The 57671-nt window shown below is 68.3% G+C and carries 55 protein-coding genes and 1 pseudogene (1 of these 56 running past the window's edge); 32 read left to right on the top strand and 24 right to left on the bottom strand.

Annotation, left to right across the window (positions count from 1 at the left end):
- The 4 genes in view from hpxO to J3476_RS00810 are tightly spaced (at most 19 nt apart) and all read right to left on the bottom strand, a layout consistent with a single transcriptional unit that may run on beyond the window.
- Positions 1–310: the beginning of an FAD-dependent urate hydroxylase HpxO gene (gene hpxO, locus J3476_RS00825; RefSeq protein WP_207064733.1), read on the bottom strand. 869 nt of this gene lie to the left of the window's left edge; the window shows 310 of its 1179 coding nt (coding positions 1–310); its start codon is at positions 308–310; the stop codon falls past the left edge of the window.
- Positions 311–329: 19 nt separating this feature from the next.
- The gene (gene uraH / locus J3476_RS00820) at positions 330–650 is read right to left on the bottom strand and encodes a hydroxyisourate hydrolase (protein WP_207064732.1); all 321 of its coding nucleotides are present in this window, start codon (positions 648–650) and stop codon (positions 330–332) included.
- Positions 647–1147, bottom strand: a complete 501-nt coding sequence (uraD, locus tag J3476_RS00815) for a 2-oxo-4-hydroxy-4-carboxy-5-ureidoimidazoline decarboxylase (RefSeq protein ID WP_207064731.1) — start codon at positions 1145–1147, stop codon at positions 647–649. Before uraD ends, uraH begins: the two co-directional genes overlap by 4 nt.
- Positions 1148–3052: a solute carrier family 23 protein gene (locus J3476_RS00810; protein WP_207064730.1), complete on the bottom strand. Its 1905-nt coding sequence runs from the start codon at positions 3050–3052 to the stop codon at positions 1148–1150.
- Positions 3053–3133: 81 nt separating this feature from the next.
- Here J3476_RS00810 and J3476_RS00805 point away from each other — a divergent pair, with 81 nt between their 5' ends.
- The 6 genes and pseudogenes from J3476_RS00805 (at position 3134) to J3476_RS00780 (ending at position 8686) form a co-directional block, all read left to right on the top strand.
- Positions 3134–3817 carry an HAD family phosphatase gene (locus tag J3476_RS00805; RefSeq protein WP_163676231.1) on the top strand — a complete coding sequence of 228 codons (684 nt, stop codon included), beginning with the start codon at positions 3134–3136 and terminating at the stop codon, positions 3815–3817.
- 163 nt (positions 3818–3980) lie between these two features.
- A pseudogene (locus J3476_RS00800) lies at positions 3981–5522 on the top strand (MFS transporter); the annotation flags it as partial.
- A gap of 86 nt (positions 5523–5608) precedes the next feature.
- Entirely contained in the window at positions 5609–5890 is a 282-nt protein-coding gene (locus J3476_RS00795) for a phosphoribosyl-ATP diphosphatase (RefSeq protein ID WP_207064729.1), read from the top strand.
- Between the two features lie 3 nt (positions 5891–5893).
- Positions 5894–6757 (top strand): ATP phosphoribosyltransferase, encoded by an 864-nt coding sequence (hisG, locus tag J3476_RS00790; protein WP_163676221.1) that lies wholly within the window; start codon positions 5894–5896, stop codon positions 6755–6757.
- Positions 6758–6824: 67 nt separating this feature from the next.
- Positions 6825–7307 (top strand): DUF4126 family protein, encoded by a 483-nt coding sequence (locus tag J3476_RS00785; protein WP_207064728.1) that lies wholly within the window; start codon positions 6825–6827, stop codon positions 7305–7307.
- A gap of 2 nt (positions 7308–7309) precedes the next feature.
- Positions 7310–8686: an FAD-containing oxidoreductase gene (locus J3476_RS00780; RefSeq protein ID WP_207064727.1), complete on the top strand. Its 1377-nt coding sequence runs from the start codon at positions 7310–7312 to the stop codon at positions 8684–8686.
- Here J3476_RS00780 and J3476_RS00775 read toward each other — a convergent pair.
- The 3 genes from J3476_RS00775 to J3476_RS00765 are packed head-to-tail and all read right to left on the bottom strand — an operon-like array spanning position 8637 to position 10101.
- A complete protein-coding gene (locus J3476_RS00775; protein WP_207064726.1) occupies positions 8637–9278 on the bottom strand; it encodes a flavodoxin family protein in 642 nt (213 codons plus the stop codon). The two genes, J3476_RS00780 and J3476_RS00775, sit on opposite strands and share 50 nt — an antisense overlap.
- The gene (locus tag J3476_RS00770) at positions 9275–9787 is read right to left on the bottom strand and encodes an SRPBCC family protein (protein ID WP_207064725.1); all 513 of its coding nucleotides are present in this window, start codon (positions 9785–9787) and stop codon (positions 9275–9277) included. Before J3476_RS00770 ends, J3476_RS00775 begins: the two co-directional genes overlap by 4 nt.
- The gene (locus J3476_RS00765; protein WP_207064724.1) at positions 9784–10101 is read right to left on the bottom strand and encodes a helix-turn-helix transcriptional regulator; all 318 of its coding nucleotides are present in this window, start codon (positions 10099–10101) and stop codon (positions 9784–9786) included. The genes J3476_RS00770 and J3476_RS00765 overlap by 4 nt, the downstream gene beginning before the upstream one ends.
- Positions 10102–10209: 108 nt before the next feature.
- On the opposite strand from J3476_RS00765, the gene J3476_RS00760 reads away from it, so the two are divergent.
- Positions 10210–10902: a TetR/AcrR family transcriptional regulator gene (locus J3476_RS00760; protein WP_207064723.1), complete on the top strand. Its 693-nt coding sequence runs from the start codon at positions 10210–10212 to the stop codon at positions 10900–10902.
- The gene (locus J3476_RS00755; RefSeq protein WP_235682244.1) at positions 10895–11833 is read left to right on the top strand and encodes a R2-like ligand-binding oxidase; all 939 of its coding nucleotides are present in this window, start codon (positions 10895–10897) and stop codon (positions 11831–11833) included. Before J3476_RS00760 ends, J3476_RS00755 begins: the two co-directional genes overlap by 8 nt.
- Before the next feature lie 6 nt (positions 11834–11839).
- Here the strand turns inward: J3476_RS00755 and J3476_RS00750 are convergent, their stop codons facing one another.
- Together J3476_RS00750 and J3476_RS00745 are read right to left on the bottom strand one after the other, a co-directional pair.
- Positions 11840–12637 carry a thioesterase family protein gene (locus J3476_RS00750; protein ID WP_207064722.1) on the bottom strand — a complete coding sequence of 266 codons (798 nt, stop codon included), beginning with the start codon at positions 12635–12637 and terminating at the stop codon, positions 11840–11842.
- Complete coding sequence (locus J3476_RS00745; protein ID WP_207064721.1) at positions 12634–13557, bottom strand: RecB family exonuclease; 924 nt, start codon at positions 13555–13557, stop codon at positions 12634–12636. Before J3476_RS00745 ends, J3476_RS00750 begins: the two co-directional genes overlap by 4 nt.
- A gap of 84 nt (positions 13558–13641) precedes the next feature.
- On the opposite strand from J3476_RS00745, the gene J3476_RS00740 reads away from it, so the two are divergent.
- Positions 13642–14472, top strand: coding sequence for a tRNA (adenine-N1)-methyltransferase (locus J3476_RS00740; protein WP_207064720.1), 831 nt, complete (start codon positions 13642–13644; stop codon positions 14470–14472).
- Between the two features lie 16 nt (positions 14473–14488).
- On the opposite strand, the gene J3476_RS00735 is transcribed toward J3476_RS00740, so the two are convergent.
- The 3 genes from J3476_RS00735 to J3476_RS00725 are packed head-to-tail and all read right to left on the bottom strand — an operon-like array spanning position 14489 to position 15983.
- Positions 14489–14785: a DUF503 domain-containing protein gene (locus J3476_RS00735; protein WP_207064719.1), complete on the bottom strand. Its 297-nt coding sequence runs from the start codon at positions 14783–14785 to the stop codon at positions 14489–14491.
- Between the two features lie 3 nt (positions 14786–14788).
- Entirely contained in the window at positions 14789–15445 is a 657-nt protein-coding gene (locus tag J3476_RS00730; RefSeq protein WP_207064718.1) for a hypothetical protein, read from the bottom strand.
- 37 nt (positions 15446–15482) lie between these two features.
- Entirely contained in the window at positions 15483–15983 is a 501-nt protein-coding gene (locus J3476_RS00725; RefSeq protein ID WP_207064717.1) for a hypothetical protein, read from the bottom strand.
- Between the two features lie 146 nt (positions 15984–16129).
- Here J3476_RS00725 and arc point away from each other — a divergent pair, with 146 nt between their 5' ends.
- Together arc and J3476_RS00715 are read left to right on the top strand one after the other, a co-directional pair.
- Positions 16130–17977, top strand: coding sequence for a proteasome ATPase (gene arc, locus J3476_RS00720; protein WP_207064716.1), 1848 nt, complete (start codon positions 16130–16132; stop codon positions 17975–17977).
- Positions 17978–18130: 153 nt separating this feature from the next.
- Positions 18131–18448: a hypothetical protein gene (locus J3476_RS00715; protein ID WP_207064715.1), complete on the top strand. Its 318-nt coding sequence runs from the start codon at positions 18131–18133 to the stop codon at positions 18446–18448.
- Between the two features lie 3 nt (positions 18449–18451).
- On the opposite strand, the gene J3476_RS00710 is transcribed toward J3476_RS00715, so the two are convergent.
- A complete protein-coding gene (locus tag J3476_RS00710) occupies positions 18452–19054 on the bottom strand; it encodes a hypothetical protein (protein ID WP_207064714.1) in 603 nt (200 codons plus the stop codon).
- 107 nt (positions 19055–19161) lie between these two features.
- On the opposite strand from J3476_RS00710, the gene J3476_RS00705 reads away from it, so the two are divergent.
- Both J3476_RS00705 and J3476_RS00700 read left to right on the top strand, forming a co-directional pair.
- Positions 19162–19686: a DUF4333 domain-containing protein gene (locus tag J3476_RS00705; protein WP_286182465.1), complete on the top strand. Its 525-nt coding sequence runs from the start codon at positions 19162–19164 to the stop codon at positions 19684–19686.
- A gap of 48 nt (positions 19687–19734) precedes the next feature.
- Entirely contained in the window at positions 19735–22413 is a 2679-nt protein-coding gene (locus J3476_RS00700; protein WP_207064713.1) for a LuxR family transcriptional regulator, read from the top strand.
- Here the strand turns inward: J3476_RS00700 and J3476_RS00695 are convergent.
- Positions 22389–23549 (bottom strand): hypothetical protein, encoded by a 1161-nt coding sequence (locus J3476_RS00695; RefSeq protein ID WP_207064712.1) that lies wholly within the window; start codon positions 23547–23549, stop codon positions 22389–22391. The genes J3476_RS00700 and J3476_RS00695 overlap by 25 nt on opposite strands.
- Positions 23546–24691, bottom strand: coding sequence for a hypothetical protein (locus tag J3476_RS00690; protein ID WP_207064711.1), 1146 nt, complete (start codon positions 24689–24691; stop codon positions 23546–23548). The genes J3476_RS00695 and J3476_RS00690 overlap by 4 nt, the downstream gene beginning before the upstream one ends.
- A gap of 105 nt (positions 24692–24796) precedes the next feature.
- Between J3476_RS00690 and dop the strand changes: the two genes are divergently transcribed.
- The 8 genes from dop to J3476_RS00650 all read left to right on the top strand — a co-directional run bounded on the left by dop (position 24797) and on the right by J3476_RS00650 (position 34325).
- Entirely contained in the window at positions 24797–26305 is a 1509-nt protein-coding gene (dop, locus tag J3476_RS00685) for a depupylase/deamidase Dop (protein WP_207064710.1), read from the top strand.
- Between the two features lie 105 nt (positions 26306–26410).
- Positions 26411–26605, top strand: coding sequence for a ubiquitin-like protein Pup (locus J3476_RS00680; protein WP_152517549.1), 195 nt, complete (start codon positions 26411–26413; stop codon positions 26603–26605).
- Positions 26602–27537 carry a proteasome subunit beta gene (gene prcB / locus J3476_RS00675; protein WP_207064709.1) on the top strand — a complete coding sequence of 312 codons (936 nt, stop codon included), beginning with the start codon at positions 26602–26604 and terminating at the stop codon, positions 27535–27537. Before J3476_RS00680 ends, prcB begins: the two co-directional genes overlap by 4 nt.
- On the top strand, positions 27534–28265 hold the full coding sequence (gene prcA, locus J3476_RS00670) for a proteasome subunit alpha (RefSeq protein WP_207064708.1): 732 nt from the start codon (positions 27534–27536) through the stop codon (positions 28263–28265). The genes prcB and prcA overlap by 4 nt, the downstream gene beginning before the upstream one ends.
- 458 nt (positions 28266–28723) lie before the next feature.
- On the top strand, positions 28724–31177 hold the full coding sequence (locus J3476_RS00665; RefSeq protein WP_207064707.1) for an FAD-dependent oxidoreductase: 2454 nt from the start codon (positions 28724–28726) through the stop codon (positions 31175–31177).
- A gap of 6 nt (positions 31178–31183) precedes the next feature.
- Positions 31184–32332 (top strand): N-methyl-L-tryptophan oxidase, encoded by a 1149-nt coding sequence (gene solA, locus J3476_RS00660; protein WP_207064706.1) that lies wholly within the window; start codon positions 31184–31186, stop codon positions 32330–32332.
- Entirely contained in the window at positions 32329–33480 is a 1152-nt protein-coding gene (locus tag J3476_RS00655) for an aromatic ring-hydroxylating dioxygenase subunit alpha (protein ID WP_207064705.1), read from the top strand. Before solA ends, J3476_RS00655 begins: the two co-directional genes overlap by 4 nt.
- Positions 33481–33527: 47 nt before the next feature.
- Positions 33528–34325 (top strand): IclR family transcriptional regulator, encoded by a 798-nt coding sequence (locus J3476_RS00650; protein WP_207064704.1) that lies wholly within the window; start codon positions 33528–33530, stop codon positions 34323–34325.
- Positions 34326–34334: 9 nt separating this feature from the next.
- Here the strand turns inward: J3476_RS00650 and J3476_RS00645 are convergent, their stop codons facing one another.
- Together J3476_RS00645 and J3476_RS00640 are read right to left on the bottom strand one after the other, a co-directional pair.
- Positions 34335–35939 (bottom strand): alpha/beta hydrolase, encoded by a 1605-nt coding sequence (locus J3476_RS00645; protein WP_207064703.1) that lies wholly within the window; start codon positions 35937–35939, stop codon positions 34335–34337.
- A complete protein-coding gene (locus tag J3476_RS00640; protein WP_207064702.1) occupies positions 35936–36211 on the bottom strand; it encodes a hypothetical protein in 276 nt (91 codons plus the stop codon). Before J3476_RS00640 ends, J3476_RS00645 begins: the two co-directional genes overlap by 4 nt.
- A gap of 104 nt (positions 36212–36315) precedes the next feature.
- Here J3476_RS00640 and pafA point away from each other — a divergent pair, with 104 nt between their 5' ends.
- Positions 36316–37674, top strand: coding sequence for a Pup--protein ligase (pafA, locus tag J3476_RS00635; RefSeq protein WP_152517540.1), 1359 nt, complete (start codon positions 36316–36318; stop codon positions 37672–37674).
- On the opposite strand, the gene J3476_RS00630 is transcribed toward pafA, so the two are convergent.
- Entirely contained in the window at positions 37675–38265 is a 591-nt protein-coding gene (locus tag J3476_RS00630) for a class I SAM-dependent methyltransferase (RefSeq protein ID WP_207064701.1), read from the bottom strand.
- Between the two features lie 167 nt (positions 38266–38432).
- On the opposite strand from J3476_RS00630, the gene J3476_RS00625 reads away from it, so the two are divergent.
- From J3476_RS00625 to J3476_RS00600, 6 genes are all read left to right on the top strand, one after another.
- Positions 38433–39437 carry a YafY family protein gene (locus tag J3476_RS00625; RefSeq protein ID WP_207064700.1) on the top strand — a complete coding sequence of 335 codons (1005 nt, stop codon included), beginning with the start codon at positions 38433–38435 and terminating at the stop codon, positions 39435–39437.
- Positions 39434–40420 carry a YafY family protein gene (locus tag J3476_RS00620; RefSeq protein WP_207064699.1) on the top strand — a complete coding sequence of 329 codons (987 nt, stop codon included), beginning with the start codon at positions 39434–39436 and terminating at the stop codon, positions 40418–40420. The genes J3476_RS00625 and J3476_RS00620 overlap by 4 nt, the downstream gene beginning before the upstream one ends.
- Before the next feature lie 30 nt (positions 40421–40450).
- Positions 40451–40723 (top strand): Sec-independent protein translocase subunit TatA, encoded by a 273-nt coding sequence (tatA, locus tag J3476_RS00615; protein ID WP_207064698.1) that lies wholly within the window; start codon positions 40451–40453, stop codon positions 40721–40723.
- 85 nt (positions 40724–40808) lie between these two features.
- Positions 40809–41768, top strand: a complete 960-nt coding sequence (tatC, locus tag J3476_RS00610) for a twin-arginine translocase subunit TatC (protein WP_207064697.1) — start codon at positions 40809–40811, stop codon at positions 41766–41768.
- Positions 41752–44595, top strand: coding sequence for an RNA helicase (locus J3476_RS00605; protein WP_207064696.1), 2844 nt, complete (start codon positions 41752–41754; stop codon positions 44593–44595). The genes tatC and J3476_RS00605 overlap by 17 nt, the downstream gene beginning before the upstream one ends.
- Positions 44596–44652: 57 nt before the next feature.
- Positions 44653–45441 carry a DUF4333 domain-containing protein gene (locus J3476_RS00600; RefSeq protein WP_207064695.1) on the top strand — a complete coding sequence of 263 codons (789 nt, stop codon included), beginning with the start codon at positions 44653–44655 and terminating at the stop codon, positions 45439–45441.
- 4 nt (positions 45442–45445) lie between these two features.
- Here J3476_RS00600 and J3476_RS00595 read toward each other — a convergent pair whose 3' ends face one another.
- Complete coding sequence (locus tag J3476_RS00595) at positions 45446–46411, bottom strand: 5'-3' exonuclease (protein ID WP_207064694.1); 966 nt, start codon at positions 46409–46411, stop codon at positions 45446–45448.
- A gap of 40 nt (positions 46412–46451) precedes the next feature.
- Here J3476_RS00595 and J3476_RS00590 point away from each other — a divergent pair, with 40 nt between their 5' ends.
- Positions 46452–47627, top strand: a complete 1176-nt coding sequence (locus J3476_RS00590; protein ID WP_207064693.1) for a Xaa-Pro peptidase family protein — start codon at positions 46452–46454, stop codon at positions 47625–47627.
- Positions 47628–47634: 7 nt separating this feature from the next.
- Here J3476_RS00590 and J3476_RS00585 read toward each other — a convergent pair whose 3' ends face one another.
- Entirely contained in the window at positions 47635–48048 is a 414-nt protein-coding gene (locus tag J3476_RS00585; protein WP_163676118.1) for a F420-dependent biliverdin reductase, read from the bottom strand.
- A 34-nt stretch (positions 48049–48082) separates the two neighbouring features.
- Here J3476_RS00585 and J3476_RS00580 point away from each other — a divergent pair, with 34 nt between their 5' ends.
- A complete protein-coding gene (locus J3476_RS00580) occupies positions 48083–48850 on the top strand; it encodes an SDR family NAD(P)-dependent oxidoreductase (RefSeq protein WP_207064692.1) in 768 nt (255 codons plus the stop codon).
- Positions 48847–50034 (top strand): precorrin-6y C5,15-methyltransferase (decarboxylating) subunit CbiE, encoded by a 1188-nt coding sequence (cbiE, locus tag J3476_RS00575; RefSeq protein ID WP_207064737.1) that lies wholly within the window; start codon positions 48847–48849, stop codon positions 50032–50034. The genes J3476_RS00580 and cbiE overlap by 4 nt, the downstream gene beginning before the upstream one ends.
- On the opposite strand, the gene J3476_RS00570 is transcribed toward cbiE, so the two are convergent.
- The 4 genes from J3476_RS00570 to cobG all read right to left on the bottom strand — a co-directional run bounded on the left by J3476_RS00570 (position 50015) and on the right by cobG (position 53590).
- The gene (locus tag J3476_RS00570) at positions 50015–51079 is read right to left on the bottom strand and encodes a phosphotransferase family protein (RefSeq protein WP_207064691.1); all 1065 of its coding nucleotides are present in this window, start codon (positions 51077–51079) and stop codon (positions 50015–50017) included. The genes cbiE and J3476_RS00570 overlap by 20 nt on opposite strands.
- Positions 51076–51726 carry a TetR/AcrR family transcriptional regulator gene (locus J3476_RS00565; RefSeq protein WP_207064690.1) on the bottom strand — a complete coding sequence of 217 codons (651 nt, stop codon included), beginning with the start codon at positions 51724–51726 and terminating at the stop codon, positions 51076–51078. Before J3476_RS00565 ends, J3476_RS00570 begins: the two co-directional genes overlap by 4 nt.
- A gap of 103 nt (positions 51727–51829) precedes the next feature.
- Entirely contained in the window at positions 51830–52456 is a 627-nt protein-coding gene (locus tag J3476_RS00560; protein WP_207064689.1) for a precorrin-8X methylmutase, read from the bottom strand.
- A gap of 9 nt (positions 52457–52465) precedes the next feature.
- Positions 52466–53590 (bottom strand): precorrin-3B synthase, encoded by a 1125-nt coding sequence (gene cobG / locus J3476_RS00555; RefSeq protein ID WP_207064688.1) that lies wholly within the window; start codon positions 53588–53590, stop codon positions 52466–52468.
- Between the two features lie 321 nt (positions 53591–53911).
- On the opposite strand from cobG, the gene cobN reads away from it, so the two are divergent.
- Positions 53912–57565, top strand: a complete 3654-nt coding sequence (cobN, locus tag J3476_RS00550) for a cobaltochelatase subunit CobN (RefSeq protein ID WP_286182467.1) — start codon at positions 53912–53914, stop codon at positions 57563–57565.
- Positions 57566–57671: the final 106 nt, after the last annotated feature.

Below are 57671 nucleotides of genomic sequence, written 5' to 3'. Positions count from 1 at the left end.
CGCGCGCGATGGGGTAGGGGCGCTGGCCCACCTCGTCGATCAGCGGCTGCATGGAGAATCGGCACATCGTCTCACCGGTGTGTGCGTCGAGGTAGCTCATCGTGTCGACGATTCCGCCCAGTCGCGCGGTCTGCTCCTCGAGGCCGAGGTGATTGAGGCACTTGACCCCGTTGGACCACACCGAGATCGCTGCGCCGACCGGCTTGTTCTCGGTGACTCGTTCGTAGACCTCGGTGTCGATGCCGATCTGGCGCAATGCGATCGCCGCGCTCATGCCGCCCATTCCGGCGCCGATGATGACCGCTTTCATTGGTGCGTTCCCCTCTTCGTCAGCTTCCGCGGTAGGTGGAGTAGGCGTACGGGGAGAGCAGCAGTGGCACGTGGTAGTGCGCGGCCGGGTCGGTGACCTCGAAGGCGATCACCACCTCCGGGTAGAACGCCGGGACGCGGGCCATCGCGAAATAGCCTGCGGTGTCGAACGTCAGCCGGTAGGTGCCCGGTGTCAGATGGTCGGCGAGGTCCTTCACACGGCCGTCTCCGTCGGTGACCGCGGTGGTCAGTACGTCCGATGCGGAGTCGGTGAGCGTGACGGCGACCCCGACGGCCGGGGTGCCGGAGACCGCGTCGAGCACGTGGGTGGACAGGCTCATTGCGGCGTCTCCCTCATCAACAGGCGCTCGAGCCGCAACCGGTTGATCTTGGCCAGCTCCGAGCGCATCACCCGGCGTTCGGTCTCGGGATCATTGTCGAGCCGATCGGTCAGGATGGCCAGCAACTCCTCGGCGGTGCGTCCGCTGGCGCACACCAGGTACACGTAGCCGAACTTGTCGTCGTAGGCGCGGTTCTTCTCGGCCAGCTCGGCTTTGACCGCGTCGGCGGCGTCGGCGACACGGGCCTGCTCGCGCGCCGAGCTGGGGTTGTCGGCCTTGGCGCCGATCCGGGGATGGCCGTCCAGCGCCGCATCCAATTCGGCGTCTGGTAGTTCGGCGAGCACCCGGTCGGCGCGGTCGAACAACGCCTCCGCGTCGCGGAACGGCCCGCCGGCCAGCACCCGGCGGGCCCAGATCGTCGAGGAGCACACCTCGAACAGCAGGTGCATCCGCTGCCGTTCGGACAGCCGGTTGAAGCCCTCTATTCCCTCGGTCATCTAGAGGATTTCGTCCAATCGGCTGAATCGGGCCGAGGCAATGGGATTGGCGTTGTCGACCAGATCGGTGAACCGGTAGTTGGCGATCTTGGCGACCTCGATCAGTGCGAACGCTTTCTCCGCGCCGGGCGAATTGTCCATCCGTGACCACCCGTTCTGCAGCACCCGATCGAAATGCGCGGTTTCGCGGGCGCAGATCACCAGCGGGAAGCCGAAGTGTTCCCGGTATGCGGTGGCCAGATCGACGACGTCGTTGTGGTCGTCTTCGTCCAGCTTCGACAGCGCGCTGTGGTCGGCGGCCAGAGCGTGGCCGGTCTCGTCCTCGGCGCCGAGATCGTGGAACGCGTTGAGCAGTTCCAGTTGCTGTTCGGAGGAGCCGGTGAGCACCGCGTCCTGGAACGACTCGCGCAACTGCTTCGTGCTCGCGAACGGACGCTGGTCGTAGGCGCGGTCGACCGCCCACGGCACATCCTGCACGACGTGGCCGAACACCTCGGTAAAACGTTCCCGGGTCATCGAATTGACCTCGTTGAGGGTGATCGAGCCGCCGCCTGCCACCCGGGGTCCCTGCGAGCCGGTGTGGAAGAAGACGATGTTGAGCAGGATGGCGCTGACCGCCCCGATGCTGATGCCGCTGCCGAAGATGAGGTCCAGTCCGGTCGGCATACCCTGGGCGATGTCGGGATAGGCGGTGACCCACAGCGCCAGCGCCAGGCTGGTGGTGACGATGATCAGGTTGCGGTGATCGGTGAAATCCACCTTGCCCAGCGTCTGGATCCCGACCGCGGCCACGGTGGCGAACAACGTCAGTGCCGCGCCGCCGAGCACCGGGTTGGGGATCGAGGCGACGATCGCGGCCACCTTGGGCAGGAATCCGAGCAGGATCATGAACACGCCGGCCGCGGCCACCACCCAGCGGCTCTTGATCCCGGTGAGCCGGACCAGTCCGACGTTCTCGGAGAACGCGGTGTAGGGGAACGAGTTGAAGATGCCGCCGATGGTGGTGGCCACCCCGTCGGCGCGCAGCATGTTGCCGATGTTCTCGGCCTTGATCCGCTTGCCGACGATCTCCCCGGTGGCGATGGTCGATCCGGTCGACTCCACCGCGATGATCAGCATCACGATCATCATGGTCAGACACGCGACGAAGTCGAATTTCGGCATACCGAACAGGAACGGCGGGGTGAATCCCACCGCAGCGGCCTCGCCGACGCGGTCGAAGTTCATGTCACCCAGCGCATAGGCGACTGCGCAGCCGATGACCAGCCCGAGCAGCACGGCGATGGTGGCGATGAAGCCGCGGAAGAGCCGCTGGATCGCGACGATGACCGCGATGGTGCCGAGCGCATAGAGGAACCAGCGGATGTTGGTCGGGTCCGGCTCGTGGGTGGCGGGATTGGTGACGGCGTCCATGGCGCCGACCGGGACCAGGGCCAGGCCGATGACGGTGATCAGCGTGCCGGTGACCACCGGGGGGAAGAATTTGAGCAGCTTGATGAAGACGGGCGCGATGGCGAACGCGAAGATGCCGGCAACGATGACCGCGCCGTAGACGTAGAGCATGCTGGCCGAGCCGCCTCCGTTGGCCAGCCCGATCGCGATGATGGGCGCTACTCCAGCGAAGGTCACGCCCTGCAACAGGGGCAGTCGCACCCCGACTTTCCAGAACCCGACGGCCTGGATGATCGAGGCGATCCCGCAGGTGAACAGATCGGCGGTGATGAGTTTGACGAGTTCCTCATCGGTGAGTCCGACTGCACCGGCGATGATGATGGGCACCAGGACCGCGCCCGCGTAGAACGCGACGACGTGCTGGAAACCGTAGGTAGCCAGTTTGGGAACCGGCAGCACCTCGTCTACCGGGTGCACGCGCTTGGGCTTGTTCGCCGTGGTCGGAGCCGCCATCGTCAAAGAATCCTGCAGATGGCGGTTGTTCGCATGTCGAGCGGTTCGCGTGGCCCGCTCTCGACGTGGCAGAATTGCCGGGTGCGAGCGGTGCTGTGGGACATGGACGGCACCCTCGTCGACTCCGAGAAGCTTTGGGACATCTCGCTCAACAAGCTCTACGAGTTCCACGGTGCGACGATGAGCCGCCAGACCCGCACCGCGTTGGTGGGCGCCTCGGCTGAAGAGACCATGGTCACGGTGTACACCGAGCTCGGCCTGGATCACGATCCGGCCGCGATCGCCGGGTCGATCCAGTGGCTGCACGACCACACCGCCGACCTCTTCGACGGTGGTCTGCCGTGGTGCCCGGGTGCCCGGGAGATGCTGGAAGCGCTTGTTTCGGAAGCTGTTCCGATGGCGCTGGTGACGAACACGCAACGGGAGTTGGCGGAGCGCGCGCTCAACAGCATCGGGCGGCACTACTTCACGGTGACGGTGTGCGGTGACGAGGTGCCCAGCGGAAAACCCGCCCCCGACCCCTATCTGCGGGCCGCCGAATTGCTCGGGCTGGAACCCGGCGACTGCCTTGCCATCGAGGATTCGGTGACGGGGTCGACGGCGGCCGAACGTGCGGGGTGTGCGGTGCTGGTCGTGCCCAACGACGTGCCGGTGCCCGGGAGTGAGCGGCGCCGGCATGCCGAGTCGCTGGCCGGTCTCGACGCAGCGGCGCTGCGCCGGGTGTATCGCGAGATCGACCGGGAGGCCCGCGACCGTACGGCCTGACCCGGCCGCACCCCCCGATATCGGTCCGGGCGGTCGGTGTTGTGTGCGATCGTAGCTGTGATCGATCTCATAGCCGAGTCGAGAAGGGGGTCGCGGCATGGCCAGAGGAGACGGCGGCGGAGCCGGCGCCGGCACCGAGTTCAGTTCCGGACGCAGCGCGCTGCGGGTGGCCTCGGTGGCCGCACTCGGCGGCCTGTTGTTCGGCTATGACAGCGCCGTGATCAACGGCGCCGTCAGCGCCCTGCAGGAGGAGTTCGCGATCAGCGACGCGACCCTCGGCTTCGCGGTCGCCTCGGCGCTGCTGGGCGCCGCCGTCGGCGCGTTGACCGCCGGGCGCCTCGCCGACGCGATGGGCCGGCTGTGGGTGATGAAGCTGGCCGCGGCGCTGTTCCTGATCAGTGCGGTCGTCACCGGCATCGGCACCAACATCTGGCTGATCGTGGTGTTCCGCGTCGTCGGCGGCGTCGCGGTCGGCATCGCGTCGGTGATCGCGCCCGCCTACATCGCCGAAACCTCGCCCGAGCGCATCCGCGGTCGGCTCGGCTCCCTGCAACAGTTGGCCATCGTCAGCGGCATCTTCGTGTCCCTGGCCGTCGACTGGCTGCTGGCCGAGGCTGCGGGCGGCTCCAACGAGGAGCTGTGGCTGGGTATGCAGGCCTGGCGGTGGATGTTCCTCGCCGAGATCATCCCCGCACTGGCCTATGGTCTGCTGGCCTTCACGATCCCGGAGTCGCCGCGCTATCTGGTTGCCACGCATCGCATCCCGGAGGCCCGTCGGGTCCTCACCCGGCTCTTGGGGGAGAAGAACCTCGAGATCACCATCAACCGCATCCAGGACTCCCTGCACGCCGAGAAGAAACGGTCGTGGCGTGACCTGTCCCGCGAGCGGCCGGACGACGAGGTCGCCTCGGGCTTGATCAACTGGATCCGCGACTACCTGTGGTGGCTGCTGTCGGTGTTCGCCGTCCTGGCGGTCACGGCGTTCGGCTTCGGGCTGTGGCCGCTTGCCGCTGTCTTCCTCGCGCTGCTCATCGGTGTGGCGCTCATCGGCGGGCTGTACGGCATCGTGTGGGTCGGCCTCGGGTTGTCGATCTTCCAGCAGTTCGTCGGGATCAACGTGATCTTCTACTACTCGAACGTCCTGTGGCAGGCGGTGGGCTTCGACGAGAGCTCGTCGTTCACGATCACCGTGATCACCTCGGTCACCAACATCGCGACCACGCTGATCGCGATAGCGCTGATCGACAAGGTCGGCCGCAAACCGCTGCTCCTGGTCGGTTCGACCGGAATGGCCGTCACGCTGGGCACCATGGCGGTGATCTTCGGAACGGCGCCACTGGTTGACGGCCAGCCCCAGCTCGGCGACGTGGCAGGGCCGGTCGCGCTGATCGCGGCGAACCTGTTCGTCGTGTCGTTCGGGATGTCCTGGGGGCCGGTGGTGTGGGTGCTGCTCGGCGAGATGTTCCCCAACCGCATCCGGGCGGCGGCCCTGGGTCTGGCCGCCGCCGGCCAGTGGACGGCGAACTGGCTGATCACGGTCACCTTCCCGGGCCTGCGGGACGTGCTCGGGTTCGCCTACGGCTTCTATGCCCTGTGCGCGGTGCTGTCGCTGCTGTTCGTGTGGCGCTGGGTGGAGGAGACAAAGGGCAAGACGTTGGAGGAGATGCACAACGAGGCGCACGTCGCCCGCCCGTCGCCGCACTGAGCAAGGCGCGGCCGTGTCACCGATGCCAACCCGCGGCCATGCCGCCGAGACCAACCCACGGCCGATGGCAGTAGCGGAGTCCGGTCGTGACACAATCGCAGGCCGTGAAGACCTTCGACGCGCTGTTCGCCGAGTTGAGTGAGCGTGCGCGCACCCGCCCCACCGGCAGCGGCACCGTCGCGGCTCTCGACGGCGGTGTGCACGGTATCGGCAAGAAGATCCTCGAGGAGGCCGGCGAGGTGTGGCTGGCCGCCGAACACGAGGGTGACGAGGCGTTGGCCGAGGAGATCAGCCAGCTGCTCTACTGGACCCAGGTGCTGATGCTCGCGCGGGGACTGTCCCTCGACGACGTGTACCGGAGGCTGTGAGCGATGCTGCGCGTGGCGGTCCCCAACAAGGGCACCCTGAGCGAACCGGCCGCCGAGATCCTGTCCGAGGCCGGCTACCGGCGGCGGACCGACGGTAAGGATCTGACGGTCGTCGATCCCGCCAACAACGTCGAGTTCTTCTTTCTGCGCCCGAAGGACATCGCGATCTATGTCGGTTCCGGGGAACTCGACTTCGGCATCACCGGCCGCGACCTGGCCCGCGAATCCGACGCGCCGGTGCGGGAACGGCTGGCGCTGGGCTTCGGTTCCTCGACGTTTCGTTACGCGGCACCGGCAGGGCGGCCGTGGCGGGTCGAGGATCTTGCCGGCAAGCGGATCGCCACGGCCTTTCCGAACATCGTCCGAAAGGATCTGTCGGCCAGGGGAATCGAGGCTACGGTGATCCGTCTTGACGGCGCGGTGGAGATCTCGGTGCAACTCGGCGTGGCCGATGCGATCGCCGACGTCGTCGGGTCCGGGCGCACCCTGGGCCTGCACGACCTCGCGGCGTTCGGTGAACCGCTGTGCGACTCCGAGGCTGTGCTCATCGAGCAGGATGACGCCGGGGAGCCCGCCGACAGCGAGAAGGCCGCGGCCCGCGCCCAGTTAGCAGGCCGGGTGCAGGGGGTGGTGTTCGGTCAGCAGTATCTGATGCTGGACTACGACTGCCCCCGTCCGCTCCTCGAGAAAGCCACCGAGGTCACACCCGGGCTGGAGTCGCCGACCATCGCGCCACTGGCCGACCCGGGTTGGGTGGCGGTGCGGGCGCTGGTGCCGCGTCGGGACGTCAACGCGATCATGGACGAACTGGCGGCCATCGGCGCCAAGGCGATTCTGGCCTCTGACATCCGGTTCTGCCGCTTCTGATCGAGACCGCTCACGTCGTCGTCGACCGTGTTAGCGTCCGGATGTCCATCCACCGGTCGGAGGTCCGATGACGCTGGTTTCCGTGCTTCTGTTGGCCTTACTGATCGGCGTCGTCGCCGGTCTGCGCGCGATGACTCCGCCGGCGGCGGTGGCCTGGGGGGCGATGCTCGGCTGGATCGACGTGACCGACAAGTGGTCGGAGTGGATGGCCCATCCGATCACGGTCACGGTGCTGACCATCTTCCTCGTCGTCGAACTGGTCACCGACCAGTTGCCGAGCACTCCGAGCCGGAAAGTCGCCCCGCAGTTCATCGCTCGGCTGGTCAGTGGTGGGTTCGCCGGTGCGGTGATCGGCAGCGCGTTCTTCCATACCTTCAGTGCCCTGGGCGCCGGCATGGTCGGTGCGGTGCTCGGCACGTTGGCCGGCGCCGCCCTACGCAGCAGGGTGGCCGCCGCCAACAAGGGCAACGATCGCCCCGGTGCCTTCGGTGAGGATGCGCTGGCCGTCGGCGGCGGACTGCTCGTCGCCTTCCTGGTGAGCCTGGTGTAGTCGTGGATACCCCACAGCACTTCGACGCGATCATCGTCGGTGCCGGCCAGGCCGGCCCCCCGCTGGCGGGCAGACTGACCGCTGCAGGTCAGACCGTGGCCGTCATCGAACGCAAACTCGTCGGCGGCACCTGCGTGAACTATGGCTGTATCCCGACCAAGACGCTGGTGGCCAGTGCGCACGCCGCACATCTGGCGCGCCGCGGCGCCGATTTCGGGGTCGGGACAGGGGAAGTCGCGGTCGACATGGCCGCGGTCAAGGCGCGCAAGGATCGGATCAGCGGAGGTGACCGCGAGGGTGTCGAATCGTGGCTGGAGGGGATGAAGGGCTGCACGCTGATCCGCGGCCACGCCCGCTTCGAGGATCCGCACACGATGCGGGTGGGGGAGCACCTGCTGACGGCGGACCGGTTCTTCCTCAACGTCGGCGGGCGTGCCGTCGCACCGGACATGCCCGGATTGGCCGACGTCGACTACCTGACCAACGTCGGCATTCTCGACCTCGACATGGTGCCCGACCATCTGGTGGTCATCGGCGGCAGTTACATCGCGCTGGAGTTCGCGCAGATGTTCCGGCGCTTCGGGGCGAAGGTGACGGTCATCGAGAAGGGCCCCCGGTTGACGTCGCGCGAGGACGAGGATGTCTCGGCGGCGGTCAGGGACATCCTCGAGGCCGAGGGCATCAATGTCGTGGTGGATGCCGACAGCATCCGATTCGCCAAGCAGGACAGTGGATTCACAGTCACGCCGCGCGAGGGTGCGGAGCCGATCGCGGGCAGCCACCTGCTCGTGGCGGTCGGGCGCCAGCCCAACACCGACGATCTGGGTCTCGACGCAGCCGGTGTGGACACCGACCGGCGCGGCTACATCGTCGTCGACGATCAGCTGCGCACCACCGTCGACCACATCTGGGCGATGGGCGACTGCAACGGACGGGGCGCGTTCACCCACACCTCCTACAACGACTTCGAGATCGTGGTGGCGAACCTGCTCGACGACGACCCGCGCCGGGTCAGCGACCGCATCACCACCTACGCGCTCTACATCGATCCGCCGCTGGGACGAGCGGGCATGACGGTCGACGAGGTTCGGCGTTCGGGGCGCAAGGCGCTGGTGGGCAAACGGCCGATGACCCGGGTGGGAAGAGCGGTGGAAAAGGGCGAGACGCAGGGCTTCATGAAGGTGGTGGTCGACGCCGAGACCGAGGAGATCCTCGGTGCGGCCATCCTGGGCGTCGGTGGTGACGAGGTGGTGCACAGCATTCTCGACGTCATGACCGCCAAGCTGCCCTACACGGCGATCTCCCGAACGATGCACATCCACCCGACGGTCAGCGAGTTGGTGCCGACCATGCTGCAGGACCTCGAGCCGCTGCGGTGACCGCGCGGCCCGCGATCAGCTGTCTGCAGACGGAGCTGACCCGCGCACCGAGATGCCGGCACGTCGCGACATCGGCGGACTGAACATGCTCGGGGCCGGCGTCGACGTCGGTGGCTGCGGCGGCGCCGAGCCAGAAGCCGAGCCGGTTGAGGTCCTGATCGCTGCCTGAGGAGCTGTTCCAGCCTGGCGGTAGGCCCAGACTGACCCACAGCATGTGGTGCTGGGCGGCGAATACTGCCAGCGACATCAGGGTCTGAAGCTTGTCGCCGCTTTTCGCGCCTGAGTTGGTGAACCCGGCCGCGATCTTGTTCTGCCAGGTGCCGTTGATGCAACGTCGGCCGGTCTTCTCGGCGAAAGCCTGGAATCCGGCGGATACGTTGCCCATGTAGGTCGGGCAACCGAACACCACCGCGTCGGACTCATCGAGTTCGTGCCAGCCGTCGTCGGTGATCGCGTCGACGGCGATCATGGCGACCTCGGCGCCGGCGTCCCGAGCCCCGGCGGCAACAGCTGCCGCCAACGTCGCAGTGTGGCCGAAGCCGGAGTGGTAAGCGACGGCGACGCGCGGTTCGGGTAGCTCGGTGACTGTCATGGTGTTTCACCTCTGGTGGCAACGATCTGCCGACGGCGGGCGAGCCAGTCCGGCAGAACGTCTTCGTTCAGGTACGCCTCGAGTCTGTCGAGGTAGGCATGGGTACCGCCGCGGAACCCGGTGGCGTTGCGGATACCGAGGCCGCGATGGGTGAAGCGCAGGACGGTCTCCTGCCCGTCTGTTCGCAGTTCGTATCGGACCACGCCGTCCTCGACGATGGGCTGACACCATTGGTGTTCGAAGACGTTCGGCGGATCCCAGACCAGGATGCGGCCCGTCATCCGTTTTCGTTCCGGCGACAGCGGAGGCCCGTCGGCGACCATGTCGATCAGTCCGCCTTCGCGCGCGTCGATCGTCGTTTCGCCGAACCATCGGCGGCGTTGCGCCGGGTCGGTGATCGCGGCCCAGACCACGTCGATCGGGAACGGTAGACGTCGTTCGAAGGCCAGCGTGGCTCGGTCGCCGTCGATGAGAAGGCGTCCGCCGCGGTCGGTCTGCGAGTCTGTCATGGCTGTCCTCCGTGCTGTTCATGCAGGTGGCGTTCGAGCGCGTCCAGGTGGCCGCTCCAGAACCGTCGGTAGCGCTCGATCCAGTCGTCGATGGGTGCCAGGCCGTCGGCGCGCAGCGCGTAAACCCGACGTTGGGCATCGGGGCGGACTTCGACAAGGCCTACTTCGCGCAATATGCGCAGGTGTCGCGACACCGTCGGCTGCGTCAGGTCGGGCAACGTCGCGACCAGTTCGCCGGCCGTGCGCTCGCCGCTCATCAGCACATCCAACAGAGCCCGCCGGTTCGGTTCGGCAACGGCCTCGAAGACATCCACACCTATATATTACTCATTGTCTATATAGACGCAAAACTATTGACCGGGCCTTGACTGTGTTGCCGATCACAGTAATATGACCAGTGGTCATAGTCCCTGGGAGGCTCGATGCCGACGGTCACCTGGTCCCGGTTGGGTGGGGAGCGGCGTTCGGCGGTGGTGGACGCGGCGGAAGCGGAGTTCGCCGCACACGGGTTCTCCGGCGGCAGCCTCAACGTCATCGCTCGTCGGGCCGGCGTTGCCAAAGGCAGCCTGTTCCAGTACTTCGCCGACAAGCGAGACCTGTACGCCTACATCACCGATGTGGGCAGCCAGCGGGTGCGGGACTACATGGAGTATCAGATCCACGAGCTCGAGCCCGACCGGCCGTTCTTCGAGTTCCTCACCGATCTGCTCGATGTGTGGGTGGCGTACTTCGCCGACCATCCGCGGGATCGAGCGCTCCACGCGGCGTCGAGTTTCGAGGTCGACACCGACGCGCGGGTCAGTGTGCGGGCCGTCGTGCACCGCCACTACCTGGAGGTGCTGCGACCGTTGGTGCACGCTGCGCGCACCCGCGGCGATCTGCGGCCGGATGCGGACATCGACGCGTTGTTGTCGCTGCTGTTGATGCTGATGCCTCATCTGGCACTGGCGCCGTACGTCCGCGGGATGGATCCCGTCCTCGGACTCGACGAATTGTCCTCTGAACAACCGATTCTGGTGGTACGTCGCTATGTCGCAGTGCTGTCGGCCGCGTTCGGCTCCACCAACCCATCCCACCGAACCACCACAATCGCGCAAGGAGAAGCACATGGCTAGAACTCGCTCGGACTCATTGGCCGAAGGCGGGCTGAACTGGGCCAGCCTGCCGCTCAAGCTGTTCGCCGGCGGCAACGCCAAGTTCTGGAATCCGGCAGACATCGACTTCTCTCGGGACCGGGCTGACTGGGAAGCGCTCACGGAGTTGGAACGCGAATGGGCGACGCGCCTGTGCGCGCAGTTCATCGCCGGCGAGGAGGCGGTCACGCAGGACATCCAGCCCTTCATGGCGGCGATGCGTGCCGAGGGGCGGCTCGGTGACGAGATGTATCTGACCCAGTTCGCGTTCGAAGAGGCCAAGCACACCCAGGTGTTCCGGTTGTGGCTCGACGCGGTCGGCGTGACCGACGACCTGCAGCGCTTCCTCGACGACCTGCCGACCTACCGGACCATCTTCTACGAGGAGTTGCCGGAATCCCTCGACGCATTGCTGGCCGACCCGTCCCCGGCCGCGCAGGTCCGTGCGTCGGTGACCTACAACCACGTCATCGAAGGGATGATGGCGTTGACGGGATACTATGCTTGGCATCGGATTTGCGTGGACAACAACATCCTTCCGGGCATGCAGGAACTCGTTCGGCGGATCGGTGACGACGAGCGTCGCCACATGGCCTGGGGTACGTTCACCTGCCGTCGCCACGTCGCTGCCGATGACGCCAACTGGTCGGTGTTCGAGTCCCGGATGAACGAGCTCATCCCGCTGGCGCTGAAGAACACCGACGATGCGTATGACCTCTACGACGAGGTGCCCTTCCACCTCGAGAAGGACGACATGCAGCAGTATGCCGCCGACAAGGGGATGCGCCGCTTCGGCACCATCAGCAGCGCACGGGGGCGGCCACTCGGTGAGATCGACGTGGATTACTCGCCGCTTCAGCTGGAGGACACCTTCGCCGACGAGGACCGAAAGTCGCTGGCCGCCTCAGCGTAGGTGCGCTCACGCGCGGCGCTGCACCAATAGCGTCTGCGCGCAGGTGCCGATGAAGCCCTCACGGTCGAAGATCTCGGCCGAGGTGAGGCCGATACCGTCGGGTCCGATGGAACCCTTTGCGCGCAGTGCGAAGTCACTGCCTTCGGGCAGGCGGTGTAGATGCACGACGGTGTCGGTGTTCATGAACATGAATGCCTCGGGGTCCAGCGCCGCGCCGATCCCGTTGGCGGAATCGACCACCATGGCCAGCCGTTGCAGCGCCGTGGTGGGTTCGTCGTCGACTAACGGGACGAGCGGGGTCAGCCAGACTTCCGGAGTGGCAGTTCCGGTGGTCGCCTGTCGGCGCCAGCTGACGGTCTCGAGATAGCCGGGGGCACCCTCCCACGCGTGAGCGACCTCGGTCGCCTCACCCTCGACCAGCGGCGGATAGCGGTCGGTGGTGATGTCGGCGGTGTCAGCCGTGGCAAGCAGCCACGCCGTCACGCGGGCTACGGCCCGACGGCTGCCGTCAGGTCGTTCTGCCGCCATCTCCGCACACATCAACGAGATCCGCGAGCCGGGGCGCTCCACCCAGGCGCGGACCCGGACGGTGGATACCGGGATCGCGCCGAGGATGTCGAGCGTCAGGCGCCCGACGCGCAGACCGGTGCCGGCGGAGAGTTCCTCGATGGCCTTGGTCAGCAGCGCCAGCGGCGGGGAACCGTGCTGGATCTGCGGATCCCAGTTGCTGCGTGTCCCGTCGGTCGAGGTGAAGATCGACCACTCGCCCTCGGTGCCCTGACGATGGAACAGGCAGTCGGTCATGCAGCCGGCTCGGCGCGCAGCACGGAGTCGGGGTCGCCGTCGTCGAGCGCTTCGGGCCAGCCCGGGTACGGCGGGGGAGTGCCGCCGAAAGCCGGGCAGAGTGACTGGTGCGCGCACCAGTTGCACAGTCGTGACTGGCTCGGCCGGAAGTCACCGCTCGCACCCGCGGTCTGAATGGCTCGCCATATCGCCATCAGCGTCTTCTCGAACCGCTGCAGTTCGTCGAGGTCGGGGGCGTAGTCGAGCACCTGACCGTCGGCGAGATACAGCAGTCGCAGCCGGGTGGCCAGCACGCCGTGCGCACGCAGCAGCGCGACCGCGTAGAACTTCATCTGGAACATGGCCTTGAACTCGGCCAGCGCCCGAGCCTCGGGCGGCGCCTTGCCCGTCTTGTAGTCGACGACCCTCAGCTCGCCCGTCGGGGCGACGTCGATGCGGTCGATGAAGCCGCGCAACAGCGTCCCGTCGGCGAGTTCGACCTCCACCCGTTGTTCACAGCTCTGCGGTTCGAAGCGGGTCGGATCCTCCAGCCGGTAGTAACCCGAAACCAGGGCGCGCGCCTGGTCGAGCATCTCAGCGCGTAGCTCCGCGTCGATGTCCTCGGTCAGCGACGGCTGCTCGGTGACCACCCGCTCCCAGGCCGGCGCCACCAGCGACACTGCCGTCTCGGGGACCCGCTGCGCTGCGGGAAGGGCGTACAACTGCTCCAGCGCGGCGTGCACGATGGAGCCTCGCACCTGCGCCGTCGATGACGGTTCCGGCAGGCGGTCGATCGCCCGGAAGCGGTACAGCAGCGGACACTGCTTGAAATCGGCTGCCCGCGACGGAGACAACGCGGGCCTGCGTACCGGTGGCTCTGCCGGCCGGCGGACCGGCGGTGCCGGTCCCGACGCGCCCTCCTGTTCGGTCGGCTCACTCATGGCATTCACCCTAGAGCCGGGGTCGGACAGATCCGGGTAACCCGGCCGCACCCGTCGGGGCGGCGGCTGGCAGGCTGGTCAGCTGTGCGCAGAACCGGTCCTTTCGCCGTCGGTGACCGCGTGCAACTCACCGACACCAAGGGCCGGCGCTACACGATGCTGCTCAAGCCGGGCGGCGAGTTCCACACGCACCGCGGCATCATCGCCCTCGACGACGTGATCGGGCTGCCCGAGGGCAGCGTCATCCGGGCCACGAACGGCGACCCGTTCCTGGTGCTGCGCCCGCTGCTGGTCGATTACGTGATGTCGATGCCGCGGGGCGCGCAGGTCGTCTATCCGAAAGACGCCGCGCAGATCGTCCACGAGGGTGACATCTTTCCCGGCGCGAGGGTGCTCGAGGCCGGTGCTGGATCCGGCGCCTTGACGTGCTCGTTGCTGCGCGCCGTCGGACCCGGCGGCCAGGTGACGTCCTACGAGGTCCGCGACGACCACGCCGAGCACGCGGTCCGCAACGTCACGACCTTCTTCGGCGAGCAGCCGCCGAACTGGGAACTGGTCACCGCCGACCTCGCCGACTACTCCGGCGGTGAGGTGGATCGCGTGGTGCTGGACATGCTGGCACCGTGGGAGGTGCTCGGGACCGTCGCCGACGCGCTCGTCGCCGGCGGCGTGTTGATGGTGTACGTGGCCACCGTGACCCAGTTGTCGAAGACCGTGGAAGCGCTGCGCGAACAACAGTGCTGGACCGAGCCGCGGGCCTGGGAGAGCATGCAGCGCGGCTGGCACGTGGTCGGCCTCGCGGTGCGTCCGGAGCATTCCATGCGGGGGCACACGGCATTTCTGATCAGTGCCCGCAGGCTGGCGCCCGGCGCAGTGGCGCCGGTTCCCACCCGCAAGAAACGCCCTTCGATCTGACGGTCTGCCGCGTGGCTCAGTCGTCATCCGGACGGCGCAGGCCGCGGCGCACCGACAGCAGCTCGACCTCGGGACGCGCCGCGACCAGGCGCTCGGCGGCATCGAGCACCTCGACCACGTGGGCACGCTCGCCGGAGACAACGGCCATGCCGACCCCGGCACGCCGGTACAGGTCCTGAGCACCCGTCTCGGCGGCGGACACCGTGAAGCGGCGGGTGAGTTCGGCGACGAGTGGTCGCACCACCGAGCGCTTCTCCTTGAGCGAGCGCACATCTCCGAGCAGCAGGTCGAATTCCAGCCAGCCGATCCACATCGGTCAGGGCGTCGGGGTCGGGGACGGCGGCGCAGGCGCCGGTGGTGGCGGTGCCGCGGGTGGACCGGGTGCCGGGTTCGGAGCCGGCGGACCGGGTTCCGGCGGCGGCTGTGGGGTTGGCGGCGGTGCCCCCGGGTCACCGTCCAGTTCCAGCAGCAGGTCGGCGGTCCGCCGGGTCAGCTGCCATGACTCGTCGGCCGGCGCGAACTCCATCGGGAAGGTGAACTCGCCAGTCTGGGGATTGCTGGTTCGAACCACAACCGTGGCCACGACGTTGCCGGGGTCGGCTTGCGACCAGGCCATGTCGCGGACCTCGAAGGTCAGGGGTAACGCACCGTTGTCGCGCAGCGCAGTGGCGAAGCGGTCGAGTCCGGCGGCTTCGTCGGCGGTGCCGTTCTCGATCAGGACGATCTTCTGGTCGCCGGGCAGGGCCGGATCGGCCAGCCGGCCCATCACATCGGTCAGCGCCGCCGGAGCCGGCAGTGGCGGCCCGCCCCGAGCCGGAGGGGCGGGTGGGGCGAGCCCGACCGACGGGGCGGGCGACGTTTCGACCGTCGCCGTCGTTCCCGCGGATTCGGGGTCACCGGACGGCGCGCACCCACCGAGACCGAGCGCCGCCGCAGCTGCGGCGGCGCTCAGGATCGCGACGGTATGACGCACAGCGTCATGCTTCGTTAAGAAGTGACAGAAGTAAAGATCAGCCCACGGCGGAGATGAGTGCCATCGCCGACGACTTGGACAGTTGCCAGCCGGTCGGGCTGGGTCCGGCGATGAACGTCAGCGGCTGGCTGGCGACCTGACCGGCCGGGGAGGCCGCGGTCACGAAGGCCGTGGCGACCGGGCCGTTCTGATCGATGTCGGCGATCGTGAAGGTCAACGGGAAGTAGCCCTTGGCCGCGGCGTTGTTGTAACCGCTGTCGGCCACCCTGGCCTCGATCCGCCCCAGGCCACCCTGGACGTAGCTGGACTTGGCGCCCGAGAACGATCCGGGGCCGGCCAGCGCGCTCAGCGTCGACATCAACGGACCCTGCAACTCGGGAGCCGGCGCCGCGGGCATCGGGGCATCGATGGCAGCCGGGCTGGCCGACGCGATTCCCGACCCCACTGCAATTGAGGTCACACCCACCGCCGCGGCACCCGCCAGCACGGTAGCTGCAGCCCCTGCGGTCAGGCTGTTCACGAGGCTTTTCAGGGTCACGGTTGTCCTTCCGTTCGGACGTTCGATCATCAGAGGTTAACAGTGTTGCTGGTGTGTCGAATTCCTAGACCACACACAAAGTCTGAATCGCCGGTAGCGTTGAAGTTGTTACCGCACCAACTTACGGTGCGGGGGAGGAGCGCAATATGAGTGAGTCCGAGCGTTCTGAAGCCTCTGAAGTCTTTGGGACACCCTCCGATAGCCGTCTGTCCAGCGAAGACGCTGCAGAACTGGAAGAACTGCGCCGGGAAGCGGCGATTCTGCGCGAACAGCTGGAAAGTGCGGTAGGTCCTGCGAGCGGGTTGCGCAGCGCGCGCGACGTGCATCAGCTCGAGGCCCGGATCGACTCGCTCGCCGCCCGCAACGCCAAGCTGATGGACACGCTCAAGGAAGCCCGCCAGCAATTGCTGGCCCTGCGCGAGGAGGTCGACCGGCTCGGCCAGCCGCCCAGCGGCTACGGCGTGCTGTTGTCCGTGCAGGAGGACGACACCGTCGACGTGTTCACCTCCGGGCGCAAGATGCGGCTGACCTGCTCGCCGAACATCGATGCCAAGGAGCTCAAGAAGGGCCAGACGGTTCGCCTCAACGAGGCGTTGACTGTGGTCGAGGCCGGCCACTTCGAATCGGTGGGCGAGATCAGCACACTGCGCGAGATCCTGTCGGACGGGCACCGCGCGCTGGTCGTCGGCCACGCCGACGAAGAACGGATCGTGTGGCTGGCAGAGCCACTGGTGGCCGCCGAGGACCTGCCCGAGGACGCCGCCGTCGACGGTGACGATCTGACCGACGACCGGCCGCGCAGGCTGCGTCCCGGCGACTCCCTGCTCGTGGACACCAAGGCCGGCTACGCCTTCGAGCGAATCCCGAAGGCCGAGGTCGAGGACCTCGTGCTCGAGGAGGTCCCTGACGTCAGCTACCACGACATCGGTGGCCTCACGCGGCAGATCGAGCAGATCCGCGATGCCGTCGAGCTGCCGTTCCTGCACAAGGAGCTCTACCGGGAGTACTCGCTGCGCCCACCCAAAGGCGTGCTGCTCTACGGCCCACCCGGGTGCGGCAAGACGCTCATCGCCAAGGCGGTCGCCAACTCGCTGGCGAAGAAGATGGCCGAGGTCCGCGGAGACGACGCCCGCGAGGCGAAGTCCTACTTCCTCAACATCAAGGGCCCCGAACTGCTGAACAAGTTCGTCGGCGAGACGGAGCGCCACATCCGGCTGATCTTCCAGCGGGCACGCGAGAAGGCCTCCGAGGGCACCCCTGTCATCGTGTTCTTCGACGAGATGGACTCGATCTTCCGCACCCGCGGCACCGGGGTCAGCTCGGACGTCGAAACGACCGTCGTGCCGCAGCTCCTCAGTGAGATCGACGGCGTGGAAGGGCTGGAGAACGTCATCGTCATCGGCGCCTCCAACCGTGAGGACATGATCGACCCGGCGATCCTGCGGCCCGGCCGCCTGGACGTCAAGATCAAGATCGAACGGCCGGACGCCGAGGCGGCCCAGGACATCTTCAGCAAGTACCTCACCGAGGATCTGCCGGTGCACGCCGACGACCTCTCCGAGTTCTCCGGAGATCGCGGGTCCACGATCAAGGCGATGATCGAGAAGGTCGTCGACCGGATGTACGCGGAGATCGACGACAACCGGTTCCTCGAGGTGACCTACGCCAACGGCGACAAAGAGGTCATGTACTTCAAGGACTTCAACTCCGGCGCCATGATCCAGAACGTCGTGGACCGGGCCAAGAAGTACGCGATCAAGTCGGTGCTGGAAACCGGTCAGCCCGGTCTGCGCATCCAGCACCTGCTCGACTCGATCGTCGACGAATTCGCCGAGAACGAGGACCTGCCCAACACCACCAACCCGGATGACTGGGCACGCATCTCGGGCAAGAAGGGCGAGCGGATCGTCTACATCCGCACCCTGGTGACCGGCAAGAGCAGCAGCGCCAACCGGGCCATCGACACCGAGAGCAACCTGGGGCAGTACCTGTAGGGACGTGCGCGTGCCGGTTGGGTGGTGACATCCGGCCGGCACGTCGTCATGTTGTCGGGTGCACGACGCATCGAGTTCATCTCCCTGACCCCCGCCGGTCGTCGATCAGGCGCACATTCATTGCGCCTATCGGTCCGAGTCAGGGAGTGAACAATGCAGGTCACAAGTGTTGTTGTCAGCGCGGCGACGGTGCTTGTCGCCGCAGCCCTCGCCGTCGCCGCCCCCGCGGCGGCACAGCCGAGCTGGGAGATGCCCGACGTCGAGGGCGAGGTCCTGCAGGATGCGTGGGACACGGTCGTCTCGACAACCGACGGTGCGGTGGTGCCCGAAACCGCGACTGCCGAGGGCCCGCCCTTCGAGCAGTTCAACCTCACCAACTGGGAAGTGTGCTCGCAGTCGCCCGACGAGGGTGACGAGATCTCGGCGGAGTCGCCGCCCGAGTTCGAGGTCATGCGTCCGGGCGCCTGCTGAGCGTCAGCGCACCAACGAGTAGCTGTTCGTGAGGTCGTCCTGCAACACCTGGGCGGCCTCTGTGCTGGTGTCGATGCGCAGTTCCTCGTCGAGGACGCGGGTCCGGTACGACCAACCCTCGGGCAGTCGCAGCCGATCACCGAGACCGGCCAGGTCGTCGAAACCCAGCGTCGGATCGACGACCCGGCTGTAGGTCTGCATGACCCAGCGCCCACCCTCGGCGTCGAGCAGTTCGAAGACCGTGCGGCCGGGGCGGTAGATGAATACCGCATGGCGGTTGACGGTGTTGGGCAGATACGGTCCCGGGTTCATCGACGTCAACGCCACGGTCGCCTGGCGCAGCATGTCGATGCCGCCGAACGTGACCACCTCGCGCCGGCCCGTCATGTCCTTCTCCACGGTGTCCATCAGCCAGTACCGGGGACCGTTGAGCAGGGCGGCGTCCGCACCGTGCTCTCGTGCGATGGCGTCGGCATCCAGCCGGGACCACAACCCGGCGGGACAGTCGTTGAGGGGGAAGGTGTTGTACACGGTGGCCTCCGGGCCGTTGTCCCCGACCCGGACGAGCAGCACCTCGCCATAGCGCTTTCGCCAGAAATCCTGCACGGTCGGAAATGTAGCCGCCGACGGGTGCCTCTCGCCTCGAAAGGCGTGTCCAGAATGGGAAATTGTTCCCATATCCAGGTTGATCAGGGCTCGCTAGCGTCGAGAGCGTGACGATTTCGCGACCCGTATGGGCGGCGCTCACCCTGACGATTCCCGTCGTCGCCGGCTGCCAGTTCTCCTTCTCGGCCGGCGGGCCGGACTACGAGAAGCTCGAAACGACGATGGCCGACGAGCTGAACACCCAATACGGGTCCATCTCTCAACGAGTCTCCGCAGTGCGCTGCCCACGCCCCGACGAGACTCCCAAGACCGGTGACAGCATCACGTGCGTGGCCGATCTGGCCGGCAATGATGTGCGTGTGGAAGCCACGTTCACCAGCGACGACTATGACGTGAACTTCGCCACCATCGACACCGTGTACGACCTGGGTGACACCGCAGACGGCCTCGCCGACGACATCTCGGCCGAGTACGGGTTCGACGTCAGCGTCGAGTGCGGTGACGGCATCAAGATCGTCGAGGTGGGCAGTACCTTCGAATGCGAGGCTGCTGACCGTAGCGGCGACACCCGCCCGGTCGTGGTGACCGCCGGGGGACCCGACGAGAACGACCAGTGGGAGGTCATCGAGTAAGCCGCGACGGGCCGCTGTCGCTGCCGATCTGGGATAGCCTGCCTGCCAATGGCGGGTTTGACATGGCGGCGTGAGCTCGGCGAGCGGCTCGCGCGCGCATGGCGCCGGGCTGAGCACGGCGGCGGCCAGGTCGTCGTCGTGGTCGGTGATCCCGGCATGGGAAAGACGACCATGCTTTCCTGGCTCGCCGAGCACATCGGTACTGCGGCCCGCACGGTGACCTGTCGGGGTGGTGACGCCGCGGCCGCGCTGTCCACCGCCGTCGACATCGCGACCGGCTGGCCGCAGCCGATCCGGGCGCGGATGAGGGCCGGTGACCTCGACCCGATGCACGCCGCCGAAGTGTTGTGCGAGGGATTCGAGACGGCGCACGGCGCTGCACTCCTGGTCGACGACGTCCACGCGGCGGACCCCGCCAGTCGCACCGCACTGAACCTGGCCCTCCGCCGTGCGGTCATGAGCGGGGTGCTGGTGGTGGTCACCGGACGCCGGGTGCCGTCGGTGCACGCTTTCGCCGAGGGCTTCGTGGTCGAGGAACTCGGCGGTCTCGATCCCGCCGATGCGGCGGCGGTGCTCGAATCGACCGGTGTCGAACCGATCGCGCCGGGGGTGGCCTCGCGGCTGATCGACCTTGCCGCCGGGAACCCGCTGGCGTTGGCGCAACTGCCCCACGCGCTGTCGCGCGAACAACTCGCCGGTAGGCAGCCGCTTCCCGACGAGATCCCGCTCCTCGGCGACCTCGCCGCAGCATTCACCCGCTATCTCCCCCCACCGGGCAGCGGCGCACGCGAGCTGCTGGACCGTATCGCCCTGTCGTCCGACGACTCCTGGTCGTGCATCGAGTCGTCCGCACTGGTCGACCCGGAGACAGCGCTCGAAGAGCTCGAGAACCTCGGCCTGGCTGAGCTGTCCCACGGTCGGCTCACGCTGCACCACCCGCTGTTGCGCAGCGCCGTGATCGGAAGCATGACCGAGCATCGACGACGGCAACTACACCTCGAATTCGCCGACTCTGCGGCGCTTTCGGCCGAGGTGAAACTGGCGCATCGGGCTCGAGGGACGGTTGGGCCGGACGAGGATCTGGCCGAATCGCTGGTGCAAGCCGCGGCCCGGATGCGCGCTGGTCGCGGAATCGAATCGGCCGCCCGCATGCTCGACCATGCGGCGCAGATGACTGGAAGTGACGCCCGCCGAGGTCACCTGTTGCTCGAGGCCGCGGAGTTGCTCGGTGCCGCCGGGGACGCCCAGGCCGCCCGGTACCGTCTCGAAGCTGTTCTGGCCGAGGAGCGCTGGGCCGATCTCCACGTTGCCGCCACGCTCACCCTGGCCACGCTGGAAGCCGTCGACGGTGCACCCGCGGCCGCCCAGCAGCGACTCATGGAGTGCGTCGCGGTGGCGGCACCGGATCAGGTCGGCGTGGTGGAGGCCCGCATGGCCATCCCGCTCGGAATGCTCGGATTGGTGCAGCAGATCATCGAATCCGCCGAGGCGGCGGTCGCGCACACCCGGCCCGGCTCGGTCGAGGCCGATGTTGCGCGCGTCGTCCTCGCGCACGCCGCCAGCGCCAGGGATGAGGGCCGCGCCGGAGAGTTCGTCGACTCGCTCGAGCCGCTCGATCTGGTCGCCGCCATCCGCCACGACCCACTGGTCGGTTTGCATGTCGGACGCGCGATGGCCATCGCCGAACGCTATGCCGAAGCGACCACGGCTCTGACCCGGTTGATCGGCTCCCTGCGGGCCGAGGGGGCGCGTGCCTCGCTTGCGATGGCCTATGGGGCACTGGGGGAGAACCACATTCGGGCATCCCGGTTCGACGACGCGTTGGTGTGCCTGGACGAAGCTGTGGCGTTGTGCATGGGAACCGGGCAGCGCGCGTTCGCGCCGTTCTGGCTCGGGTTGCGAGCTCGCGTCGCGGCGGTCCGCGGTGACGACCAGGCCGCGCAGGCCGATCTCGATCTCGGATTCACGATCTCGGATCGGCAGTCGACGTTCGGCGCACGCTACTTCCTGCTGGCCAACGCGGGCTTGACCGCGTTGACCGAACGCCGCGACGACGACGTGATCGCCAAGCTGGGGGAGTGCTGGGCGTTCGAGCAGGCCGGTGGATTACTGGCACCGCAGGTGGCCAGGTGGCACGTGGACCTGGTCGAGGTCTACTCCCGGCGGGGGCGCCACGACGACGCCGTTCCCCTCGTCGAGCACCTGGAGACTGTCGCCGCCGCCTCCGGTGTCAGCCGCTGGACCCGGGCGACTGCCCGACGTGCCCGCGCGCTGCTGTGTGCGGACAGCGAACCGGAACGCGCCGGGTGCCTGCTCGACGAGGCGGTGTCGATCTTCGATCCGGAGATCGACGCCTTCGACCGTTCGCGCGCGCTGATGGACAAAGCGCGCGTCTGCACCGACCCGGCGGCTCGCGACCGTAGCCGTACCGAGGCGCTGTACGGCTTCCGGCGGATCGGTGCGTCGCCGTGGGCCGCCCAGGTGAAGGCCGACGACCGTGCGCCGCTCGACGAACTCACCGACGCCGAACGCCGCATCCTCGACGAGGTCGCCCAGGGCTTGACCAACCAGCAGATCGCGAAGCGGTTGCACCTGAGCGCGAAGACCGTGGCCAATCACCTCTATCGCGCCTATCGCAAGCTCGGTGTGTCGTCGCGTACCGAGGCGGCGCGGCACATGCTGTTGCACGACGGACGCGCGGATCAGTTGCGCTCCAGCGCAAGATAGGCATCCCTGCCCGCCAAGCTCACCGCGACGTCGGCAATCAGCGGGTCGAAGAAGCGCTGCCGGTACAGCGGGTCGACGCTGGTACTGACCGTGAAGTACAGACCCGACAGCACCGCGACGAACAGCGAGGTGTGCACGACAGTCTGGGGGATCGGGATGTTGATCCCGAACCACGTTCCGGCACAGGGCGGTTCGCCGACAGCGCAGGACGGTTCCGCCGACCACAGCACGGTGACCTCGTCGGGGATCGCGATCATGCCGAGCGCAAGGAAGAACGCGAACAGGCCCGCGGTGAACAACACGACCTGGATGGCCTGGGCGACGACCATGACCGCAACGACGTTGAACTGCTCGCCCAACGACAGCGCGGTCCGCGCCGGTGGTGTCGCACAGGCGCTCTGCAGCGGTGTGCCGACCAGCAGCGCGGCCGGGTCGGTGTGTTCGGACCTGTCCCTGCGCAGCTCGGCGACTTCGTCGCGAATTGTGGCGATCATGAACAGCAGGGCCACGATGCTCAGGAAACCGATTGTCTGCCAGAGTCTTTCGCGGCTCATTCGGGCTGACAGCTGCCAGAGCTCGCCGGTGAAGTACACGACGACGGTCAGCATCAGCAGCGGTAGCGCCCGGCTCATCAGAGTGCCCAGTGCGCCGAGCTGAACCCAGGCGAACCGAAACGCCCACAACGCGATCGAACCGAAGCCGACGTAGGTCAGCCAGATCGCCACCAGCGACACGGCCAGGAAAACCGGTACTTCGGCCAGCGCGTCCGCCGACCAACCCTCCGACACGATGGGCACCACCAGCACGAACATGCCCATCACCAGCAGTGCGCCGGTGCGTCTGCCGGCTTCGGAAGCGGCGGTCCCGCGCTGGTGCAGCGCGTGCAGCCCTGAGGGGGCGGCGGCCAGCACCGCCGCGATGGCCGCCAAGCGCACCAGATAGCCGACATCCGGTTCGGCGCTGGTCCAGTCGGCGAGCAGCATGGTCAGCACCACCAGTGCTCCGACTCCGGCCACGACCGGCGCCGAACGGGCGATCAACTGCCGCGACCGGACCCGCCGGGTGAGTACCAACGGCAGCCCGCGGTGCAGGAACCACTCGTGCACCGCTGCGGCGTTCGGCGCCGACTCGATCATGTCGCGGTCGCGGTCGCGGTCCGGTAGCGGTCCCGCGCCACCAGGGTCAGCAGCAACTCCTCGACGAGCGGATCGAGATACTGCGCGCGGTACTCCTTGTCGCCGACCGCCCGCGCCGCCAGGTACATGAACGTCAGGGCGGTCAGGAACATCACCATCTGGATCAGGGCCTGCGGAATCGGCAGCGTCATGGTCAGGATCTCGCCGTCGAAGCGGCCCTGCCCGGTCAGTTCGATCAGCAGGTTCGGGCTGATCAGTATCAGCCCGAACACCAGGAAGATCAGCCCGGTCGACAGCGCGACGGTGAGCACTCGCACGAATTGCGACAGTGCCAGCACGAACACGACGTTGATCCGTTCGGCCTTCGACAGTGGTTTACGTCGCGGCCGGTCGGGCAGCTGCTCGAACGGCGTGCCCACCAACATCTGCGCATGCTCGGGTCGCTTGGCCTCCGGGGCGAGGATGGGCCTGACCTGACCCATTGTTCCCGACAGCAGGAACGATGCGGCGATCAGGACGAGGAACAGCAGGGCCAGCCACAGCCGGCCCCGCGTCACCGTGGCCGCCATCTTCCAGGCCGGCCCATTGAAGAAGACGAGCATGGTCAGCAACAGGACCGGCAGCGCCCGCACGAACAGGTCGCCGATCGAGGCGAGGTTGGTCAGCATGATGCGCACCGCCCACCCCAACACGGCGCCGACGCCCGACGCGGTGCACAGCAGGATCGCCGCGATGACGATCGCCTCGGTGATCGCGTCCACCAGGACGTGGGGACTGGGTCCGCCGAAGATCGCCCCCAGCGCCGCCAGTGCGAGCGACACCACCACTGTCGCGGCCCTCAACCCGGAGTCGGAGATGCGGGACACCAACCACCCGGCGACCGAGGCCACCGGCACGACGACGACCACGACGGCGAGCACGAACCACTCGGCGCGGGTGGGGCTGCCGTCGATGTCGATGGTGTGCTTGCCGGTCACTGCGACCACGATGATCGAGAACAACATCATCACGCCGAACGCGGCCAGAGCCGGCGCGGAGCGCAGCCAGACCCTCCGGACCAGCACGCCCGGACGCAGCACGTACGGGAGACCGCGCTCGAGGAACCAGCGTTCGGCCGACTCGCGCTGATCGGTGGTGATCATGGTGGGTCAATCTCATCACGGCATCCGGTGCAATGGCGGTATTGACCGGCGTGAGCACAGTGGCCACCTGCTACTGCGTTATGGCCCATGTCTACCCTGGTTGGTATGCAACGGATCATCGGAACGGAGGTCGAGTACGGCATTTCCTCGCCGTCCGACCCGACCGCGAATCCGATCCTGACGTCCACCCAGGCTGTCCTTGCCTATGCGGCGGCGGCCGGGCTCCAGCGGGCCAAGCGGACCCGGTGGGACTACGAGGTCGAATCGCCGCTGCGTGACGCTCGCGGGTTCGACCTCAGCCGCTCCTCTGGACCGCCACCGGTGGTCGACGCCGACGAGGTCGGCGCCGCCAACATGATCCTCACCAACGGTGCCCGGCTCTACGTCGACCATGCGCATCCCGAGTACTCAGCGCCCGAGTGCACCGACCCGATGGATGCGGTGATCTGGGACAAAGCGGGGGAGCGGGTGATGGAGGCGGCCGCACGTCATGTCGCCAGCGTCCCCGGGGCTGCGAAGCTGCAGCTCTACAAGAACAACATCGACAACAAGGGCGCCTCCTACGGGTCGCACGAGAACTACCTGATGAGCCGTCAGACCCCGTTCTCGGCGGTGATCGCCGGGCTGACGCCGTTCCTGGTGTCCCGGCAGGTGGTGACCGGCTCGGGTCGGGTGGGGATCGGGCCGTCAGGTGACGAACCGGGCTTCCAGCTCTCCCAGCGTGCCGACTACATCGAGGTCGAGGTCGGCCTGGAGACCACGCTCAAACGCGGCATCATCAACACCCGCGACGAACCGCACGCCGATGCCGACAAGTACCGGCGGTTGCACGTCATCATCGGTGACGCGAACCTGTCGGAGACGTCGACCTACCTGAAGCTCGGCACCACCTCGCTGGTTCTCGACCTGATCGAGGAGGGGCCGTCGATCGGGGCGGACCTGTCCGATCTGGCGCTGGCTCGGCCGGTGCATGCAGTGCACGTGCTCTCGCGCGACCCGTCGCTGCGCGCCACGGTGGCGCTGGCCGACGGCCGGGAATTGACCGGTCTGGCGCTGCAACGGATCTACCTGGACCGGGTCGCCAAACTTGTCGACAGCCGCGACCCCGATCCCCGGGCCAACCACGTGCTGGAGACGTGGGCACACGTGCTGGACCTGCTCGAGCGGGACCCGATGGAGTGCGCCGATCTACTCGACTGGCCGGCCAAGCTGCGACTTCTCGAGGGTTTCCGGCAGCGGGAGAACCTCGGGTGGTCCGCGCCCCGGCTCCATCTGGTCGACCTGCAGTACTCGGACGTGCGGCTGGACAAGGGCCTGTACAACAGGCTCGTCGCGCGCGGTTCGATGCAGCGACTGGTCACCGAACAGCAGGTCCTCGACGCGGTGGACAACCCGCCGACCGACACCCGCGCCTACTTCCGCGGAGAGTGCCTGCGCCGCTTCGGCGCCGACATCGCCGCGGCCAGCTGGGACTCGGTGATCTTCGACCTGGGCGGGGACTCGCTGGTCCGCATCCCGACGCTGGAGCCGCTGCGGGGCAGCAAGGCCCACGTCGGGGCTCTGCTGGAGTCCGTCGACAGCGCTGTCGAGCTCGTCGAGCAGTTGACGACCTGATCGAGCTATCCCCGGCAATGACGGTGGCGACCGGTAGTGTGGGGTGACCGGCAGGACGACGGCCGGACGCCCGCACTGGGCAGGGAGACATAGCAGGAGGCAGCGATGGCTCAGGAGCAGACCAAGCGTGGCGGTGGAGGCGGCGACGACGACGACCTCTCCGGCAGCACGGGCGCCGGGCAGGAGCGCCGTGAGAAGCTGGCCGAGGACACCGACGACCTGCTGGACGAGATCGATGACGTCCTGGAGGAGAATGCTGAGGACTTTGTGCGTGCATACGTCCAGAAGGGTGGACAGTGACCTGGCCGAATCGTGAACAATCGGCCCCTCTGTCCCCACTATCCGGAGCTGGATCGGGAATCGGGAATGCCCTACCGCAGGGTTTTTCACACGGCGGCGTGAACCTGTCGTCGTTCTCTGATTTCCTGCGCGCCCAAGCTCCCCACCTGCTGCCGTCGGGTAACCCGGCGTCCGCGGGTGTGCCCACCGACGTCGCGCCGCACGGCACCACGATCGTCGCGCTGAAATACCCGGGTGGTGTGGTGATGGCCGGTGACCGCCGAGCCACCCAGGGCCACATGATCGCCAGCCGGGACGTGCAGAAGGTGTACATCACCGACGACTACACGGTGACCGGCATCGCCGGCACGGCAGCCATCGCGGTGGAGTTCGCGCGCCTGTACGCCGTGGAACTCGAGCACTACGAGAAGCTCGAAGGGGTCGCGCTGACGTTCCCGGGCAAGGTGAACCGGCTGGCCACCATGGTCCGCGGCAACCTCGGCGCCGCGCTGCAGGGCTTCATCGCGCTGCCGCTGCTGGCCGGTTACGACAACGACGACCCCAACCCGGAAGGTGCGGGACGCATCGTGTCCTTCGATGCCGCCGGCGGGTGGAACTTCGAGGAGGAGGGCTACCAATCCGTCGGATCGGGGTCGATCTTCGCGAAGTCCTCGATGAAGAAGCTGTACTCGCAGGTCAGCGACGCCGACTCGGCCCTGCGGGTAGCGATCGAGGCGCTCTACGACGCCGCCGACGACGACTCCGCAACCGGCGGGCCCGACCTGGTGCGCGGCATCTTCCCGACCGCGGTACTGGTCGGCGCCGACGGGGCTTCCGTCGTCGACGAGCAGCAGATCGCCGCCGTGTGCCAGACCATCATCGACAGTCGTTCGCGGGCCGACACGTTCGGCCCTGACGCTCACCGTGCCGCAGACGCGCGAGGAGATTCGTGAGCTTCCCTTATTTCATCTCGCCCGAGCAGGCGATGCGCGAGCGTTCCGAGCTCGCACGCAAAGGCATCGCCCGCGGCCGCAGCGTGATCGCCCTGGCCTACACCGACGGCGTGTTGTTCGTCGCGGAGAACCCGTCCCGCTCGCTGCAGAAGGTCAGCGAACTGTACGACCGCGTCGGATTCGCCGCCGTGGGTCGTTTCAACGAGTTCAACAATCTGCGCAGCGGCGGAATCCGGTTCGCCGACACGCAGGGCTACGCGTATTCGCGGCGCGACGTCACCGGCCGCCAGTTGGCCAACGTGTACGCCCAGACGCTGGGCACGATCTTCACCGAGCAGGCCAAGCCGTACGAGGTGGAGTTGTGTGTGGCCGAGGTCGCTCACTTCGGTGAATCGAAACCACCGGAGCTGTACCGCATCACCTACGACGGATCGATCGCCGACGAGCCGCATTTCGTCGTCATGGGCGGTACCACCGAGCCGATCTCGACCGCGCTCAACGAGACCTATACGGAGAACGCGTCGCTGGGTGACGCGATGGGCATCGCGGTCAACGCGTTGACCGCCGGCGGAAACGGCAGCGAGCCGCGCACTCTGGGCCCGTCCACCCTCGAGGTCGCGATCCTCGATGTGAACCGGCCGCGGCGCGCATTTCGTCGCATCACCGGCTCGGCTCTGGAAGCGCTTCTGCCCGAAGCCGTTCCGGAGACTGACGGCGCCGAGAACTAAGTGCACTGCACCCTTGCTGCCGCCGGGGTGCAGGTGCTGGTCGGTGATCTCGACGACGCGGCCGATCTGTCCCCAGGGCAGCCCTCGAGTTCCGCGGATGGCCAAGACGTAGTCGTAGCGAACTGGCGGTGTGGTCGAGGGCACCGCTTCACCGGCGGCACCCTGGCAATGGCCTTACGTCGCGCGACGTGAACACTCCACACGTCGCGCGACGTGAACACTCCACACGTCGCGCGAGTTGAACACTCCACGCGATGTGACCACTGCCCCGCAGGGCTCGCGCTGTCGGTGATCGTCGATCGACGGTGTCAGGTCGCGCGGTGACGCTCACAGCATTTCTCCAGGCGTGTCCGTCTTGCGTGCACCGAACGCAGGGTGGATGATGTTGCGCATAACGCATCAGGTTGCGTTATACGCAACATTCTGAACATTCACTGGTGAACCGGAGCGGGTGGCCCATGCCCAAAATCCCCAAAATCGTCGTGATCGGTGCCGGCATCGTCGGCACCTCACTGGCCGATGAGCTCACCGCGCGTGGCTACACCGACGTCACGGTCGTGGACCGTGGACCGATGTTCGCGACAGGGGGATCCACCTCGCATGCGCCCGGCCTCGTGTTCCAGACCAATGCGTCGAAGACCATGACCGCATTCGCGCGCTACACCGTCGAGAAGTTCAACAGCCTCGAGCACCCGGGCGGCTGGGCGTTCAACCAGGTCGGTGGGCTCGAGGTCGCCACGACGCCGGAGCGCTGGGCTGACCTGCACCGCAAGGCCGGCTGGGCGCAGTCCTGGGGCATCGAAGGACGACTGCTCGACCCCGCAGAATGCGTCGCACTGCACCCGTTGATCGACCGTGATCGCATCCTCGGCGGTTTCCACACCCCGCATGACGGGTTGGCCAAGGCACTGCGCGCCGCCGAGGCGCAAGCGCGGCGGGCCGAGGCCCGCGGTGCGACCCTGCGACCGCATACCGAAGTCCTGGGTGTCCTCGAGTCCGGCGGGCGGGTCACCGGTGTCCGCACCGCCGACGGGGTGCTCGACGCCGACATCGTGGTGTGCGCGGCCGGATTCTGGGGAGCGCAGATCGCCCGCCAGGTGGGGCTCGTGCTGCCGCTGGTGCCGATGGCCCATCAGTACGCCCGCACCGGCCAGGTCGCCGACTTGGTGGGCCGGAACTCCGAGTACACCGAGGCGGGGCTGCCGATTCTGCGGCACCAGGATCGGGATCTCTACTTCCGCGAGCATGTCGACCGTCTCGGTATCGGCTCCTACAGTCACAAGCCGATGCCGGTCGACATGTCCACCTTGTTGGCAGACACCGCCGACGAGGCCATGCCGTCGATGCTGCCCTTCACCGAAGAGGACTTCGCGCCGGCCTGGAAGTCCGCGGTCGAACTCCTTCCAACACTGAGTGATTCGAAGATCGAGGAGGCCTTCAACGGCGTCTTCTCCTTTACTCCCGACGGCCATTCGATCATGGGTGAGCATCGCGAACTGAGCGGGTTCTGGGTCGTCGAGGCGGTATGGGTCACCCACTCCGCCGGGGTGGCGAAGGCGGCCGCGGAATGGATCGTCAACGGCACGCCGTCGATCGACGTCCACGAGTGTGACCTCTACCGGTTCGAGGACGTCGCCCGCAGCCCGAAGTTCATTGCGCAGACCAGTTCGCAGGCCTTCGTCGAGGTCTACGACATCATCCATCCGCACCAGCATCGCAGTGCATTGCGCGGACTGCGCACCAGCCCGTTCCACGCCCGCCAGGTCCAGTCGGGAGCGTTCTTCTACGAGGGCGGTGGTTGGGAGCGCCCGGCCTGGTATGACGTGAATGCCGCACTGATGCAACGGCTTGCCGACGAAGGGCTCCATCTTCCCGACCGTGACGAATGGGCCGCGCGATTCTGGTCACCGATCTCGGTCGCCGAGGCGCACTGGACCCGTACCCATGTCGCGATGTACGACATGACGCCGCTGACCCGCTACGAGGTCGCCGGACCGGGTGCACTGACCTTCCTGCAGCAGTTGACCACCAACAACGTGGACAAGAGCACAGGCTCGGTGACCTACACCCTGCTCCTGGACGAACGAGGCGGCATCCGAAGCGATCTCACCGTCGCGCGGCTGGCCCGCGATGTCTTCCAGGTCGGGGCGAACTCGCCGCTGGACTTCGACTGGCTCAGCCGGCACAAGCCGGCCGACGTGGTGCTTCGCGACGTCACCGGCGGTACCTGCTGTGTGGGTGTGTGGGGGCCGGCGGCGCGCGACGTGGTGGCGCCGCTGTGTCCCGACGACCTCTCGAACACGGCGTTGCGCTACTTTCGCGCTGTGCGCACCCACCTCGGTGCCATCCCGGTCACACTGATGCGGGTCTCCTACGTGGGGGAACTGGGTTGGGAGATCTACGCCGGGGCTGAGTACGGCGCGGCGTTGTGGGACCTGCTCGCCGAGGCGGGCCGGGACCACGGAATCATCCCCGCCGGCCGGATCGCCTTCGACAGCCTGCGGATCGAAAAGGGCTACCGCAGCTGGGGCACCGACATGACCGTCGAGCACACTCCTGCCGCGGCGGGTCTCGGGTTCGCGGTGCGGATGGAGAAGGCGGTCGACTTCGTCGGAAGGGCCGCACTGAACCACGCACCGCCTCCCTCATCGATGCTGCGCAGCATCGTTTTCGACGATCCCGACGCCACCGTGCTGGGCAAAGAGCCGGTGTTCGCTGACGGCGCCTGCATCGGGTACGTGACCAGCGCCGGACACTCGCCGATGCTGGGGCGAACCGTCGCCTACGCCTGGCTGCCCGCCGACGTGGGTATCGGCGACGCCGTCACCGTCGACTATCGCGGCGACACGCACTCCGCTGTGGTGTCCAGCGAACCGGTGGTCGACCCGGAAATGGCCCGAATCAAGAGGTAGACGGCGATGAATCAACAGAATTCGGCCTACGACGTCATCGTCATCGGGCTGGGCGGTATGGGAAGCGCCGCCGCGTACCATCTGGCCGCACGCGGTCAACGTGTGCTCGGTCTGGAGCGGTTCACTCCCGCTCACGACAAGGGGTCCAGCCACGGTGGTTCCCGCATCATCCGGCAGTCGTACTTCGAGGATCCGGCATATGTGCCGCTGCTTCTGCGTGCCTATGAGCTGTGGGAGGCGTTGGCCCGAGAGAGCGGCCGCGACGTCTACCGGCTGACCGGTGGACTCTTCCTCGGTCCGCCAGACTGTGTCACCGTGGCAGGCAGCCTGCGCGCCAGTCGACAGTGGGGCCTGGCCCACCAGGTGCTCGACGCCCGCGAGATCCGCTCCCGGTTCCCGAATTTCACCCCCAACGACGGCGACGTCGCGCTCTACGAAGCCAAGGCCGGCTTCGCCCGTCCGGAACTGACTGTCGCCGCTCACCTCGCGCTCGCTGAGAATGCGGGGGCCACACTGCAATTCGGTGAGAAGGTGCTGGAGTGGGCCGAAACCGCCGGTGGCGTGACGGTGCGCACCGGCCAGGGCGCCTATACCGCCGGGCAGCTGATGATCTGCCCGGGTGCGTGGGCGCCGCAACTGCTGGCCGACTTCGGGGTGCCGATCACCATCGAGCGTCAGGTGCTCTACTGGCTCGACCCGGTGCGCGGAACGTCCTCGTTCACCGATCACCCGATCTTCATCGACGAAAACGACTCGGGGATGCAGATCTACGGCTTCCCGGCGATCGACGGCCCACGAGGAGGAGTCAAGGTCGCCTTCTTCCGCAAGGGTGTCGAGTGCACGCCCGAGACCATCGACCGCACCGTCTACCCCCACGAGATCGGCGAGATGCGCGAGCGGGTCGGACAACTGCTGCCCGACCTGGACGGGCCCTGCCTGCATTCGGCGACGTGCATGTACTCCAACACGCCCGACCAGCATTTCGTGATCGCCCGCCACCCCGAGTGCACGCATGTGATCGTGGCATGCGGCTTCTCCGGCCACGGTTTCAAGTTCGTCCCCGTGGTGGGGGAGATCCTCGCGGATCTGGCCATCGACGGCGCCACCGACCACCCGATCTCGTTGTTCGACCCGAGCAGGCTGGTGACGACATGACCATCGCCGAAGAAACACCGCCACAGTCGGCGCTGCTGACCACACTGGGCGGCACCTACTACACCAGCGAGGCGGTGTTCGCGGACGAGCAGACCCGCATCTTCGAGCAGATGTGGGTGTGTGCCGCGCGCGCGGCCGAACTCGCCGCCCCCGGCCAGTTCCGCAGGGTCCAGGTCGGACGGGAGAGTGTGCTCCTGGTCCGAGGCCGTGACGGCGTGCTCAGGGCTTTTCTGAACGTGTGCCGACACCGCGGTGCGCAGCTGTGCACCGAGGAGCAGGGACAGGTCAAGCGCACGCTGCGCTGCCCCTACCACGCGTGGACCTACGGGCTGGACGGCAAGCTCGTCGCCGCACCGAACCTCGGCACCCTGACCGACGACGCAGGAGCCCCGATCGATCGCTATCGCTACGGACTGGTTCCCGTGGCGCTGACCGAGTGGCTCGGCTATGCCTGGGTGTGCCTGGCCGAGGAGCCGCCACCGTTCGCCGACGATGTCATCGGTGACGTCACCCACCGGCTCGGCGACCGCCGCGCCATCGACCGCTACGGCATCGCGGAGCTGACCCTGGGCCGGCGTATCACCTATGACGTTGCGGCCAACTGGAAGCTCATTGTCGAGAACTTCATGGAGTGCTACCACTGCTCAGCGATCCACCCAGAGCTCGTCGAGGTCCTCCCCGAGTTCGCCCGGGGAATGGCCGCCCAGTCCTACGTGGGTCGCGGCGCCGAGTTCGGCTCGGGCATCGACGGTTTCACTGTCGACGGTTCGTCGGGGTTCGCGACACTGCCCGGACTGACGCCAGAACAGGACCGCCGCTACTACGCAGTCACGATCCGCCCGACGGTGTTCGTCAACCTGGTGCCCGACCACATCATCTTTCACCGGATGTACCCCCTGGCTGCGGACCGCACCGTCGTGGAATGCGACTGGCTCTACGCTCCCGAGGTACTCCAGGCGGGTCATGACATCTCGCGGTCGGTGGAACTGTTCCACCGGGTCAACGTCCAGGACTTCGACGCGTGCGAGCGCACCCAGCCGGCGATGTCGTCGAAAGCCTACCGGCAGGGCGGAGTGCTGGTTCCCGCCGAGCATCACATCGCCGAGTTCCACCACTGGGTGCTCGCGCGGCTCGCGGGCCCGGCGTAGCGCAGGTCCGCACGTCGGACCCGGCGGGCGTATAGGCTGCGTGGGCAATGCCGAAGCGTCAGGACAACCAGCGCCAGGGCGATGCTCCCGCCGCAGTGCAGTCCGTCGACCGCGCGCTGCAGGTGCTCGACATCCTCGCCGAGTTGGGGAACGCCGGGGTGACGGAGATTGCCGCCGAGCTCGGAGTACACAAATCGACGGTGTCACGGCTGGTCGCAGTGCTCGAAGCGCGCGGTTTCGTCGAGCAGGTGTCCGAACGGGGCAAGTACCGCATCGGCTTCGCGATCACCCGACTGGCCCGCGCCAGCGGTGCGCACCTGAACCTGGTCAAGGTGAGCCAGGACATCTGCGACAGCCTGAGCGTCGACGTCGGCGAGACCGCCAACCTGGCCGTCCTGGACGAGAACCGCATCGTCAACATCGTGGAGGCGATCGGCCCCGCCGAGATCACGTTGCGCACCTGGGTCGGCCAGAGCTGCCCGGCCTACGCAACCTCCAGCGGCAAGGCGCTGCTGTCCGGCCTGGATGCCGGCGAGGTGCAGGCCAGGCTCGACGGCGGTTTCGAGTCGTTCACCGACACCACCGTCACCAGCATCTCTCAGCTGCAGAGCGAACTCGCCTCGGTGCGGGAACGTGGCTGGGCAAGCGTGAGCGAGGAACTCGAGGTCGGTCTCAACGCCGTCGCCGCTCCGGTCCACGACGTCCACTCGCAGGTGGTGGCGGCGCTGAGCGTTTCCGGCCCCACCTATCGGCTGGGCGTGGACCGCTTCGAAGAGGTCGCGAAGCTGACGATCGCCGCGGCCGACGAGATCAGCCGTCGGCTCGGCTGGATCGCACGCGGGTGAGTGGCGAATTCACGACGCGGTTCCGACGTGTGCCCGGTGCAGCGCCGACGAGTCACCGGTGATGACGGCCAGGATCGTGCGCCACGCATCCGAAGGCCGATTCAGCATTCCGCTGTGCGCCGGCCAGCCTGCCACGCGTCCTCCGTCGTCGTAGCTGCCGGTGGTCAACCGCACCACGGACGGCATCTCGTCGGGATCGGCGCCGTGCGGACCGCCGGGGATGCCCTGAACCGCCTCGATGAAATCACCCGGCGCGGTCATGGAGAACCGCAGCACAGCGGGATTGCGGTTGTGCCAGTCCCCGGGATCGTCGACGCCCACCCCGGCTCCGGCGGCGGCCAGAAATAGGGTGCGATCCGACGTCAGACCCTGCGTCTCGGCGGTACCGACGATGGAACCGCCGTAGGAATGGCCGATCACGGTCACCGGCACCCCGTCGCCGACCACCCGGTCCACGTCCTCGCTGAACGCCACCAGCCGTGGCGCCATGTCCAGCGCGTAGCGCGCATCAGCGGCCTCGGTGACGACGTCGAGCGGGTCGCGCACCTGCGGGAACGGGCCGCCCAGATACGTGATGACGGCCGCGTCCCCGCTGGTGGCGGTCACGAAACGGCGTGCGGTGACGGTGTTGGCCGCCGAATCCTCGATGCGGGTGTTCACCCCGGGCACCAGCACCGCGACGCTCCGGGCGGCTGCGAGGTCGCCGTTGAGTTCGACCAGCGACGCGCGGACCGGGTCGAAGGCCAGGATCTGCCGCTCGATGCGGCCGTGCCGTCCCGACGGGTCATCGATCTCGCCGAGCAGACCGCGATACAGCGCCACCCGACGCCGGGAGTCGGCGTCGGCGCCGGTCTCGGTCAGGATTGCCGAGGCGATGTTGATCCGGTTGGCCGCCACTCTCATCGGCCACGGCACCCCGTCGGTGTTGCCCACCTGCCGGGGAAATTCGGCGATCAGACGGTCACGCTGTTGCGGGCTCATCGCGGCGATCTGTTCGGCGATGCGGTCCTGGCTCATGGTGGGCCAGCCCGCCACCGGTCCGGGCCCGACTGCAGCGGGCACCGTGGCAGCCGGAGCGGGGTTGTTGTCGGCGAACGCGTCGGCGATGTCGGCGGCAGCGTCGGCATCGGCGGCGCCGAGTCGCTCGAGGCACTCGCCGATTCGGCGTTCCCATTCCCTGGCGCGGGCCGCCAGCAGCGTCTCCGCCACGGCATCGTCGCCGCCGGCGAGCAGGACCATCAGCGGAGCCGGGCCTGCGGCGATGGTCACCGCGGCGTCATCGGCCACGGCGAATCCCTCGGCCCGGGCTTCCTCGACGCCGGCCAGAACATCCGAGCGTGCCGGGCCCAGCTGTTCGGCACCGTCGCGGGCGGCCACCGCCGCCGACACCAGCGCGCGGGCCAGCGCGGTGATCGTCGAGACGGCGCGTGGCGCGTCCGCCCGGGCCGCATCGGCCGCTGCGCCGCGCCACCAGTCCCGGCTGCGCTCGACATCGGCGCTGAACCGCTCCGCATGCCGGGCCAGCGCGGTGGCCAGCGCGTCCCATCCCTCAGCGAGCTCGCACAAGGCCGCCGGCCGCCACGCCCGCGCTTGCGAGACCGACAGGGGAGTCACCGCACAGGGAATCGACCGGTGTGGGCGCGGTCGGCTTGCTCGAGTGCATCGGCTGACTGCCGGGCCGCCTGGGCCCAGCCGCGCAGTCCCGCCGCCGCTTCGGCGATCCGGTCGCTGAGCGGTTGTCCAGCCACGGCGGCGGCCGCTGCCGAGCCGATCAATCCGTCGCCCAGCGCGGTTGGTCGCAGTTCGGTGACGTCACCGGCCGCCGCAGTGACGCGGTCGGCAAGGCTGCGCAGTTGCTCCAGATCGACCCTGGCGATTTCCCCCATGGCTCATGCTGACAGATCCCGGCGCGCCCCCGATCCGGTTATCCACAGGGTCTTGGGCGTGGTCCGGCCACCACGCCGGTCGGGCAGCAAGTAGTCTCGATGAGGTGCAGCGACGAATCATGGGCATCGAGACAGAGTTCGGTGTCACCTGCACGTTCCACGGCCATCGCCGGCTGAGTCCCGACGAGGTCGCCCGCTACCTGTTCCGGCGGGTGGTGTCGTGGGGACGCAGCAGCAACGTCTTCCTCCGCAACGGTGCGCGCCTGTACCTCGATGTGGGCAGCCACCCCGAATACGCCACCGCCGAGTGCGACAACCTCAGCCAGCTGGTCACCCATGACCGCGCCGGGGAACGGGTGCTCGAAGACCTGTTGATCGACGCCGAACAGCGCTTGGCCGACGAGGGCATCGGCGGCGACATCTACCTGTTCAAGAACAACACCGACTCGGCGGGTAACTCCTACGGCTGCCACGAGAACTACCTGATCGTCCGGGCGGGCGAGTTCTCCCGGATCTCCGACGTCTTGCTGCCGTTCCTGGTGACCCGCCAGTTGATCTGCGGCGCAGGCAAGGTGCTGCAAACCCCCAAGGCGGCGACCTTCTGCCTGTCCCAACGGGCCGAGCACATCTGGGAGGGTGTGTCGAGCGCCACCACCCGCTCGCGCCCCATCATCAACACCCGCGACGAGCCGCACGCCGACGCCGAGAAATACCGCAGGCTGCACGTCATCGTCGGCGACTCCAACATGAGCGAGTCGACCACCATGCTCAAGGTGGGTTCGGCATCGTTGGTGCTGGAGATGATCGAAGCCGGCGTGGCGTTCCGAGACTTCTCACTGGACAACCCGATCCGGGCGATCCGCGAGGTCAGCCACGATCTGACCGGTCGACGCCCGGTGCGGCTGGCCGGCGGCCGGCAGGCCAGCGCGCTGGACATCCAGCGCGAGTACTACGCCCGCGCCGTCGAGTATCTGCAGACCCGCGAACCCAACGCGCAGATCAACCAGGTCGTCGACCTGTGGGGACGCCAGCTCGACGCCGTCGAGAGTCAGGACTTCGCCAAGGTCGATACCGAGATCGACTGGGTCATCAAGCGCAAGCTGTTCCAGCGCTACCAGGACCGCTACAACATGGAGCTGTCCGACCCCAAGATCAGCCAGCTCGATTTGGCCTACCACGACATCAAGCGTGGGCGTGGGGTGTTCGACCTGTTGCAGCGCAAAGGATTGGCGGCGCGCATCACCACCGACGAGGAGATCGAGGCCGCGGTGGACACCCCGCCGCAGACCACCCGCGCCAAGCTGCGTGGTGAGTTCATCAGCGCCGCCCAGGAAGCCGGTCGCGACTTCACCGTCGACTGGGTGCACCTCAAGCTCAACGATCAGGCGCAGCGAACGGTCTTGTGCAAGGACCCGTTTCGGTCGGTCGACGAGCGCGTCAAGCGCCTCATCGCCAGCATGTGATCATGCCGGGCGGCGGTGCACCGAAACGGCATAGTCACCGCCGTGAAACGGCTCCCGGTCCCACGTTGCCCATCGGTCGACCAGTTGCAGGCCCGCCGCAACGGTGATCTCGTCGTAGCGATCGAGTGTCAGCCGACCGGTCTGCAGCTGGAATCCGGCGACCAGTAGACCCCCGGGCCGCAGGCGCGCCGCCAGCTGGCCGACGACGTCAGGCTCGGTGCCGCGGTCGAGGAAGATCATGACGTTGCCGGGTAGCGCGACCAGGTCGAAGGCCTCGCTGAGGTGATCGCCGGTGTCGACGAGGTCGGCCTCTACCCAGCGCAGATCGGGTGCCTTGGACCGGGCGGCCGCCAGCATCGCCGGGTCGGCGTCGAGTCCCACCACCGCGAATCCGCGGGCGGCCAGTTCGATGGCGACCCGCCCGGTGCCGCACCCCGCGTCGAGCACGGTCGAGCCGCCCGTCTCGCGCAGCAGCGACTCGATCAGGTCGGCTTCACCGTGCACGCCGACACCGCTGGCGGCCAGCCGTTCCCAGCGGGCGTCGTAATCCTGCCCGCGCGGGGCGTCGGAGCTCTGCCACCGGGTTCCCATGGCGCCGATCCTGTCAGGCTCGCCGCGCCGGATCACGGGCGGCTCGCCGCCGTTGTTCTTTGGGCGGCTCGCCGCCGTGAGTTCTGGGCGGCTCGCCGCCGTGCTCGTTGGGCGGCTCGCCGCCGTGCCGTCGGGCGGCACCCCCGCCGCGCCTTAAGCTCTAGGGCGTGGGGATCTCCAAAGTCGAACGGTTGATGAATCTCGTCATCGCGCTGTTGTCGGCGCGCACCTTCATCACCGCCGACCGGATCCGCGAGACCGTGCTCGGATACTCCGGTGACGGAAGCGACGAGGCCTTCTCTCGGATGTTCGAACGCGACAAGAACGAACTGCGTGACCTGGGCATCCCGCTGGAGACCGGGCGGGTGTCCTCGACCGACCCGACGGAGGGCTATCGGATCAACCGCGACGCGTACGCCCTGCCCGCGGTGGATCTGACCGCCGACGAGGCCGCCGCCGTCGCGGTGGCGACCCGGCTGTGGGAATCCCCGGAGCTGATCACCGCGACCCAAGGTGCGTTGTTGAAGCTCCGGGCCGCCGGTGCCGATATCGATTCCGTCGAGGACGACATCGCGATCACCTCCACGGCCGCGCTGCCCGGGCTGCGCGGCTCCGAGGAGGTGCTGGGCATTCTGCTGGCCGCCGTCGACTCCGGTCAGGCGGTGCAGTTTCCGCACCGCGCGGCACGCAGCGAGCCCTATGTGACCCGCACGGTGGAACCCTGGGGTGTGGTCACCCATCGGGGCCGGTGGTACCTCGTCGGACACGACCGGGACCGCGAGGCGGTGCGCACCTTCCGGCTCTCGCGCATCGGCGCGGAAATCACCGCGGTCGGGGCATCCGGCTCGGTGCACCCGCCCGAGGACGTGAACCTGCGCGAACTCGTGGCACGGGTCGTCGGGGACTGGCCGAGCACCGGGGAGGCACGGGTATGGGTGGCCGAGGGCCGCGCGACAGCCCTACGCAGACAGGGCACGGTGATCGGGCCCAAAACCCTGGGCGGACGGGCCGGTGACGAGATCACCCTCGACATCGGGATGTTCGACCGGCTCGCCCGCGAGGTGGCCAGCTACGGTGCCGACGCGGTGGCACTGGAGCCTGCGACGCTCCGTGAGGACGTGCTCGCCCGGCTGCGGGCGCACGCCGACACCGATCGCGAGGTCAGCGCATGACGGCAACCTCGGCGCGGCTGGTTCGGCTGCTGAACATGGTGCCCTACTTCCAGGCCAACCCGCGGATCACCTACACCGAGGCGGCCACCGACCTCGGGGTCAGCGTCAAACAGCTCCGCGAAGATCTCAACCAGCTGTGGATGTGCGGGTTGCCCGGTTACGGACCGGGTGACCTGATCGACTTCGAGTTCTCCGGCGACACCATCGAGGTCACCTTCACCGCAGGCATCGACCATCCGCTGCGGCTGACCTCGCCTGAGGCGACCGGGGTGCTGGTGGCCCTGCGTGCGCTGGTCGACGTGCCCGGCATGGTCGACCCGGAGGCCGCGCGCAGCGCGATCGCCAAGATCGAATCCGCGGCCGGTCGCGCCGGCCACGGCCAGGACGGGGCCGCCGTCGACGAGCCCGCACCGGCGGAGAGCGACGCCGCCGCCGCGGTGCGCACCGCGGTGCGCACCGACCGCGCGCTGGCGCTCGAGTACTACTCCGCCTCTCACGACATGCTGTCCAGCCGAGTCGTCGACCCGATCCGGGTGGTGCTGGTCGGTGACCACAGCTACCTGGAGGCCTGGTGCCGTTCGGCCGAGGGGGTCCGGTTGTTCCGCTTCGACCGGATCGTCGACGCTCGGGTGCTCGAGGAGCCGTCCGTTCCGCCGCCCCCCGCGGTGCAGGAGGGCCCCGACACGTCGCTGTTCGACCCGGACACCGCCGATCCGACGTTGCCCGTGGCCACGCTGCGGGTGGAGCGGTCGGCGTCGTGGATGTTCGACTACTACCCGCTGCGGGTGCTGCGCGAATTCGACGACGGATCCTGCGAGGCCGCGATGACCTACGCCGCCGATCAGTGGATGGCGCGATTCGTCCTCGGCTTCGGTTCAGCGGTGCAGGTGCTCGACCCGCCGCAGCTGGCCGAACGGGTCCGGGAGGCGGCTTCGGCAGCTCTGGACGCCTATCGGGTCGGCGTGCCGGCCTCTGGCGAGTAGACTCGGCGCAGACGTCTGGAGGTAACCAAATTGGGTGGTTTGCAACCCTGGCACTGGGTCATCGTGATCGCCGTGTTCGTGTTGCTGTTCGGTGCCAAGAAGCTCCCGGACGCGGCGCGGTCGCTGGGTAAGTCGATGCGCATCTTCAAGTCCGAGATCAAGGAGATGCAGGCAGATTCCCAGTCGGGCAAGTCGGATCAGCCGACGCAGATCACGTCGGAGCGGGTCTCGGACGCCGGCGACATGTCCGGCGGCGCCACGCAGGCGTCCACCGAGTCGTCGTCGGACAAGCGCTCAGCCTGACGGGTCGACTCTCACCCCGCGGCCAGTGTGCCCGCGGGGTGAGTTCACGTCTCGTGCGGAGCGCCTGAGCACCATCTAGGCAGCCGTGCAGATACCTGGAGTTTTCAAGAAGATCGACCCGCGGCGGCGCCGGTCCCGGGTCAACCCCGACGGCACCATGTCGCTGGTCGAGCACCTCACCGAACTGCGCGGCCGGCTTCTGATCTCGGCGTTCGCTGTCGTCGTGACGACCATTCTGGGCTTCCTGTGGTACAGCCACGGGGTCTTCGGGATGCCGAGCCTCGGCGACTGGCTACGTGGCCCGTACTGCGAACTGCCAGAGTCCGCGCGCGCCGACATCACCTCCGACGGCGCCTGCCGACTGCTCGCCACGTCCCCGTTCGACCAGTTCATGCTGAGGCTGAAGGTCGGTCTGACCGCGGGCATCGTGCTGGCCTGTCCGGTGTGGCTCTACCAGCTGTGGGCGTTCATCACCCCGGGGTTGTACGCCAAGGAGCGGCGATTCGCGGTCGTCTTCGTCGCTGTCGGCGCCGCCTTATTCATGGCGGGCGCAGTGCTGGCGTACACGGTGCTGGCTACGGCGCTGGGCTTCCTGCTGACCGTCGGCAGTGACGTGCAGGTCACCGCGCTGTCCGGTGACCAGTATTTCGGCTTCTTGATCAACCTGCTGTTGGTGTTCGGCTTCAGCTTCGAGTTCCCGTTGCTGATCATCATGCTCAACCTCGTGGGGGTGCTGCCCTACGAGCGACTCAAGGCGTGGCGGCGGGGCCTGATCATGGGCCTGTTCGTCTTCGCCGCGTTCTTCACCCCCGGCTCCGACCCGTTCTCCATGCTGGCGCTCGCGCTGGCGCTGACGCTGCTGCTGGAGGTGGCGATCCAGGTCGCGCGGTTCAGCGACAAACGCAAGGCGAAGCGAGCCGCGCTGGCCACGGTGCCCGACGACGAAGCGGCCCCGATCGGCGCGGCGGAGACGATCGAGGCGCCGTCGGCCGTGCCCACACCGTCGCGACTCGCGGTCGATGACTTCGATGATCAAGCAACCTGACGGCGGCGAGGGACCTGTCGATCTCGCCGACTTCACCGCGCAACTGCCGTTCGCGCTGGACCCGTTTCAACGGCGCGCCTGCGAGGCGCTGGCCCAGGGGCACGGGGTGCTGGTGTGCGCGCCGACCGGTGCAGGCAAGACCGTGGTCGGAGAGTTCGCGGTGCATCTGGCGCTGGCCGCCGGACGCAAATGCTTCTACACCACGCCGATCAAGGCGCTGAGCAACCAGAAGCACAGCGATCTGGTGCGCCGCTACGGCGCTCAGCGCATCGGCCTGCTCACCGGAGATCAGGCCATCAACGGCGACGCCGACGTCGTGGTGATGACCACCGAAGTGCTGCGCAATATGCTCTACGCCGATTCCCCGGCGCTGCAAGGGCTTTCCCACGTGGTGATGGACGAGGTGCACTTCCTGGCCGACCGTATGCGCGGCGCGGTGTGGGAGGAGGTCATCCTGCACCTGCCCGACGACGTGCGCCTGGTCAGCCTGTCGGCGACGGTCAGCAACGCCGAGGAGTTCGGCGGCTGGATCCAGACGGTGCGCGGCGACACCACCGTCGTCGTCGACGAACACCGCCCGGTGCCGCTGTGGCAGCACGTGATGGTCGGGCGACGCTTGCTCGATCTGTTCGACTACCGCGCCGCCACCGCGGCGAAGGGTGGGCGTGACCTGCTGGTCGATCCCGAGCTGTTGCGCCACATCGCCCACCGGCGCGAAGCCGAACGGCTGGCCGACTGGCAACCCCGCGGACGTGGGCGACCGGGGCGACCCGGCCTGTACCGGGTGCCGAGCCGTCCCGAGGTGATCGGGGTACTCGACGAGGCCGGTCTGCTGCCGGCCATCACGTTCATCTTCTCGCGGGTGGGCTGCGACGCCGCGGTCAAGCAGTGCCTGCGGTCACCGCTGCGGCTGACCACCGACGACGAGCGCAAACGGATCGCCGAGATCGTCGATCGCCGCACCGCAGACCTCAACGACGCCGACCTGGTGGTGCTCGATTTCCACCAGTGGCGCGAAGGCCTGCTGCGCGGCCTGGCCGCGCACCACGCCGGGATGTTGCCGACGTTCCGCCACACGGTCGAGGAACTGTTCACCGCCGGCCTGGTGAAGGCGGTGTTCGCCACCGAGACGCTGGCGCTGGGCATCAACATGCCTGCCCGCACGGTCGTGCTCGAGAGGCTGGTGAAGTACAACGGCGAACAGCACCTGCCGCTGACACCGGGGGAGTACACCCAGCTGACCGGTCGGGCCGGCCGACGCGGCATCGACGTCGAGGGACACGCGGTCGTGCTGTGGAATCCCAACGACAGCGCCGCCGATCCCGCCGAGGTCGCCGGGCTGGCATCGACACGCACATTCCCGCTGCGCAGCTCCTTCGCCCCCACCTACAACATGACGATCAACCTGGTGAACCAGATGGGCCCCGAGCAGGCCCACGAGCTGTTGGAGCGGTCGTTTGCGCAGTACCAGGCCGATCGGTCGGTGGTGTCGGTGGTTCGCGGGCTGCAGCGTGGCGAGCGCATGCTGGCCGACCTGGGCGCCCAGCTCGGCGGCACCGACTCGGCGATCCTGGATTATGTGCGGCTACGCGCACAGATCACGGCGCGCGAGCGGGCGCAGTCGCGCGCGTCGCGTCTGCAGCGTCGGCAGGCCGCCAACGACGCGCTGACCGCGCTGCGCCGCGGCGACATCATCGCGATCACGCACGGACGGCGGATCGGGGTGGCGGTGGTGCTCGAGCGTGCCCGAGAAGGCGACGACCCCCGCCCGCTGGTGCTGACCGAGCACCGCTGGGCCGGTCGTATCTCGTCGGCGGACTACCCCGGAGGCGGAAAACCGCTGGGCACCATGACACTTCCCAAACGCGTCGAGCACCGCAATCCCAAGGCGCGCCGGGATCTGGCCGCGGCGCTGCGATCGGCGGCGGCCGGTTTGCAACGTCCGTCTTCGCGGCACCGGGGTGGGTCCCCGGCCGAGCCCGACATCGACCCCGAGCTGGCCGCACTGCGCGACCGCATGCGGGCACACCGGGCACACAGCATGCCCGACCGTGAGGACAAAGCGCGCCTCGCCGAACGGTATCTGCGCATCGAGCGGGACAACGAGCAGCTGCGCACCAAGATCGCGGCGGCCACCAACTCACTTGCCAACACCTTCGACCGCATCGTGGTGCTGCTCACCGAGCGCGGCTACATCACCGACAACACCGAAGCTCCCCGCGGCCATGAAGCCCCGGGACAACCGGGGGACCACGGGGCCGCCGAAGTGCCTGACACCGCCGCTGCTTCTCCTGCGGTCACCGACGACGGGCGGCTGCTCGCCCGGATCTACAGCGAGAGCGATCTGCTCGTCGCCGAGTGCTTGCGCGCCGGGGTGTGGGAGGGGCTCGACGCCGCCGAACTGGCCGCCGCGCTGTCGTCGGTGCTCTACGAATCCCGTCGCGACGCCTACAGCGCGCCCGACGGTGCGGACATCCCGACCGGCGCGCTGCGCCGCGCGCTGAACCAGACCAGACGGCTGTGGTCCGAACTGCGCACCGACGAACAACGTCACCGCCTGCCCCAGAGCCGCGAACCCGACGACGGATTCGTCACGGCCGTCTACCGCTGGGCCAGCACCGGCGACCTGGCCGCCACGCTCGCCGCCAGCGACACGGCGGGGAACGGGACATCCATGCCGGCGGGCGATTTCGTGAGATGGTGCCGACAGGTACTGGACTTGGCCGATCAGGTCCGCAACGCGGCGCCCTCGCCCGCGCTGCGGGCCACCGCGAAACGCGCGATCAACGACGTTCGGCGCGGCGTCGTAGCTGTTGACGCCGGGTAGGGTGGGGTGCCGGCAAGCCGTACCGACAGCACATCGCCGGGAGGACCGAGGAGAGACATGAGCGGACCGCAGGGATCTGACCCCACTCAGCCGTGGCAGGGCCAGCAGCCCGAGCAGGGCGCTGACCAGCCGACCGGCGAGGCCGCGAACCAGGGCTGGCAGCCGCCGAGCGGTTCGGAGCAGGCCCCCGGTTCCGACCAGTGGCAGCCGCCGGCCTATACGCCGCAGCAGTACCCGCAGTACCAGCAGCCCCCGGCCTATCCGCCGCAGCAGTACCCCGGCGCCGAGCAGTACGGGCAGCAGCAGCCCGACTACTCGGGCGGTTACCCGCCGCCGGGCCAGTACGGGCAGCCCGGTGCGTACGGCCAGCAGTACGGACAGCCACCGGGATACGGGCAGCAGCCGGGCCAGTACGGCCAGCAACCCGGTCAGTTCGGTCAGCAGCCCGGCCAATACGGGCAGTATCCCGGCGGCGGCTATCCCGCACCCGGATCGGAGGACGGCTCCAAGCGGTCGCTGGCGGTGATCGGCGGTGTGGTCGGCGTTTTCGTCGCGATCGTGGTGGCGGTGGTGCTGGTGCTCGGCTTCTGGACCCCGGGCTTCTTCGTCACCACCAAGCTGGACATCGACTCCGCGCAGACCGGCGTGCAGCAGATCCTGACCGACGAGACCAACGGCTACGGTGCCCAGAACGTCAGTAACGTCAGCTGCAACAACGGCGTGAACCCGACCGTCCGCCAGGGCGACACGTTCACCTGCGAAGTCAGCATCGACGGCACCAAACGTCAGGTCACGGTCACGTTCACCGACAACGACGGCACCTACGAAGTCGGTCGGCCCCGGTAGCGGGTCACCCCGGTAGCGCGTCCAGCGCGCTCTGCAGCCGTCCGATCGACGACGACACGCCGAAGCGTTCGGCGAGTTCGGCGACGTCGGTGGGTCGGCGAGCGGCCAGGGGCAATGCGTCGGAGTCGGTGGAGAACGTCACTTTCGCGTCGGTCGCGACCCGCACCACGGGAGTGGCGTTCTCGATGTAGTCGACCGAGCTCAGCAGCTTGGAGCGGTGCGCCTTCGACAGCGACGATTTCGGATCGGCCGCCGCGGCCATGATCGCGTCGAGTGAACCATGCTGCGTCAGCAGGGTCGCGGCGGTCTTCTCGCCGATGCCCGCCACGCCCGGCAGCCCGTCGGACGGATCGCCGCGCAGCAGTGCCAGCTCGGCGTAGGCGGGCCCGGCGCGGTCGACCGGCACCCCGTAGGTTTCGGCGACCTCCCGGGGACCGTAGGTGATCGCCTTGGCCAGGCCGCGTCCCAGGTAGAGCACCCGTACCGGCACCGGCTCGTCGCGCACCAGCTGCAACAGGTCGCGGTCGCCGCTGACGACCACCACGGGGTCGCGCCGCTCCCGTTCGGCCAGGGTGCCCAGCACGTCGTCGGCCTCGCAGTGCGCGGCGCCGGCGGTGGCGATGCCGAATGCGTCCAGAATCTCGAAGATCATGTCGACCTGCGGGGTCAGCTCGTCGGGCACTTCCTCGGCATCGGGTTCCTCGCCGGTGCTCTCCTGTGCCACGCGGTGCGCCTTGTAGGACGGGATCTTCTCCACTCGCCACTGCGGCCGCCAGTCGTCGTCACGGCACACGACCAACCGGTGCGGGCGTTCGCGGGTGATCAGCGTCGCGACGGCGTCGAGGAAGCCGCGCAGCGCGTTGACGGGCCTGCCGTCGGGAGCGGTGATCGAGGACGGCACACCGAAGTACGAGCGGAACCACATGCTGGCACCGTCGAGCAGCAGCAGGGGACCGGTGGTCGAAGTCATGGTGTCATCCTGCCGTAGGGGGAAACGTAACCTGGAAGGCATGACGACGAGCCGCTTCAGCAGCGACGTGTACGCACAACGGCTGGCCGCCGCGGCCCGCGCGACCGCCGAGGCAGGCTTGGCCGGCCTGGTCATCACCCCCGGTTACGACCTGCGCTATCTGGTCGGCTCACGGGCCCAGACGTTCGAGCGGCTCACTGCCCTCGTCGTGCCGGCGGCCGGCGATCCGACGATGATCGTTCCCCGGTTGGAGCTTGCCGCGATGAAGGAGTCGGCGGTCGGTGAGCTGGGAATCGCGCTGCGCGACTGGGTCGACGGCGACGACCCCTATGCGTTGGTGGCGGCGGCGCTGGGTGAAAACACTCTCGCTGGGGAGTCTGCGCCGCTCGCGGTCGCTGGGGAGTCTGCGCCGCTCGCGGTCGCGGTCACCGACTCGATGCCCGCGCTGCATCTGCTGCCGATGGCCGACACGCTCGGCGTGGTCCCCGTGCTGGCCACCGATGTGCTGCGCACGCTGCGGATGATCAAGGACGCCGCCGAGGTCGAGGCGCTGCGCAAGGCCGGTGAGGCGATCGACCGTGTCCATGCCCGGGTGCCGCAGTTCCTGGTGCCTGGGCGCACCGAAGCCGACGTCGCCGCGGACATCGCTGAAGCCATTGTCGCCGAAGGGCATTCAGAGGTCGCCTTCATCATCGTCGGATCCGGGCCACACGGCGCCGACCCGCACCACGAGTGCTCGGACCGCGAATTGCGCTCCGGTGACATCGTGGTCGTCGACATCGGCGGTCCCTACGAGCCGGGCTACAACTCCGACTCGACCCGCACCTACAGCATCGGCGAACCGGACCCCGACATCGCCCGCCGCTACGCGGTGCTGCAGCGGGCGCAGCGCGCCGCGGTCGAGGCGGTGCGGCCCGGTGTGACCGCCGAGCAGATCGACGCCGCCGCGCGCGATGTCCTGGCCGCCGAGGGGCTCGCGGAGGCGTTCGTCCACCGCACCGGGCACGGCATCGGCCTGTCGGTCCACGAGGAGCCCTACATCGTGGCCGGCAACCGACTGGAACTACAGGAGGGCATGGCGTTCTCGGTGGAGCCGGGAATCTACTTTCCGGGCGAGTGGGGCGCACGCATCGAGGACATCGTCATCGTCACCGCCGACGGAGCAGAGTCGGTGAACAACCGGCCGCACGACCTGGTGGTCGTGCCGGCTTCCTGAGCGCGGCTCAGTCCTCACCGCGGTCGAGCAGGCTCGACGAACCCAGCACCCGCTCGACCCGCACCTCGATCACCACCCGCTTGGGGTTGGGTCGCGGCGTGCGGTAGCGCTGCGCGTAGCGCAACTCGGCATCGCGGACGGCGTCGATGTCGGGGTTCACCGTCGCCTTGCCCTCCAGGGAGAGCCAGCGCGCGCCGTCGACCTGGCTGAGGACGGCCACCCCGCGCTGGTCGGCGTTGACAGCCTTCTGCGAGCCGCCGGTGGTGATGACACGCGCGATGTGGGTCTTGGGATCGAAGGTGAAGCCGACCGCGACCACGTGCGGCGACTGGTCCGACCGCAAGGTGGTCAGCATCGCCAGATGCCGCTCGGTGAGGAATGCGAGCGCGTCGTTGGTGAGCCGTGTCGTTGCCTTCGCCATCGGGTCCACGCTAGCGCAGGTGATAATCGCTGCCATGACAGACACGGCGGACGAGTCGAGCGCCCGACGCGAGGTGGTCGTGATTTTCGGTGGACGCAGCGAGATCGGCATCGAGGTCGCCCGGCGGCTCGCGTCCGGTGCGACCGTGGTGCTGGCTGCGCGCCGCCCCGAGGATCTCGCGGCCGAGCGTGGCATCGTCGAGCAGGCCGGCGCCGCGGCGGTGCATGTGGTGGCCTTCGACGCCGACGACCTCAGCGCCCATCCCGGTGTGGTCGACAGCATCGTCGCCGAGCACGGGCCGATCACCACCGCGGTTGTCGCGTTCGGGATCCTCGGTGATCAAGCCCTCGCCGAGAAGGACGCGGCCCATGCGGCAGCGATCGCCCACACCGACTACGTGGCGCAGGTCAGCCTGCTGACCGTGCTGGTCGATGCCATGCGTGCTGCACGCGCCGGGCAGATCGTGGCGTTCTCGTCGATCGCGGGAGTGCGGGTACGCCGGGCCAACTACGTCTACGGTTCGGCCAAAGCGGGCCTGGACGGTTTCTGCAGCGGCCTGTCGGACGCGCTGCACGGCAGCGGGGTCCGGCTTCTGCTCGTGCGGCCCGGTTTCGTCGTGGGCCGGATGACGCAGGGGATGGCGCCGGCGCCGTTGTCGAGCACCCCGGCGCAGGTGGCCGAGGCCACGGTGTCGGCACTGCAGAAACGACGCTCGACGGTGTGGGTGCCCCACTCGCTGGCGGTGTTGGCGCTGGGGTTCCGGATGATGCCGAGGTCGATGTGGCGCAGGTTGAGACGATGATCGTCGTCGTCGGGATCGGCGCCGACGGCATGGCCGGGCTGGCGCCGGCCGCGCGCGCCGAGTTGGCCCGCGCCACCGTTGTGCACGGGTCGCCCCGCCAACTCGAGTTGCTCGACGACACCGTCTCGGCGCCGCGACGTCCGTGGCCGTCGCCGATGCTGCCCGCGCTGCGCACTCTGCTCGACGACGCCGACGGCGACGTCCACGTGGTTGCCAGCGGCGATCCGCTGATGCACGGGGTCGGAGGATCGCTGATCCGCCTGTACGGTCCGGACCGGGTCATGGTGCTGCCGCATGTTTCGTCGGTCACGCTCGCCTGTTCGCGGGTCGGCTGGCCGGTGCAGGACACCGAGATCATCAGTCTGGTGACCGCGCCCACCCATACCGCGGTGCGCCGCGGCGGGCGGGCGGTCGTGTTGTCGCGCGACGCGTCGACACCGGCCGAGTTGGCACGGCTGCTCGCCGACACCGGGCGGGGCGATTCCGAGTTGACCGTTCTCGAACAGCTCGGCGGACCAAAGGAACTGCGTCGCTCGTCCACCGCGCGCGAGTGGGCGGCCCGGCCGCCCGGTGGCGTCGACGACCTCAACGTGATGGCGGTGCGCTACCTGCCCGACGCGCGCCGGTTCGCGGCTCTGCCCGACGACGCGTTCGCCCACGACGGCCAGATCACCAAGCAGATGATGCGGGCCACGACCCTCGCTGCGCTGGCACCCCGGCCCGGTGAGCTGTTGTGGGACGTCGGGGCGGGGTCGGGCAGCGTGTCGGTCGAGTGGTGTCTGGCCGGACCGGGTTGCCGGGCTCTGGCATTCGAACGTGACGAGGCGCGTCGCACCCGGATCGCCCGCAACGCCACGGCATTCGGGGTTGCTGTCGAGGCGACGTCCGCCGCCCCCGAGGCCTTCGAGTCCCATCGGTCGCCGGACGCGGTCTTCGTCGGCGGCGGCGTGAGCCTGCCCGGTCTCATCGACGCCTGCTGGGATCGGTTGGGGCCGGGGGGCCGACTCGTCGCCAATGCCGTCACCGCTGAATCAGAAGCGGTTCTGGTGCAACAGTATTCGCGGCTGGGCGGCGAGCTGCGCCGCTACCAGCACTACCGCGGGGAACCGGTGGGGTCGTTCACCGGGTGGCGGCCGGCCATGCCGGTGACGCAGTGGGCGGCGGTCAAGCCCGATACGACCTGACGAGTTCGATCGCGTCGAGTTCGCGGATCGCCCGGCAGCCCCGGTGCAGCATCGTCAGGATCATCTCGTCGCCGCGTTCGGTCGACGCCGCGAACGCATAGCCCAGCGTGGTCAACAGCGGCGCCTGCAGCACGCCGAGACGATAGTCCTGCCAACAGGTCTGCAGATCGTAGTCGGGCACCCCGTAGCCGACCAGTGCGCGGTGATAACGCTCGACGAGGTCTCGTTCCAGTCCGGCGCGGTCGTCTGGTGGCAGGCTGGTGGCGGCGAAGTAGGCCAGATCGCGGGCGGGCAGGCCCAATCCGATGGTCTGCCAGTCCACGACGGTGACGCGGGTGCGTTGTGGGTCGAACAGCAGGTTGTCCAAGCGGTAGTCGCCGTGCATCAGCGAGAAGCGCTCCGGTTCTGCCATCAGCCACGGGGTCACCAGTCCCATCGCGGTGGTCAACGCGAGGCGGTCGTCGTCGCTGACCCTGCCGCCCAGTTTGTCCAGGGTGATGTCGGCGGCCATCACCGCCACATCACCGAGGCCCTTGGCCGCCTCGGCATCGCCCGGTTTGGGCATCACGATCGACGGCAGATCGAACCAGCGCCGATCACCCCAACTCGGTCCGTGCAGTCCGGCCAGCGCCTCCACGGCGAGCGCGGCCTCATCGGTCGTACACCCGGCGATCTGGTCTCCTTGCACCGCCGGGGCCATGTCGGCCATCAGCAGCACGAAATCTGCTCCGTCGGAGGAGATCTCGCTGTGGAAGCAGCCGGGCACCGGAACGGCCACCTGGGTGGTGACGGTCGAGTAGAACTCGACCTCGGAGAGGTAGCCCAGTGCCACGCGTTCACGTACGGCGTCGTCCTGGGCGGGCAGCTTGACCGCGAACGTGGCCGGCGCGTCGCCGGGGTCGCCGGCATAGGTCGCCGCGACGCGGTAGGTCGCGCCCGTCTGTCCGGTGCCGATGGCGGTCACCTCCACGCTCGTCACGGAGGTGCCCAGCACCCCGCCCAGCCAGTCGGCCGTGAGGTCTTCGGGTTTGCGGGGGATCGTCATGATGGCGCCTTTCGCTGTCCGATGACGTGGCCGTAGAGGGTGCCCAGCCAGAGCGCTTCCGCACCGTCGACGAGCTGGTCCCGGGTCAGCCGCCCGCCGATGGTGTAGCGCTCGAGCAGGCGGTCGTTGAATTCCAGCAGCAGCACGGCCAGCACATCGGTCGGCGGACCGTCCGCAGCGCGCCCCTCGGCCCGCTCGGCGGCGATCATCGCGGACAGTTCGGGGATGAACGAGTCACGGGCGTCGTCCCAGACGCGGCGGATCGCCGGGTTGGTCGCGCGGGCCTCGAGCATCGCCTCGAGCAGGTAACGATGTTGGTCGACGGTGTCGAGCAGCGCGTCGAGCATGGCTCGGATCCGCTCTCTGGGCGGGCGGGTGGTGGCGGTCAGGATGCTGCTGGCCAGGAACCCGTCGTCGTACATGGGTTCCAGCAGCGCGGCGACGGCGGCCGCCTTGTTCTCGAAGTAGAAGTAGAACGCCGAGCGGGTCACCCCTGCGCGACGCGTGACGTCGGCGATGTTGATGCCGTCGAATCCCTCTTCACGCAGGTGATGGTCGAGTGATTCCAGGATGGCGTTGCGGCGCAGGTCGCTCTTCTGCGGCTGGCGGCGGTCGGTCGCCGACCGGACCGGTAGTCCTCGCTGCACGCAGCGCCTTCCGTTCGAGAGCCCGTGACGCGCGACAGTAACGCGGAGTTCTGACGAGTGTCAACGATGGACGACGTCTGTCAGTGCGGTTGGCGGCGCGGGGTCATTCGACGTCGGTGGCGATCGCGTTGACCGCCGCGGCCGCCATCGCGCTGCCGCCGCGCCGGCCCGTGACCATCAGGTACGACAGTCCGCGGGGGTTGTCGATCAGTTCCTGCTTGGACTGCGCAGAGCCGACGAACCCGACCGGGCCACCCAACACCGCCGCCGGAACCGGCGCGCCGTCGTCGAGGAGTTCGAGCAGGCGGAACAGTGCGGTCGGCGCATTGCCGATGGCCACCACGGCGTCACCCATCCGGTCGGCCCACAGGTCGACGGCGGCCGCCGACCGGGTGGTGCCCAACTGGGCGGCCATCTCGGGTGCGCGCGAATCGGCCACCAGCGACACCACCTCGTTGTCGGCGGGCAGCCGCGAGCGGGTGATCCCGGCCGCCACCATCGACGAATCGCACAGGATCGGCGCGCCGGCGGCAAGGGCCGCATGGGTGCGGGTCACCACGTCCGGGGTGAACACGACATGGTCGGCGACGTCGACCTGTCCGCAGGTGTGGATCAGCCGCACGACCACCCGCGAGACATCGTCCGGGAAGCGGGCCAGATCGGCTTCGGCCCTGATCGTCGCGAACGACTGCCGGTAGATCTCGGCCGCGTCACGGATGTAGTCGAGCACCCGCTCACCCTACGGGTGGGCATCCCGCACCCGGTAGCCGTCTCCGGTCGCGACGAGCACCTGACCTTCAGCGGGGCTACCGCAGGCACGGTCACATCCGACGAAGTGCCGGTGCGTCTCGGCCGCGGGGGATGCCGCCAGTGCGGCGGCGGCGTCGGCGCGCACGTCGGCGGCCGAGTGCGCGCACCCGGGGCTGCCTGTGCATGCCGAGACCGCCAGCCACGGCGAGTTCTCGTCGAACACCAGGCCGAGCGGGGCGAGCACGCGAAGGGCCACGTCGGCGGTGTCCTCGTCGAGGTCGAACAACAACACCGAACGCCAGGGTGTGACGACCATCGGCGCGGTGACCGCAGCGAGGTAGCGGGCCACCTCGGCGTCGAGCACGCCGAGCGGAACCGCCGCGCCCAGGGTTGTCCGGCCATCGGCCTGGGGGAGCCAGCCCACCGGCGGCCGGGTGGTCACCGGCCACGTGGCACCGGCGGCGCTCGACGGCGCACACCCGTCGAGCAGGACCTCCGGATCGGCGAGTTCGGCGACCCGCCAACATTTTCCGCGCACATCGAGGAAGCGGTGGGCGACGGCGAGCAGGGTGTCGACCGCGTCGTCGGTGTCGATGCGCACACCGGTGTCGCGACCGGCGAGAAGAAGCGCCGCGCGCCGCTCGTCGACGAGGTGCACGCCCGCATCGGCGCTCAGCCCGGAGACGTCACCGCGGCCGTCGTCGATGCTGAACAGGAAACGGCCGGGCAGGTCGACGATCCGGTCGTCACGCAGCACCGCGGCGTCCAACGCCGCCGTCACCGCGCGGACGTCGGCGACACCGCCGAGGCGGCCCGACAGTGGCGACGCGACGATGTTGCGCACCCGCTCGTGCCGCGCTGACGGCAACAGCCCTGCCGCGCGCAGCCTGTCGGCGACGGCTGCGGCGTCGCTGACGGCGCGGATCTGGATGTTGCCCCGCGAGGTCAGTTCCAGGTCAGGTGCTCCGAACTCCTTCGCCGCGAGCGCGACGGCCTCCAGCTGGGCGGCGTCGATCAACCCTCCGGGCAGCCGAATCCGGACGAGCTGCCCGTCGGCGGCCGAGTGGGTCTGGAGTGCGCCGGGACAGGCGTCGTTCTCGCGTTGCCGCACCATCTGACCACGGTACCCAGCGCGGATCAGTGATCTCGGTCACATCGGGGCTGCGCTGCTCCGTCCAGCACAAAGGCGTCAATCGCGCCGATCTCAGCGGTACGGTCCGCTTACTGAACCCGTGTTGAACAACGGGAACGACGAAGGGAACGGCGATGTTCGCACTCCTCATGTTCGCGGCGGTCATCCTTCTGCTCGCGGCGCTGATCGGAAACCCGTATCAGCAGACCTGGTACAGCCGCTGGAATCCGCGCCGCTGAGCCTGCCGCGCGGACGTCTGCGCGGCCGCCGCCGGCGCGTGTGCGGTACGAATGGGGGGTGACCGTGCCTTCTGCCGCCGCGCCGACCCCTACCGTCTTGCTGCTGTCGACGTCCGACACGGATCTCATCACCGCCCGCGCGAGCGCCGCCGGATACCGCTGGGCCAACCCGTCCCGTCTCGTCGAGGGCGAGCTGGCGGAGTTGCTGGAGTCCGCCGACGTCGTCGTGGTCCGGATCCTCGGGGGCTACCGGGCATGGGAAGACGGCATCGACGCGGTGGCGGCCAGCGGCGTGCCCGCCGTCGTGGTCAGCGGGGAGCAGGCGCCCGACGCTGAGCTGATGAAGCACTCGACGGTGCCGGCCGGAGTGGCGCTGCAAGCCCACGTCTACCTCGCCCAAGGCGGTGTGGCGAACCTGAAGAACCTGTACGCCTTCCTCTCCGACACCCTGCTGATGACCGGATTCGGCTTCGCCGAACCGCAGAGCACCCCGCGCTGGGGTTTGCTGGAGCGCACCGGCGCCCGGCGCGACGGCCCCACCGTCGCAGTGTTGTACTACCGGGCCCAGCACCTGGCCGGAAACACCGGCTACATCGAAGCGTTGTGCGAGGCGATCGAGAACGCCGGCGGTAATCCGTTGCCGGTGTTCTGCGCGTCCCTGCGCACCGCCGACGAGGACCTGATCGAACTGTTGGGTTCTGCCGACGCGATGATCACCACCGTGCTGGCCGCCGGCGGCGCCACCCCGGCGGCGGTGGGCGCCGGTGGCACCGACGACGCGTGGAACGTGGCACACCTCGCCGCGCTGGACATGCCGATCCTGCAGGGGTTGTGCCTGACCAGCTCGCGCGCCCAGTGGGACGACAATGACGACGGGCTCTCGCCCCTCGACGTCGCCACCCAGGTCGCGGTCCCCGAGTTCGACGGGCGCCTCATCACGGTTCCGTTCTCGTTCAAGGAGATCGACGACGAGGGACTCATTTCCTACGTCGCCGACCCCGAACGCTGCGCCCGGGTCGCCGGCCTGGCGGTGCGGCACGCCCGGCTCCGCTCGGTGCCCACGTCCGAGAAACGCGTCGGCGTCGTGTTCTCGGCGTACCCCACCAAGCACTCCCGCATCGGAAACGCGGTCGGGCTGGACACCCCGGCCAGCGCGATCGCGCTGCTGCGGGCCATGCGCGAGCACGGCTATGACGTCGGGGACGAGTCCGGCCTCGAAGCAGGCGACTCCGGTACGACTGTCACCTCCGGCGACCTGAGCACGATTCTCGCCTCCGGCGATGGTGACGCGCTGATGCACGCCCTGATCGAGCGCGGCGGGCAGGACCCCGAATGGCTCACCGAAGGTCAGCTGGCCGGAAATCCGATCCGCGTGTCGGCGCGGGATTACCGGGCCTGGTTCGCCACGCTGCCCAGCGCCATCGCCGACGCCGTCGTCGAACACTGGGGGCCGCCGCCCGGTGACCTGTACGTGGACCGTAGCGCCGACCCCGACGGTGAGATCGTCATCGCCGCGATGCGGTCGGGCAACGTGGTGCTGATGGTGCAGCCGCCCCGCGGATTCGGCGAGAACCCGGTCGCCATCTACCACGACCCCGATCTGCCGCCCAGCCACCACTACCTGGCCGCCTACCGCTGGCTCGCCGGCGAGTTCGACGGCTCGTTCGGTGCGGACGCGCTGGTGCATCTGGGTAAACACGGCAACCTGGAATGGCTGCCGGGAAAGACGCTGGGAATGTCAGCGGCCTGCGGAACCGACGCAGCGCTCGGCGACCTGCCGCTGATCTACCCGTTCCTGGTCAACGACCCCGGCGAGGGCACCCAGGCCAAGCGGCGTGCCCACGCCACGCTGATCGATCACCTCATCCCGCCGATGGCGCGCGCCGAGACCTACGGCGACATCGCCCGGCTGGAACAACTTCTCGACGAGCACGCCAACATCTCGGCGCTCGATCCGGGCAAGCTGCCCGCGATCCGACAGCAGATCTGGACGTTGATGCGGGCCGCCAAGATGGACCACGACCTGGGGCTCGAGGACCGCCCCGACGAGGATTCCTTCGACGACATGCTCCTGCACGTCGACGGGTGGCTGTGCGAGATCAAGGATGTCCAGATCCGCGACGGCCTGCACATTCTCGGGTCGGCGCCCGCTGGGGAGAGCGAGCTGGACCTGGTGCTGGCGATTCTGCGCGCCCGCCAGCTCTTCGGCGGTGAACAGACGGTACCGGGTTTGCGGCAGGCGCTGGGTTTGCGTGAGGACGGCCACGACGACCGCGCCGCTGTCGATACCGCCGAACACCAGGCGCGTGAACTCGTTGCGGCACTCCAGAACAACGGTTGGGACGCCGGCATCGTCGATGCACTGACCGACAACACCGACGTGGCCGCGATCCTGCAATTCGCAGCCGGCGAGGTCGTGCCCCGGCTGGCGGGCACTGCCGATGAGATCGACCAGGTCCTCCGGGCTCTGGACGGTCGGTTCATCCCCGCCGGGCCGTCCGGTTCCCCGCTGCGCGGCCTGGTCAACGTGCTGCCGACCGGGCGCAACTTCTACTCGGTGGATCCCAAAGCGGTGCCGTCCCGACTGGCCTGGGAAACCGGGCAGGCGATGGCGGATTCGCTGTTGCAGCGTTACCGCGACGACCATGGCCGCTGGCCGCAGTCGGTCGGGTTGTCGGTCTGGGGCACCTCGGCGATGCGCACTGCCGGTGACGACATCGCCGAAGTCTTTGCGCTGCTGGGTGTCCGGCCGATCTGGGACGATGCGTCGCGCCGTGTGGTCGACCTCGAACCGATGACGCCGGCCGAGCTCGGCCGGCCACGCATCGACGTCACCGTCCGGATCTCGGGCTTTTTCCGGGATGCCTTCCCGCACGTCGTCGCGATGCTCGATGACGCGGTGCGTCTCGTCGCCGACCTCGACGAGCCGGCCGAGGACAACTTCGTGCGCGCTCACGCGCAGGCGGATCTGTCCGAGCACGGCGACCAACGGCGAGCCACGACAAGGATTTTCGGTTCCAAGCCGGGGACGTACGGGGCGGGACTGCTGCAACTGATCGACAGCAGGAACTGGCGTGACGATGCCGACCTGGCCGAGGTGTACACGGCCTGGGGCGGATTCGCCTATGGCCGCGGACTCGACGGGTGCGCCGCCACCGACGACATGAACCGCGCCTACCGGCGCATCGCGGTGGCGGCGAAGAACACCGACACCCGCGAGCACGACATCGCCGATTCCGACGACTACTTCCAGTACCACGGCGGCATGGTCGCCACCGTGCGGGCGTTGACCGGTAAGGCCCCGGCGGCGTACATCGGCGACAACACCCGGCCTGAGTCGGTACGCACCCGCACCCTTTCGGAGGAGACCACCCGGGTGTTCCGGGCGCGGGTGGTCAATCCGCGCTGGATGACCGCGATGCGCCGGCACGGTTACAAGGGCGCCTTCGAGATGGCGGCCACCGTCGACTATCTGTTCGGCTACGACGCCACTGCCGGCGTGATGGCCGACTGGATGTACGAACAGCTGTCGGCGAGCTACGTCCTCGACGAGGAGAACCGCAAGTTCCTCTCCGAGTCCAACCCGTGGGCGCTGCATGGCATGGCCGAGAGGTTGCTCGAAGCCGCCGGTCGCGGGATGTGGGCGGCGCCGGAACAAGCCACGCTGGACGGCCTGCGCCAGGTCATGCTCGAGACCGAGGGCGATCTGGAGGGCTGAGCCACCGGTTTCGGTGGCGGGGTCCTCGCCGGGGACCGAGCCAGGCCATGCTCACACGAATCTCACCCGGAACCTGCTCAACGATTCTTGAGTTCCTAAGGGATGT

It is taken from the genome of Mycobacterium sp. PO1, from assembly GCF_017312405.1.
In the GTDB taxonomy this organism is placed as follows: Bacteria; Actinomycetota; Actinomycetes; order Mycobacteriales; family Mycobacteriaceae; genus Mycobacterium.
The sequence above is the reverse complement of the archived record's forward strand: the minus strand, read 5'-3'. Positions and strand labels throughout refer to the sequence as shown.

Coding starts and splice junctions, on each gene's coding strand:
- uraH (WP_207064732.1), bottom strand. CDS start 650: ATGAGCCTGTCCACCCACGTGCTCGACGCGGTCTCCGGCACCCCGGCC.
- uraD (WP_207064731.1), bottom strand. CDS start 1,147: ATGACCGAGGGAATAGAGGGCTTCAACCGGCTGTCCGAACGGCAGCGG.
- J3476_RS00810 (WP_207064730.1), bottom strand. CDS start 3,052: ATGGCGGCTCCGACCACGGCGAACAAGCCCAAGCGCGTGCACCCGGTA.
- hisG (WP_163676221.1), top strand. CDS start 5,894: ATGCTGCGCGTGGCGGTCCCCAACAAGGGCACCCTGAGCGAACCGGCC.
- J3476_RS00785 (WP_207064728.1), top strand. CDS start 6,825: ATGACGCTGGTTTCCGTGCTTCTGTTGGCCTTACTGATCGGCGTCGTC.
- J3476_RS00775 (WP_207064726.1), bottom strand. CDS start 9,278: ATGACAGTCACCGAGCTACCCGAACCGCGCGTCGCCGTCGCTTACCAC.
- J3476_RS00770 (WP_207064725.1), bottom strand. CDS start 9,787: ATGACAGACTCGCAGACCGACCGCGGCGGACGCCTTCTCATCGACGGC.
- J3476_RS00760 (WP_207064723.1), top strand. CDS start 10,210: ATGCCGACGGTCACCTGGTCCCGGTTGGGTGGGGAGCGGCGTTCGGCG.
- J3476_RS00755 (WP_235682244.1), top strand. CDS start 10,895: ATGGCTAGAACTCGCTCGGACTCATTGGCCGAAGGCGGGCTGAACTGG.
- J3476_RS00750 (WP_207064722.1), bottom strand. CDS start 12,637: ATGACCGACTGCCTGTTCCATCGTCAGGGCACCGAGGGCGAGTGGTCG.
- J3476_RS00745 (WP_207064721.1), bottom strand. CDS start 13,557: ATGAGTGAGCCGACCGAACAGGAGGGCGCGTCGGGACCGGCACCGCCG.
- J3476_RS00735 (WP_207064719.1), bottom strand. CDS start 14,785: ATGTGGATCGGCTGGCTGGAATTCGACCTGCTGCTCGGAGATGTGCGC.
- arc (WP_207064716.1), top strand. CDS start 16,130: ATGAGTGAGTCCGAGCGTTCTGAAGCCTCTGAAGTCTTTGGGACACCC.
- J3476_RS00715 (WP_207064715.1), top strand. CDS start 18,131: ATGCAGGTCACAAGTGTTGTTGTCAGCGCGGCGACGGTGCTTGTCGCC.
- J3476_RS00700 (WP_207064713.1), top strand. CDS start 19,735: ATGGCGGGTTTGACATGGCGGCGTGAGCTCGGCGAGCGGCTCGCGCGC.
- J3476_RS00695 (WP_207064712.1), bottom strand. CDS start 23,549: ATGATCGAGTCGGCGCCGAACGCCGCAGCGGTGCACGAGTGGTTCCTG.
- J3476_RS00690 (WP_207064711.1), bottom strand. CDS start 24,691: ATGATCACCACCGATCAGCGCGAGTCGGCCGAACGCTGGTTCCTCGAG.
- dop (WP_207064710.1), top strand. CDS start 24,797: ATGCAACGGATCATCGGAACGGAGGTCGAGTACGGCATTTCCTCGCCG.
- J3476_RS00680 (WP_152517549.1), top strand. CDS start 26,411: ATGGCTCAGGAGCAGACCAAGCGTGGCGGTGGAGGCGGCGACGACGAC.
- J3476_RS00665 (WP_207064707.1), top strand. CDS start 28,724: ATGCCCAAAATCCCCAAAATCGTCGTGATCGGTGCCGGCATCGTCGGC.
- solA (WP_207064706.1), top strand. CDS start 31,184: ATGAATCAACAGAATTCGGCCTACGACGTCATCGTCATCGGGCTGGGC.
- J3476_RS00655 (WP_207064705.1), top strand. CDS start 32,329: ATGACCATCGCCGAAGAAACACCGCCACAGTCGGCGCTGCTGACCACA.
- J3476_RS00650 (WP_207064704.1), top strand. CDS start 33,528: ATGCCGAAGCGTCAGGACAACCAGCGCCAGGGCGATGCTCCCGCCGCA.
- J3476_RS00640 (WP_207064702.1), bottom strand. CDS start 36,211: ATGGGGGAAATCGCCAGGGTCGATCTGGAGCAACTGCGCAGCCTTGCC.
- J3476_RS00630 (WP_207064701.1), bottom strand. CDS start 38,265: ATGGGAACCCGGTGGCAGAGCTCCGACGCCCCGCGCGGGCAGGATTAC.
- J3476_RS00620 (WP_207064699.1), top strand. CDS start 39,434: ATGACGGCAACCTCGGCGCGGCTGGTTCGGCTGCTGAACATGGTGCCC.
- J3476_RS00605 (WP_207064696.1), top strand. CDS start 41,752: ATGATCAAGCAACCTGACGGCGGCGAGGGACCTGTCGATCTCGCCGAC.
- J3476_RS00600 (WP_207064695.1), top strand. CDS start 44,653: ATGAGCGGACCGCAGGGATCTGACCCCACTCAGCCGTGGCAGGGCCAG.
- J3476_RS00595 (WP_207064694.1), bottom strand. CDS start 46,411: ATGACTTCGACCACCGGTCCCCTGCTGCTGCTCGACGGTGCCAGCATG.
- J3476_RS00590 (WP_207064693.1), top strand. CDS start 46,452: ATGACGACGAGCCGCTTCAGCAGCGACGTGTACGCACAACGGCTGGCC.
- J3476_RS00585 (WP_163676118.1), bottom strand. CDS start 48,048: ATGGCGAAGGCAACGACACGGCTCACCAACGACGCGCTCGCATTCCTC.
- J3476_RS00580 (WP_207064692.1), top strand. CDS start 48,083: ATGACAGACACGGCGGACGAGTCGAGCGCCCGACGCGAGGTGGTCGTG.
- cbiE (WP_207064737.1), top strand. CDS start 48,847: ATGATCGTCGTCGTCGGGATCGGCGCCGACGGCATGGCCGGGCTGGCG.
- J3476_RS00570 (WP_207064691.1), bottom strand. CDS start 51,079: ATGACGATCCCCCGCAAACCCGAAGACCTCACGGCCGACTGGCTGGGC.
- cobG (WP_207064688.1), bottom strand. CDS start 53,590: ATGGTGCGGCAACGCGAGAACGACGCCTGTCCCGGCGCACTCCAGACC.